Consider the following 56,180-nt stretch of genomic DNA (forward strand, 5'->3'; position numbering starts at 1 on the left):
GCCCCCCCCGCCCCACCCGGGCCCCGCCGCGGGGGGGGCGCCCCCCCCCCCCGGGGGCGGGGCCCCCCCCCCCCCCCGCCGGGGGCCCCCCCCCACGGCCGTTCTGCGTCCGGTGCGCCCCGCCCGGCGCCCGCCGGCCGCGCTCGCGGGCCGGGCGCCCGTCAGTCGTGCTTGAGGCCGAGCACCTCGGCGGCCGCGAAGGTCTCGTGCGCCGGCCGCCCCGCGTAGTACGGAGTGAGCAGGCCGTCCAGCTCCTCGTAGCTGAAGAGCTCCTTTGCGGTGTCGAACTTCGCGGCGATCCGCGGGCGTTCGGCGATGGCGACCATGCCGCCGTGGACGACCAGCAGCTGGCCGTTGACCCCGGCGGCGGCCGGCGAGGCGAGGTAGCCGACGAGCGGCGCGACGTGCTCGGGCGCGAGCGGGTCGAGCCGGCCGTCCCCGGTGGCCGCGCCCTCCTGGTGTCCGGGGATGCCGGCGAAGACGTCCTCGGTCATCCGGGTGCGGGCGCGCGGGCAGATGGCGTTGGCGGTCACGCCGTACTTGGCCAGCGCCAGCGCCGTGGACGTCGTGAGGCCGACGATGCCGCCCTTGGCCGCGGCGTAGTTGGGCTGGCCGGCCGAGCCCGCCAGGAACGCCTCGGAGGAGGTGTTGACGATCCGGCCGTGGACCGGGCCGCCGGTCTCCTTGGCGCGGGCGCGCCAGTGGGCCGCCGCGAAATGGGTGGTGTTGAAGTGGCCCTTGAGGTGCACCCGGATCACCGAGTCCCACTCGTCCTCGGTCATCGAGAACACCATCCGGTCCCGCAGGATGCCCGCGTTGTTGACCAGGATGTCCAGCCGCCCGTAGGTGTCGATCGCCAACTGGACGAGCGCACCGGCCTGTTGGTGGTCGGCGACGTCGCCGGTGTGGACGACGGCCTGCCCGCCGGCCGCGCGGATCTCGGCGGCGACCTCCTCGGCGGGGGCGGCGCAGGCCGCGCCGGAGCCTCCCCCGGGCTCTCGGCTCCGCTCGGGCCGGGGTGGCCCTCCATCGACCCGGCCGCCGTAGTCGTTGACGACGACGCGGGCGCCGAGGCGGGCGAGTTCGAGGGCCTCGGCGCGGCCCAGTCCGCGGCCGGCACCGGTGACGATCGTGGTCAGGCCCTCCAGTGGCTGTGCCATGCGTGTCCTCTCCTGTGCAGTCGTCCGCTGCTGTGCTCGTCCCGTAGGGCGGCGCGCTGTCAGATCTCTATGCAGGTGCGCAGGGCCGTTCCCGAACGCATCTGGTCGAGGGCGTCGTTGACGTCGTCGAGCCGGACGCGGTGGGTGATCAGTCCTTCGAGGTCGATCCGGCCGGCCCGCCACAGGGCGATGGTCCGCTCGTAGGAGCGCAGCACATCGCCGCCCCCGTACAGCGACGGCAGGATCCGCTTCTCGTCGAAGAACAGCTCGAACATGGTCAGCTGGAGGGCGTCGTCCAGCGCGCCCGCGCCGACGATGCAGAGGGTGCCGCCGCGCCGGGTGGTCTCGTAGGCGGTGCGGGCGGTCGCGGACTTCCCGACGACCTCGAAGACGTGGTCGAAGCCCTCTCCCCCGGTGATCCGGGCCTTGGCGTCGGCGAGTCCGTCGGGGGCGACGGCCTCGGTGGCGCCGAACCGGAGGGCGGCCTCGCGGCGGGCCGGCACCGGGTCGACGGCGATGATCTGGGCGGCGCCGCTGGCCCGCGCCCCCTGGATGACGGAGATGCCCACACCGCCGCAGCCGATCACCGCGACCGAGGAACCGGCCTCCACCCGGGCGGTGTTGAAGACGGCGCCGAGGCCGGTGGTGACCCCGCAGCCGATCAGGGCGGCGATCTCGTAGGGGACGTCGTCCGGGATCGGGACGGCGCAGTGGGCGGCGACCACCACCTCCTCGGTGAAGGTGCCGGTCCCGGCGAAGCCGAAGACGTCGCCGCCGGGGCGTGTGAAGTTGGGGGTGCCGGCGTTCATGAACCCGGCCAGGCACAGATGCGTCTGGCCGCGCTTGCAGGACGGGCAGCTGCCGCAGGCCGGCAGCCAGCACATCAGGACCCGGTCGCCCGCCTTCAGGTTGGTGACCCCCTCGCCGACGTCCAGGATCTCCCCGGCCCCCTCGTGCCCGGGGACGAACGGTGTGGGCTGCGGCAGCACCCCGTTCATCGCGGAGAGGTCGGAGTGGCACAGCCCGGTGGCCCGGATCCGGATCCTGACCCGGCCGGGCCCGAACCCCACCGCCTCGACGTCGTCGAGCACCTCCAGCCTGTCCCGTCCCGTCTCGTGCTGTACGGCTGCGCGCATACCTACGGCTCCTCTCGCGAGTTCCTTCGACATACGGTCCGGCGGGTCGACGGGGCCGGGGGTGCCCCCGCCGGGCGGCTACCGGTACGCGACCACGGTGTCCGCCAGCACCGGCGCGTCGTCCCGGTCCGCCGCGGTGACCGACACCTGGAGGCGGCCGTCCGAACCCGGCTGCCCCGGCTCGGAGTTGCCGCCCACGGTCGCGTCCCGCCAGACGCGGATCCGCAGCGTCTCCCCCGGGAAGACCACCCCCGCGAACCGGGTGCTGTACGCGCGCACCCGGGTCACGTCCCCGTCCAGCACGGTGTCCACCACCGCCTTCAGCGTCACCCCGTACGAGCACAGGCCGTGCAGGATCGGCCGGTCGAAGCCGGCGAGCGCCGCGAACTCCGGGTCGGCGTGGAGGGGGTTCCAGTCGCCGGAGAGGCGGTAGAGCAGCGCCTGGTCCGCGCGGACGAGGCGCTCGGTGGTCAGGTCCGGCGCCCGGTCGGGCAGTTCGCCGCGGACCGACGGCCCCCGCTCGCCGCCGAAGCCGCCCTCGCCGCGGACGAAGATCTGGGTGTCGCAGGTCCACAACGGCCCGTCGTCGTCGGCCACTTCGGAGCGCAGCACGATGACGGCCGCCTTGCCCTTGTCGTAGACGGCCGGGACGGTGGAGGTCTGGGTGGCGCGGCCGTGCACGGGCAGCGGGCGGTGCACGGTGACGGTCTGGCCGCCGTGCAGCACGGCGGCCAGGTCGACGTCGATGCCGGGGGCGGAGAGCCCGCCGGCCAGCGCCATCCCTTCCCCAAGCTCTCGACTTCGCTCGACCAGGGGAGACCCCAATCCGGCGACGGTGGCGAAGCTGGGCAGCACGTGCAGCGCGCTCTCCAGGGTGTAGCGGAGTTCGTCGGGGTCGGTGGCGGCGTGCGGCCGCTCCGCGGTGGCGGCGCCGGCGCCGATGCCGAGGTGGTAGAGCTGGACGTCCTTGTGGTCCCAGGCGAGTTCGGTGGTCCGCGGCTCGGCGGAGGTGGCCTTGGCGGCGTCGATGGGCATGGGGGTGCTGCTCCTTCACCACGGTGTCAAGACCCCGGCCCGGCCGTCCGCACCGTCGGCCGTGCCGGGGTCGTATCGGATCGGCGGGCCCGCGCCCGTCGGCGCACTGCACTTCTAGAACGCGTTCTAGCCGATGGCAGTCATGTATAGCCGATGCGGGCGGCGCCCGGAAGACCCCTGACGGTATGTCAGATATGGGCCGGTGGGCGGTCGCCGCCGTGAACGAGCGGCCGCCCGCCCCGTCTCCCGGCCTTCCCCTCGCCACCCGTGACATTTGTCAGGGGTATTCCTCGACATTCGCATCTGCCGCACGATCGCAACGCTCCGTAGCGTCTTGGGCAGCAGGACAGACAGCGTGCGGCGGCGCCACGGAACGGCGGCGCAGCGGCACCGCCATCGCCGGCGGCGGAATCCGCGCCGGCACAACGGGGAGGCAGGCATGACGGCGACGATGAGCAGGGGCCGGGCGCCCGGAGGGGCACCGGTGGGCGCCGCGGTGGCGTTCTCCGACGTCACCCGGAGCTACGGCGCGGTGCAGGCCGTGGCCGGGCTGGAGTTGACCCTCGCCCAGGGCGAGACCGTGGCACTGCTCGGCCGCAACGGCGCGGGCAAGTCCACCACCGTGGCGATGCTGCTGGGCCTGCTGCCGCCCACCGAGGGGGAGGTGCGGCTGTTCGGCGGCGCGCCTCAGGCGGCGGTGCGGGCGGGCCGCGTGGGGGCGATGCTCCAGGACGGCAAGCCCATCCCCCGGGTCACCGTCCGGGAGTTGATCGGTTTCGTCGCCGCCGCCTACCCGCGCCCGATGGGCGTCGACGAGGCCCTGGAGCTGGCCGGGCTCGACGCGCTGGCCGGGCGGCGGATCGACCGGCTCTCCGGCGGCCAGGCGCAGCGGGTCCGCTTCGCGGTGGCCCTGGCCGGCAATCCCGACCTGCTGGTGCTGGACGAGCCCACCGCCGCCCTCGACGTGGAGGCGCGGCGCGCCTTCTGGGACTCCATGCGGCGCTACGCCCGCCGCGGCAACACCGTGCTCTTCTCCACCCATTACCTCCAGGAGGCGGACGAGCACGCCGACCGGATCGTGGTGCTGGACCGCGGCCGGGTGGTCGCCGACGGCAGCGGTGCCGAGATCCGGCAGCGGGCCGGCGGCTCGCTGGTCTCCCTCGACCTCGCCGGCGCGGGCACCGGGCCGCTGGCCGCGCTGCCCGGGGTGACGGCGGTGGAGATCCACGGTGACCGCGCCCGGCTGCGCACCGCGGACTCCGACGCCACGGTCCGGGCGCTGGCCGCCCTCGATCTGATCCGCGGTCTCCAGGTCGCCCCGGCCAGCCTGGAGGACGCCTTCCTCGCCCTGACCGGCACGGCGCCCGGCACCCCCGGCGCCCGGACCTCGAACTCGACCTCGAACGCGAAGGAGACGGTGTGATGTTCGCCTACGTCCGTCTGGAAATCCGCCGCGCCCTGCGCGACAAGGGCTATGTGTTCTTCGGGATCGGGATGCCGGTGCTGATGTACCTGCTGTTCACCCGCCTCGGCGCCGGCGGGTCGGCCGCCGACTGGAAGCTCTACTCCATGGTCGGCCTGGCCGCGTACGGCGCGCTGGGGGCAGCGTTCGGCCCCGGCGGCGGCGTCGCCGAGGACAAGAGCCTGGGCTGGCTGCGGCAGTTGCGGAGCATCCCGCTGAGCCCGGCGCAGGTGGTGGTGGGCCGCGGGCTGACCGGCTCGGTCACGGTGCTGCCGGCGCTCGGCGCGGTGCTGCTGGTGGGCGGGCTGGTCAACGGCGTGCGGCTGGCGGTCTGGCAGTGGGCCGCGCTGGTGGTGCTGCTGTGGCTGGGCACCGTCCCGTTCACCCTGCTCGGCCTCGGCAACGGCTACCGCCTCTCCTCGCAGGCCACCGGGCTGGTCAACACCGGTTGCCTGCTGGTGCTCTCGATCGTCGGCGGACTGTGGTTCCCGGCCGCGGCGTTCCCCGGCTGGCTGCGCACGCTGTCCGGCTGGACGCCCGCCAACCGCTTCGCCGACCTCGGGCTGAGCGTCGCGCACGGCGGTGCGCCGAGCCTTGCGACGGTGGCGATACTGGCCGCCTGGCTGGCACTCTTCGGCGGATACGCGGTGTACGCGTACCGCCGGGCGGCACGGACAGTGTGACCGGCGGTGCGGTCGGCGGCGGAGGACGACACGGGGGCAGTGAGCGGTATGCAGTGGATCGGACGGCGGCGGGGGCCGAAGGCGGCGCCCGACGGCGGGGCGGACCCGCACCGGTGCGGGCGGAAGGCACGGGCCCAGCGGGCCGACAGGGGGCCCGGGCGGTACGCCTTCCTGCCCTGGCTGTTCATGGGGGCGGGCGCGTTCTCCAACATCATCCAGGGCAAGTCCGGCAACCCCTGGCTGGCCGGCCTCGGGCTCCTCGCCTTCAACGCCCTCTATGTGAACGTCGTCTTCGCCGCCTTCAGCCCCCGGCTGCGCGACACCCGCTATCCGATCGGCGCGCTGGCCGCGCTGGCCGCCGTGACCTTCGCCGTCGCGCTGGGCTTCGGCGGCGAATGGCTGCTGTTCTTCCCGCTGCTGTCGCTGGCGTCGGGCACGGTGCGCACGCTGCGCGGCAAACCGTTCGCCGTCTGGCTGGTCGCGCTCAGCGGGACGGCGGGCGTCATCTCCGGACTGCGGCAGGAGGACCCCTGGGGCTCGTTCGGCATCGGCTACGGCACGTTCCTGTCCGGCCTGGTGACGGCCACGGTCCTCAGCCTCTTCGACACCATCCAGGAACTGCGGGCCACCCGCCAGGAGTTGGCCCGCAGCGCCGTGGAGAAGGAACGGCTGCGGTTCTCCCGCGATCTGCACGACCTGCTGGGGCACACGCTGTCCGTGGTGGTGGTGAAGGCGGAGGCGGTGCGCCGGCTGGGCCCCCGCGACCTCTCCGCCGCGCTGGCCCAGGCCGCCGACATCGAGGCGGTGGGCCGGCAGGCGCTCACCGAGGTCCGGGAGGCGGTCACCGGCTACCGCAAGGGGAGCCTGGCCACCGAACTGGACCGGGCCCGCTCGGCGTTGGACGGCGCCGGTATCGAGTCGGTGGTCCGGCAGGCCGGTCCGCCGCTGCCGACACAGGCCGAGGCGCTGCTGGGCTGGGTGGTCCGCGAGGGCGTCACCAACACCGTCCGGCACAGCGGCGCCACCCGCTGCGCGATAGAGGTCTACGCGGACGACGACCGGGTACGGCTGACGATCACGGACGACGGCCGGGGTCCCGTAGGCTCCGATGCGTCCGACGCGGACGGGGCCCTCCCCGTGCCCGGCGCCGCCACCGGACCGTTGGGCGGTACGGGTCTGACGGGGCTGGCCGAGCGGCTGGCCGCGGCGGGCGGCACGCTGCGCAGCGGCCCGGACGGCCGGCGCGGCTTCCGCGTCGCCGCCGAACTACCGGTGGGCGCGGGCGATCTGGCGGATGCTGCGGATGCTAAGGAGTGGGCCGGGTGATCAGGATCCTGCTGGCGGAGGACCAGCGGATGATGCGGGGCGCGCTGGCGCTGCTGCTCGACCTCGAAACGGACATGGAGGTGGTGGCGCAGGTCCCGGCCGGCGACCAGATCATTCCGGCGGCGTTGCAGTCCCGGCCGGACGTCGCGCTGCTGGACATCGAACTGCCCGGTATGAGCGGGCTGGACGCCGCCGCCGAGCTGCGCGACCAACTGCCGTCGTGCAAGGTGCTGATCGTGACGACGTTCGGGCGGCCCGGCTATCTGCGCCGCGCCATGGAGGCCGGGGCGTCCGGCTTCCTGGTGAAGGACGGTCCGGTGGAGGATCTGGCGGAGGCGATCCGCCGGGTGCTGGCCGGTGAGCGGGTGATCGACCCGGGGCTGGCCGCCGCGGCCCTGAGCGCCGGACCCAACCCGCTGACCCAGCGCGAGCGCGATGTCCTCACTGCGGCCGTGGACGGCGCGACGGTCGCCGATATCGCCGCCAAGCTCCACCTCTCGCAGGCCACGGTCCGCAACTACCTCTCGGCCGCCATCGGCAAGACCGGCACCCGCAACCGCATGGAGGCGGTGCGCGCGGCCCGGCGCAACGGGTGGTTGTAGGTCCCCTCCGCACGCCACCCGCCGGCCGTCCGGGATCGGGCCGCTCTCCGGGCGGCCGGCGGGAGGGGGCCGGCAGGGCCCGGCGAGGGCGGCGGGTGCCCCGGCACGGGGCGGGGCAGCCACGCGGTCGTGGGCGGCGCCGCTCAGCCGTGGGCGACGTCCGCGCGCCGGCGCGGCAGCGCCAGGAGCATCAGCGTGATACCGGCCGCCAGCACCACCGCGCCGACCAGGAAGGCCAGTCCGTAGCCGCCGGCCAGGGCCGCCCGGCCGTGCCCGGCCGCGATGCGGGAGGCCGCGACGGTGGAGAGCACCGACAGGCCCAGCGCGCCGCCCATCTGCCGCGAGGTGTTGATCAGGCCGGAGACCAGCCCCTGGTCGGACGGGTCGGTGCCGGAGGTGGCGATCGCCGCGGTGGGCGTCGCGGTCAGTCCGGCGCCCAGTGCCATCAGGACACCGGGGCCGAGGATCGTCCCGAGGTAGGTGCCGTCGACGGTCAGCGTGCTCTGCCAGAGCATGCCGCACAGCGAGATCGCCGCGCCGCTGACCGCCAGGGTCTTGGCGCCGACGTAGTTCATCAGGCGGGGCGCGGCCTTGGAGCCCAGCACGATGCACAGCGAGTGCGGGATGAAGGAGAGCCCGGCCTGAAGGGGGGTGTAGGAGAGGACGTTCTGCGTGTAGAGCGAGAGGAAGTACCACATGGAGAACATCGCGGCGCCGGCCAGCACCATCGCCGCGTTCGCCGAGGAGACCGACCGCCGCCGGAACAGCCCCAGCGGCATCAGCGGCGCCCTGGTGCGCGCCTCGACGGCGACGAAGACCGCGACCACCACCAGCCCGGCGGCCAGCGGCAGCAGCGCGGCCGCCGCCCCCCAGCCGTGCGTCTCGGTCTGCACGATGCCGTACGCCACCAGCCCGAGCCCGCCGGTCACCAGCAGCGCACCGGGCACGTCCAGCCGCCGCGCGGCGTCCCGCCGGCTCTCGCTCAGCCACCGCACCGCACCGGCCAACACCAGTGCGCCCACCGGCACGTTGATCAGCAGCACCCAGCGCCATGTCAGGTACTCGGTCAGGACGCCGCCGACCAGACCGCCCACCGCGCCGCCGCCCGCGCCGACCGCCGTCCAGGTCGCGATGGCCCGGGTGCGGGCCGGACCGGCCGGGAACGACGTGGTCAGGATGGTGAGCGTGGCCGGGGAGAGCACCGCGGCGCCCACGCCCTGGACGGTGCGGGCGGCGATCAGCTGCCAGGGCTGCTGGGCCAGCCCGCCGGCCAGGCTCGCGACGGTGAACAGCGCCAGCCCGACGACGAAGATCCGCTTACGGCCGAAGATGTCCGCGGCCCGGCCGCCGAGCAGCATGAAGCCCGCGAAGGTGATCACATAGGCGTTGACGATCCACTGGAGTCCCAGCTCGGACAGGCCCAGTCCGGTCCGCATCGCGGGCAGTGCCACGTTGACGACGGAGACGTCCAGCACGACCAGGAACTGTCCGGCGCAGACCAGCAGCATCACCAGCCAGGCCGGCGCGGCCGTCCGGCGCGCGGCCGCGGACAGCGTGGAGGAGGTGGCTATCGGGGGCATGCCGCCCATGCTTGCACCGAACGCGCGCCCGGCGCATCGGGATAACGGCGCGTTCCCGCCCGCCCGGCCCTAGGGCCACGGACGTAGGTCGCGGCCAGGAAGAACGGGGCCCCGAGCCCGGGCGCAGGCGCCCCTTCAGCCCGCCACTCCCCAAGACTCCCCCACCGCTCACTTCCGCAGCAGCGTCACCACCGCCGCGCCGCCCAGGCCGATGTTGTGGGCGAGGCCGACGCGGGCACCGGGCACCTGGCGGTCGCCGGCCGTGCCGCGCAACTGCCAGCACAGCTCGGTGACTTGGGCGATCCCGGTGGCGCCCAGCGGATGCCCCTTGGAGATCAGCCCGCCGGAGGGGTTGACCACCCAGCGGCCGCCGTAGGTGGTGGCGCCGTCGGCGATCAGCTTCCCCGACGCGCCCGCCGGGCACATCCCGAGCGCCTCGTAGGTCAGCAGCTCGTTGATGGAGAAGCAGTCGTGCAGCTCGATGACGTCGACGTCCTCGATGCCCAGGCCGCCGGCCTCGTAGACCTGCCGGGCCGCGGCCGACGTCATCGGTGCGCCGACGACGTCGAGGCAGGAACCGGAGGCGAAGCTCTCCTCGGTGTCGGTGGTCATGGCCTGTGCGACGATCTCCACCGCCCGGTCGGCCAGGCCGTGTTCGCGGACGAACCGCGCCGAGGCGACCACCGCGGCCGCCGCGCCGTCGGAGGTCGGTGAGCACTGGAGCTTGGTGAGCGGGCGGTGCACGGTGCGGGCGGCGAGCACCTCCTCGACGGTGTGGACGTCGCGGAACTGGGCGCAGGGGTTGTGCGCGGAGTGCCGGTGGTTCTTGGCGCCGACCATGGCCAGTTGCTCGGCGGTGGTGCCGTACCGGTCCATGTGCTCGCGGGCCGCGTTGCCGAAGATCTGGGCGGTGGGCGGGGTCCGCTCGAAGCCGTGGGCCGCGGCCATCACGCCGTAGTGCCGGGCGACCGGGGAAGCCGAGCCCCCCGCACCAGCGGCTCCGCCACCGGCGCCGGCGCCCAGCGCGCCGCGCTTCATCTGCTCGAAGCCCAGTGCCAGGACGCAGTCGTTGAGGCCCGACGCGACGAACTGGCGGGCCATCATCAGCGCAGTGGAACCGGTGGCGCAGTTGTTGTTGACGTTGTAGACGGGGACGCCGGTGAGCCCCAGTTCGTACACGGCGCGCTGGCCGGCCGTGGACGCCTGGTAGCAGTAGCCGACCGGCACCTGCTCGATCGCGTCGTAGCCGATGCCGGCGTCGGCGAGCGCCGCACCACCCGCCTCCTTCGCCATCTCCCAGTACTGCCACTCACGGGTCTCGGGCTTCTCGAACCGGGTCATCCCGACGCCGATCAGGTACGCCGTGCCGGCCATGCGGATCATCCTCCAGAGGACGGGGCGGGTCGGTGGTCAGACGAGGGAGCGGGGCTCGGGGTCGCGGGGCAGGCCGAGGAGGCGTTCCGCGACGACGTTCAGCTGGACCTGGGTCGTGCCGCCGGCGATGGTCAGGCAGCGCGACATCAGGAAGCCGTGCAGGGCCCGTTCGCCGGGGCCCTCGCGGACCGCGCCGGCCGGGCCGAGCAGTTCCAGGGCCAGCTCGGCGGCCTTCTGCTGGTGCGCGGTCTGCACCAGCTTGCGGATGCTGGCGCCGGCGCCCGGCTCCAGGCCGGACACCTGCTGGAGGGTGGTGCGCAGCGCGATGCAGCCGAGCGCGTGCGCCTCGGCGGCCAGTGCGCCGAGCCGGGCGCGGACCGCGCCGTCGAGGTCGGCGGTGCGCGCCAGCAGGGCCTCCAGGCCGGTGTCGAAGGCCACCTGGTCGGCCATGTGGACGCGTTCGTTGCCCAGGGTGGTGCGGGCGACCCGCCAGCCGTCGCCGACGGTGCCGACCACCGCGTCCGCCGGCAGCGGCACATCGTCGAGGTACACCTCATTGAAGAGGGCGTCGCCGGTGATCTCCTTCAGGGGGCGGACGTCGACGCCGGGGGCCGCCATGTCGACGAGGAAGAAGGTCAGGCCGCGGTGCCTGGGCGCGTCCGGGTCGGTGCGGGCGAGCAGGATGGCGTGGTCGGCGGTCCGCGCGGCCGAGGTCCACACCTTCTGGCCGGTGATCCGCCATCCGCCGTCCGCGGTGCGGACGGCGCGGGTGCGCAGCGACGCCAGGTCCGATCCGGCCTCCGGCTCGGAGAAGAGCTGGCACCACGTCAGGTCCCCGCGGAGCGTGGGCGGCAGGTACCGCTCCTGTTGGGCGGCCGTGCCGTGGGCGAGGAGGGCGGGCACCACCCAGGTCGCGATGCCCAGGTCGGCGATCCGGACGCCGGCGGCGGCCATCTCCTGCTGGATGGCGAGCTGTTCCACGGGGCCGGCGCCCAGCCCGTAGGGGGCGGGCAGGTGGGGCGCGGCGTATCCGGTGGGGGCCAGCGCGCGGCGGACGGCGGCCGGTTCGAGGCCGCGCACCCGGTCGACGGTGGTGCGCGCCCGGTCCCGGAACCCGGCGGCCTCGGCGGGGAGTTCCAGCTTCAGGGCGCGGCGGGCGCCGGCCGCGGCGTGCCGGGCGGCGCGCTGCCGGTGGGCGTCGCCGCCGCCGAGCAGCTGGCGGGCGGTGAGCGCGCGGCGCAGGTGGAGGTGGGCGTCGTGCTCCCAGGTGAAGCCGATGCCGCCGAGGATCTGGATGCAGTCCTTGGCGCAACCGACGGCGGCGTCCAGGGCGGTCGCGGTGGCCAGCGCGGCGACCAGACCGCGCACCGCGGGTTCCTCGCCGGCGGCCCGGGCGGCGTCCCAGACCAGCGCACGGGCCTGCTCGCAGCGGAGCAGCATGTCCGCGCAGAGGTGTTTGACGCCCTGGAACTGGCCGATGGGGCGGCCGAACTGCTCGCGCACCGCGGCGTGCGCGGCGGCGGCCTCCAGCGCCCAGGCGGCGGTGCCGCAGCCTTCGGCGGCGCACAGCAGCCCGGCGAGGTCGCGGACCAGTGCGCCGTCGATCGCGAGGCGCCGGTCGCCGGGCACCGCCGTGGCCTCGGCGCCGATCTCGGCGGTCGGCCGGGTCGGGTCGGCGCTGTCCTGGACGCGGACGGCGAGGTCGGCGGCGTCCACCGCCAGCCACACCGTCCCCGTGGCCGCCCGAGCCGCCAGCACCAGCAGATCGGCGTCGCCGCCGGCCAGGACCGGGGGCGCGGTGCCGTCGAGGACGTACCCGTCGGCGCTCTCCGCGGCGGTGAGGGTGCCGCTGCCGAGGGCGACGGCGGCGATCCGCTCGCCGGTGGCCAGCGCCCGCAGGAGGGGGCGGGGCGCGCCCCCGCGGCGCAGCAGTTCGGCGGCGAGGACGGTGGGAAGGTAGGGGCCCGGTAACGCCGCGCGGCCGAACTCCTCCAGGACGACGGCGAGATCGAGCAGATCGCCGCCGCCCCCGCCGTCGGCCTCGGGGAGGTGGAGGCCGAGCAGGCCCTGTTCGGCGAGCCGGTCCCAGTGGCCGGGGCGGCCGGTCCGCGCCGGCGGGGCGTCGAGCAGCGCGCGCACGTCGTCGGGCGGTACGGTCCGGGCGGCCCAGCCGCGCGCGGCCTCCGCGAGGTCACGGTGGTCCTGCGTGATTCCGATGCCCATGCCGGGCAGAGTAGAACACGTTCCAATCTGACGGAAGGTCAGATGCAGGGTGGAGTGGGGAGAGCGGGGTCGGGGCGGTCCCGGTCCGCCTCCGCGGCCGTACGGTGCGGCCCTCGACGGGAAACGGCCCGGACGCGAACCGGAAACGGTTCGGCGAATTCCGTGCGGGCCGTTCGCTATTACCGCGCGCAGCCCGGCGGTTTATCGGCGGACTTTCCCCGCGGGGATTCGGAGCGCTTACCGATTCGGGGTACGCACGGCATCCGCTCCGGGCCGGTTCGGCATCCGATCTCGGCGCGCGGCTGATGCGCGTTCCCCGCACGTTGCCCCGCGCGTTCCGGGCGTGTTCCGCTTCGCGTTCGGCCCGCGCGGGAATGCGGCGAATTCCCGGCCGCCGGGAACGCCCTGGTTACAGGAACGGGCGGGGACGGAGACGGAGTCGGCACGACAGGAACAGGCGACGCAGGAGGAGCAGGAGTCACGGAGAAAGCGGGAGGTGGCACAGCGGGCAACGGCGGGTGGGCGAACCCCCGTTCCGCGCCCCCGTCCCCGGTACGGCACGATCCCTACCGCGGGATCTCTCCGCGGGGACGTCCACCGCGGGGCCCCGCCGCACGATGCCCAACGCCCGGTGCGCCGCACGTCCGATGCGGCGCACCGGGGCACCGACGGCCGCCGCAGCCCGGCCGCGCCCACCAGGAGGAAGCCCATGACCGCTCCCACGGCCCCGACCCCGCCCCGGCCGGAGATCCTCGCCGCCTTCGAGGCGGCGAAGGGCTTCATGCCCGCGGACGAGGGGCTCGCCCTGTACGCGGCGGCCGGCGAGGTGGCGGCGCTGGGGCTGCCGCTGGTGGAGATCGGCACCTACTGCGGCCGCTCCACGCTGCTGCTCGCCGAGGCGGCGAGTGCCGCCGGGGTGATGGCCGTCACGGTGGACCACCACCGGGGCAGCGAGGAGCAGCAGCCCGGCTGGGAGTACCACGATCCGGAGGTCGTCGATCCGGCCGTCGGGCGGATGGACACCCTGCCGACCTTCCGCCGCACCCTGCACGCCGCGGGCCTGGAGGACCACGTGATCGCCCTGGTGGGCCGCTCGCCGCAGGCCGCGAGGGTGTGGCAGGCACCGGTCGGCCTGGTCTTCATCGACGGCGGGCACACCGACGAGCACGCCACCGCCGACTACGAGGGGTGGGCCCCGCACGTCGCCGACGGCGGGCTGCTGGTCATCCACGACGTCTTCCCGGACCCGGCGGACGGCGGCCAGGCCCCGTACCGCATCTACCGCAGGGCCCTGGCGTCCGGCGCGTTCACCGAGGTCTCGGCGCACCGTTCGCTGCGCGTCCTGCGGCGCACCGGGGCCGGAATCTGAGGCGGCTACCATCGCCCAGGTGTCGAACAGCAGTCCTTTCCCCCCGCCCCGCCGCTCGCGCGGCACCCTGCTGATCGCGTCGGCCGTGGTGGTGGCCGTCGGTGTCGGCGGCTGGCTGGCCTGGCGGCCGCCGGTCGGCGGCGCCGCCCCCGCCGGCTCCGCCTCCGGGTCGCCGGCGCCGGACGGCGGGCCCGCGGGGGACGCGGCGCACCCGGCCTCCACCGGCGCTCCGCACGCCGGCCTCAAGGGCAAGACCGTGCTGCTCGACCCCGGCCACAACCCGCGCAACCGCGACCACACCCGCGAGATCGCCCGCTCCGTGGACATCGGCAACGACCACAAGGAGTGCGACACCACCGGCACCGCCACCGACGACGGCTATGCCGAGGCGGCGTTCACCCTCGACGTCGTGCGGCGGGCCCGTGCGCTCCTGGAGGCGGAGGGCGCCAAGGTCGTCCTCACCCAGGACGGCGACCGCCCGTACGGGCCGTGCGTGGACGCCCGCGCCGCGGCGGGGAACAAGGCGCACGCGGACGCCGCGGTCTCCGTCCACGCCGACGGCTCGGACCCGGGGAACCGCGGCTTCCATGTCATCCTCCCGGCGCGGGTCGCCGCGGGCGCCGCCGACACCTCCCGGATCGTGGCGCCCTCGCGGGATCTGGGCGAGCGGCTGGCCGACCGGTTCGCGGCGACGACCGGAAGTTCCCGTTCCAATTACCTCGGACACGGGACCGGGTTGGACGTCCGCGCCGATCTCGGCGGGCTGAACCTCTCCGCGGTGCCGAAGGTGTTCATCGAGTGCGGCAATATGCGCGATCCCAAAGATGCCGCGCAATTGACCGACGCGGGATGGCGGGAAAAGGCGGCCCGCGGGATCACCGAGGGCATTACGGACTTCTTGACGCACTGAACGGACTTCCGCCGCCCGCCGAACGGACTTCCGTCCGCGGGCCGCACCGATACCCCGGGGCGGCCCACAGGATTCGGCGATAGGTTCTCTTTTACGATGGGGACCTTCGCCGTGCCCCGCACCGCGCGCCAATGACCGGGTCGACGCCCTCCCGCCGTCGACCAGGAACACGAAACCGACAAAGGACCTTTACGTGAACATCCGCTCCCTCAGTCGAGGCGACGGCGTGGTGATCGGAGCAGCGGCACTGCTGTTGATCGCCTCGTTCCTCGGCCTCGACTCGTACGGCGCCGCCAACGCCTGGCAGGCACTGCACCTGTTGATGAGCGTCTACCTGGCCGGCGTCATCGCGGCCGCCCTGATCGTCACGGCGCGGGCGCTGCCGCAGCCGCGCAAGGTCGCCGGCCTGGACCTCGGGCAGTTCGGGGTGGCGCTGTCCGTGTTCGCCGCCTGGACCGCGTTCTGGGCGATCATCGACAGCCGCGGCGCGGGCGTCGGTCTGATCCTCGGCCTGATCGCCGCGCTGGCCCAGGCGGGCGCCGCGGTGGCCACCCCGCTCGTCCCGGCACTGAAGGCCCCGCTGATGGGCGCGCCCCGTCCGCAGCAGGTCGCCGGTCCGTACGGCGGCGCCCAGGCCCAGCAGGGACACCACGCTCCCCAGGCGCAGCAGGCTCCCCAGGAGCAGCAGGGGTACGGCTACCCGGGCGGCGCCCAGCAGCAGGGCGGCTACGGCTACCCGGGCGGCCAGTCCTACGGCGAGCAGCCCTACGGCGGCCAGACCCACGGCAGCCAGGCCCACGGCGGCCAGTCCTACGGCGGCCAGCCCTACGGCGGCCAGCAGGCCGGGGGCACGGGTGCCGCCGCCGGGGCGACCGCCGGCGGCGCCGCGGGTGCCACTCCGGCGGCCGGCGGCCCGGCCGACTTCGCGCCGTTCTGGTTCGCGGTGCCGGTGGCCCGCCCGCTCTACGGCGAGGACGGCTCGCCGTCGCCGATCGCCGAACTGGCGCCCGGCACCTGGTACCTCGCGGTGGAGCAGCGGGGCGCCGCGCTCGTCGCGCAGACCCAGGACGGCCGCCGCGGCATCCTCCAGGACACCACGGGCATCCAGCGCGGCTGACGCCGCCTTACGGCCCGCCGCACGGCCCCTCGCCCCTCGGGCGGGGGGCCGTTGCCATGTCCGCGGCGGCCCCGTACAGTGCGCGGACCGGAGAGCTGACGCAGCGTCATGTTCCGTACGGACAACCGGTCGTCGACACAGGGGGCGGGCCCATGCGACTCGGTCTGGCACTCGGCTACTGGGGCCGCGGCCCCGATCCCCGGCATCTCGACCTCGCCCGCGCGGCCGAGCGCCTGGGCTACGACTCGGTGTGGACCGCGGAGTCCTGGGGCTCCGACGCGTTCACCGCGCTCACCTGGATCGCCGCGCACACCTCCCGCATCAAACTGGGCACCGGCATCGCCCAGATGGCCGCCCGCGCCCCCACCGCCACCGCGATGCACGCGCTCACCCTCGACCACCTCTCCGGCGGGCGGGTCCTGCTGGGGCTGGGGCTGTCCGGACCGCAGGTCGTCGAGGGCTGGTACGGGCATCCGTTCCCCAAGAGCCCGCTGACCGCCACCCGGGAATACGTGGCCGTCGTCCGCCAAGTCCTGCGCCGGCAGGGCCCGGTGGCCTCCGAGGGGCGCTTCCACCCCCACCCCTACCGGGGCCCGGACGCCACCGGCCTCGGCAAGCCTCTGAAGCCGATCACCCACCCGCTCCGCGCCGACCTGCCCGTCCTGCTCGGCGCCGAGGGCCCCCGGAACATCGCGCAGACCGCCGAGATCGCCGACGGCTGGCTGCCGCTGTACTGGTCGCCCACCCGCACCGAGGTCTACCGCCCGTCGCTGGAGCACGCCCCGGACGGCTTTCTGATCGCCCCCATGGTGCGCGCCCTGGTCTGCGACGACGTCGCCGAGGGGCTGCTGCCGGTCAAGGCGATGCTCGGCTTCTACATCGGCGGCATGGGGCACGCCAGGAGGAACTTCCACGCCGACCTGATGGCGCGGATGGGCTACCCGGAAGCCGCCCGCCGCATCCGGGAACTCTTCCTCCAGGGCCGCCGGGAGGAGGCGGTGCGGGCCGTGCCGGACGCCTTCGCCGACGAGATCTCGCTGGTCGGGCCGCCCGAACGGATCGCGGAGCGGCTGGAGTTGTGGCGCGCCGGGCCGGTCACCGACCTGCTGGTGACCGCGCCCGACCCGACCACGCTGCGGGTGCTGGCCGAGCTGAACTCCTGACGGCCCGGCCGGCCGGTCACTCGAAGGACGCGTACTCCAGCCAGCGGTCGAACACCGACCGGTCGCCCAGCACCTCGATCCCCGCGTCCTCGACGGACCGCCGGCGGAACAGGGCCAGCAGCAGCTCGGTGAGCGGGCCGCGGAGCGCGACCGCGGCCTTCTCGTGGGCGCGGCGGTGGGCCAGCCGGTCGCCGGTCAGGTCCAGGATCCACTCGGCATGCAGGTCTGCCGGGGCGTCGGTGGCGTGCAGGTGGATCGTCCGGCCGGGCCCGAACGCGCCGTCGGCGCGCTCCGTCCAGCGCGCGGCCGCCTCCGGCAGGGCGCACAGCTGGAGCCACTCGTCGATGCAGTCGGCGGCGAGCTCCGGCGGGACCTCGTACGCGGCGCCGGTGGTGAGTGCGGCGTCGGCGCGGTGGACCACCGTCTCGTGGGCCATCCGGCGGGCCCAGAACCCGGCCGTGTGGTCCGTCGCCCAGGACCAGACGGCGGCGTCCGCACCGGCCTCGCACAGCGCCGCCACGGTGCGCTCGGCACCCTCGGCCAGCCAGAGGTCGAGCGCCTCGGGGGTGCTGCCCTCCGGTCCGCCGGAGCCGGGGACGTCGCCCCAGGCGATCACCTCGGTGGCGCGGGTGGCGACCAGTTCCCCGGCCCAGCGGTGCGCGCCGCCGACGTGCCGGGCGAGCTCGGCCAGGGTCCAGTCCGGACAGGTGGGCACGGTCGCGGTCAGATCGGCCCCGCGCAGCGCCGCGCGGAACCGCTCGGTCTCGGCGAGCAGTTCCGCACAGTAACGTCCATGGTCAAGTGAGCCCTGGAGCGGTCCGGGCTGGGTCGCAGGTGATTCCTGAGCAGTCATGCGACGCACGGTATCGCCAACTCCCCTTGCCGACCTCCCTATTACACCGCCACGAAGGACCCTCCGGATGCCCCGGGAGATCCGATGACACCGCCCATGCCACAGCGCGCCCAACGGTCACACGAGGATGACGGTTCACATGTCCGCCGACTACTCGGCCCACACCCCGCACCAACCCACCGGGAGTTGACCCCACCCACCTGAACTACCGACCACACACGGGAGGGGACGGGTCTGTGGGGCGGTAGGGGTGTGCCGGACGTAAAGCGAAGCAGTCCGGCACACCCCTACCGCCCCACAGACCCGGCACCGCACCCAACAGCCCCGCGCAGCGGACCGGCACCACACCCGACAAGCCCCGCGCAGCGGACAGGCACGGCGGGAAGGCCGACAACGTGGGAAGCCGGGCCAAGCGCCCAGCGACCCGCTACCCGCCCAGCTGCGACAGGCTCGGCACCTGGTTCGTGACCTCGGCGCCGTTGCTCTTCCCCGCGTCCTTGACGCCGCCGATGACGTTCTGGAACTTGTTGATGTCACCGGTGTCCGCATCGCCGCTGCGGAGCTTGGTGCCGAGGCTCTTCAGTGAGTCGATCCCGCTGTTGAGCGGGGCCAGCGCCTTGGAGAGCGCCGGGTCGCCCTGGGCGTTGTGCACCGCGGCCTTGAGCCGGTTGTAGGTGAAGACCCCGGCCAGACCCGCCTTGACCAGCGCCCGCTTGCGGTGCGGGGCGCCGTGCTTGAAGCCGCCCGCGCGGTACGGCTTGATGATCCACTCGTAGGCGGCGCCGGCCGCGAGGCCCGCGTTGGCCACGAAGCGGGTCTTGGCGAACTTCTGCTTCTCCACGGAGCTGGTCGGGCTGGGCGTGCCGCCGGCATCGCCCTGGCTCTCCTTCGATCCGCCGCAGGCGACGGTTCCCATGGTCAGGGTGCACACCAGCAGCGGGGCGGCGACGGCCCTGCGGAGGGCGGCGCGGTTGCGGACGGGGGACTGCACAACGGTCACGGCACGCCTCCGGCGGGCTCGGTTCGACTGGGGAACATCGTCCGCAGCCTGACCTGCCCGCCGGCCGGCCGCCACCGGGAAACGGCCAACCGGGGGTGGCCGGTACCGAGCGCCCCCGAGGTGCCCGGCTACCGGCAGCAGTCCGGCGCCAGCCCCACCGGGAGCCGCTCGCCGCCGAACACCGAGGTGGTCGCCTCGTCACCGCCCAGCGCGGACACCGCCAGCAGCAGCGAACCGGCCGTCCAGGACGTCAGCTCCCGTGGCCATATCGTCTCGTCCTCGAAGACATAGCCGGTCCAGTACATGCCGTTCTCGGCCCGCAGGTGCTGGATCCACTTCAGGATCAGCACGGCCCGGTCGGACTCCCCCATCGCCCAGAGCGTCAGCGCCAGTTCGGCGCTCTCGCCGCCGGTGACCCAGGGGTTGGGCACCACGCAGCGCACGCCCAGCCCCGGGACGACGAAGCGGTCCCACTCCGCGTCGATCCGCGCCCGGGCCGCCGGGCCGCGCACCGCGCCGCCCAGCACCGGGTAGTACCAGTCCATGGAGTAGCGGGACTTGTCGAGGAACCGCTCGGGGTGGTGGCGTATCGCGTGGCCGAGCCGGCCCAGGGCCAACTCCCAGTCGGGCTGCGGCTCCTCGCGCTGCTCGGCCAGCGCCAGGGCGCAGCGCAGCGCCTGGTAGACGGAGGACGAGCCGGTCAGCAGCGCGTCGCGGACGGGCGTGCCGTCGTCCTCGCGCTTCCAGCCGATCGCGCCGCCGGGCTGCTGGAGTTCCAGTACGTACTCGATCGCCGCGTGGACCGCCGGCCACATCCGGTCCAGGAACGCCTCGTCCCCGGTGGAGAGGTAGTGGTGCCAGGCCCCGACCGCGAGGTAGGCGCAGAAGTTGGTCTCCCGGCCGCGGTCGGTGGGGGCGCCGGCGTCCCCGTCGGCATAGGCGGCGAACCAGGAGCCGTCGGGCTGCTGGTGGCGGACCAGCCAGTCGTAGGCGGCCTCGGCCCGCTCGTGCTCGCCGGCCGCGTCCAGCGCCATGGCGGCCTCGGTGTGGTCCCACGGGTCGAGGTGGTGGCCCCGGAACCAGGGGATGGCGCCGTCGGTGCGCTGGGTCGCCAGGATGCCGGCGACCGTGTCGGCGGCCTGTTCGGCGGTGAGCACCCCCGGCAGGACGAGCCGTTCGGTGCGCCCGGGAGTCGTCACTTGGCGGCCCCGCGGGCGGCGGGCTTGGTGGACCGGGTGCGCCGGGCGGCGGCCTTGGGCGCGGGCTGCGCCGCCGCCTCGGGCAGCTGCGGCTTGGTGGCGTAGGCGACGAAGCTCTTGCCGATGACGGGGTTGAGGGCCTGCTCGGCGAGCCGGGTGGCCAGCGGCTTCTTCATGATGTCCCAGACCAGCAGCTTGTGGTACGCCTTGACCGGCAGCGCCTGGTCGTTGTCCACGCCGAAGGCGCACTTGAGCCACCAGTAGGGGCTGTGCAGCCCGTGCGCGTGGTGGGTGCCGTACGGCTCCAGGCCCGCCTGGCGCATCTTGTCGAGGAGTTCGTCACCGCGGTAGATGCGGATGTGGCCGCCCTCGACCTCGTGGTAGGCGTCGCTGAGCGCCCAGCAGATCTTCTCCGGGCCGTAGCGCGGCACGGTCACCGCGATCCGGCCGCCGGGGCGCAGCACCCGCACCATCTCGGCGAGCACGCCCTTGTCGTCCGGTATGTGCTCCATCACCTCGGAGATGATCACGACGTCGAAGCTGGCGTCGGGGAAGGGCAGCGCCAGCGCGTCGCCCTCCATCGCGGTGGCGGTGGCGCCGGCCGGGGCCTCGCCGGCCTCCTTCATCGCGGCGAACCACTTGGCGACCTCGCGGATCTCCTCGCCGTTCCGGTCCAGGGCGACGACCTGCGCGCCCCGCCGGTAGCACTCGAAGGCGTGCCGGCCGGCGCCACAGCCCAGGTCGAGTACGCGGTCGCCGGGAGCGAGCGGGAATCGGGAAAAGTCGACGGTCAGCACGGCGTTTACGCTTTCGTCCGGCGGTCAGGGGCGGGGTGAGGTGCGGCGTGGGCTGGGGGAGGACGACATGGCGGGGGTCACCGGCGGCCGGCGGCCGGCGCGGTGGTGGGGCGGTCCGCCTGGCGGGCGATGGCCTCGCGGTAGCGCTCGGCGGTGCCGAGGGCGGCCTGCCGCCAGGTGAAGCGGGCCAGCACCCGCTCCCGGCCGGCGGCGCCCAGCCGGTTGCGGAGCCCCTCGTCGCCCAGCAGCCGCAGCAGCCCGGCGGCGAGCGCCCCGGCGTCGCCCGGCGGCACCGCGAGGCAGGTCTCGCCGTCCGGCCCGGCGACCTCGGGGATGGCGCCGCCGGTGGTGGCCAGCAGCGGGGTCCCGGTGGCCATCGCCTCGGCGGCGGGCAGCGAGAAGCCCTCGTAGAGGGAGGGCACGCAGGCGATCTGCGCGCCGCGCACCAGGTCGACGAGTTCGGCGTCGCTGATGCCCTTGACGAACTCGATGGCGCCGGACAGGCCGAGCCGCGCGATGGCGGCGGCGACCGGCCCGTCGTCGGCCCGCTTGCCGACCACGACGAGGTGGGCGTCGGGCCGTTCGGTACGCACCTTGGCCAGCGCCTCGACGAGGTGGATCAGCCCCTTGAGGGGGACGTCCGCGCTGGAGGTGGTGACGATCCGGCCGGGTACCTCCGGGACGGACGGGTCCGGGGAGAACAGGTCGGTGTCGGCGCCGATCGGCACGACGTGGATCCGGCCGGGGCGGACGCCGAGGTCCTCGACGATCTCCTGGCGGGAGGAGCCGGAGACGGTCAGCACCGACGGCAGCCGCCGGGCCACCCGCTTCTGCATCCGCGTGAAGCCGTACCAGCGGCGGACCGAGGCGCGCCGCTTCCAGTCCTGCGCGGCGGCCAGGTCGAGCCGCCGGTCGACGGTGATGGGGTGGTGGATCGTGGTGACCAGCGGGGCGCCGAGCGCGCCGGGCCCGCCGAGCAGGCCGTAGCCGAGGGTCTGGTTGTCGTGGACCACGTCGAACCGGCCGCGGCGGGCGGCCAGATGGCGCCGGGCGCGCAGCGAGAAGGTCAGCGGTTCGGGGAAGCCGCCGGTCCACATCGTGCCGACCTCGACGGCGTCGACCCAGTCGCGGTACTCCTCGCGCCCCGGGGTGCGGAACGGGTCGGGCTGGCGGTAGAGGTCGAGGCTGGGCAGCTCGGTGAGCGTCACGCCCTCGTCGAGGACGGGGTAGGGCTGCGCGCCGATCACCTCGACGGTGTGGCCGAGCCGGGCCAGTTCGCGCGAGAGGTGGCGGACATAGACGCCCTGACCGCCGCAGAAGGGGTTGCCCTTGTACGTGAGCATGGCGATCCGCAGGGGACCCTCACGGTCCGTCGGGGCGGAGGCCGAGGGGGTCTCCGCCGGGCGGGGCGCGGCTGCCTGGACGGCCTCTGCGGTCACGCACGGCCCCCTTCTCACTGGACTTTCGCCGGAGCGTAACCGCTGGCGGTAATCTAGAACAAGTTTCAGAACTGAATAGCTACTGATCAGTTCACCGAGTTGTGAATCTACCGGCCGGGAAGAGAGCGAAAAGAGCCACGCCAGGTGATTCGCGCCACGGCACGGCCCCTGCCATGCTGTGCCGATCACACCACCGGCGCGCACCGCATCGCGGACGGAAAGCCACGGAATGGGACACATGACTACGGAACCCAAGGCGGCCAGGCCGGCGCTTCCGGCGAGTCCTCCCCTGACCGAACGTCAGGAGGCCCGGCGCCGCCGCATCCTGCACACCAGCGCCAAACTGGCCGGCCGCGGCGGCTTCGACGCCGTCCAGATGCGCGAGGTCGCCGAGTGCTCCGGGGTCGCGCTCGGCACCCTCTACCGCTACTTCCCGTCCAAGGTGCACCTGCTCGTCGCCACCATGCAGGACCAGCTCCAGCGCATGCACGAGACGCTGCGCAAGCGCCCCCCGTCGGAGGAGGACCCCGGCGCCCGGGTCGCGCAGACCCTGATGCGGGCCTTCCGCGCCCTCCAGCGCGAACCCCACCTGGCCGACGCGATGGTGCGCGCGCTGACCTTCGCCGACCGGTCCGTCAGCCCCGAGGTGGACACCGTCTCCCGGCTGACCACCACGATCATCCTCGACGCGATCGGACTGGACGGCCCGCCCACCCCGGAACAGCTCTCCGCGGTCCGGGTCATCGAGCACACCTGGCACTCGGCGCTGATCACCTGGCTGTCCGGTCGCGCCTCGATCGCCCAGGTGAAGATCGACATCGAGACGGTCTGCCGGCTGATCGACCTCACGACGCCGGGACGGACGCCGGACCGCCTGCCGCCGTCCGCATAACCTCCCCTCCCGGGTGGGTAGTTGGCCCGCAAGGGGGCCTCCCGACCCCTAAGGGCCCAGCCACCCCACCCCCTACGGGCCCGAGCCACCCCCTCGCTCCCCCGCTCACTCCTCCGGCGGGAACACCGCCTCCCCGCTCCCGGCCTCGCTGATCGCGATCGCCTCCACCGGGCACGCCTCGGCCGCCGCCAGCACGCCCTCGGCGGCCTCCGTCTCCGGTTCGACGGGATGCGACTGCCGCGCCGCGTCCAGCCGGAACCGCTCCGGCGCGGTCCCGGCGCACAGCCCCGAGCCGATGCAGACCCGCCGGTCCACCGCCACCCGCCAGCGCTCCGCCATCACGCACCCGCCGGCAGGTGGATCATCTTGTGCTCCAGGTAGGCGCCGAATCCCTCGGGCCCGAACTCCCGCCCGATACCGGAGTTCTTGTAGCCGCCGAACGGCCCGAGCATGTCGATGCTGAAGGTGTTCACCGAGTACGTCCCGGTCCGCACCCGCCGGGCGATCTCGACGCCGTGCTCGGTGTCCGCGGTCCACACCGACCCGGACAGCCCGTACTCGGAGTCGCCTGCGATCCGCACCGCCTCCTCCTCGTCCCCGTACGGCAGCAGGCAGATCACCGGACCGAAGATCTCCTCACGGGCGATCCGCATCCCGTTGTCGACCTCGCCGAAGAGCGTGGGCTCGACGTACCACCCCGTCGGCTGCCCCGCCGGCCGCCCGCCGCCGGCCAGCAGCGCGGCGCCCTCCTTCTGCCCCAACGCGATGTAGTCCAGGGACCGTTGCTGCTGACGCCGGGCGACCAGCGGGCCGATCTCGGTGGCCGGGTCCAGCGGGTCGCCGACGGTCAGCGCCCCCGCCGCCGCCGCGAACCGCTCGGCGATCTCGTCGTAGCGGCTGCGCGGAGCCAGGATCCGGGTCTGCGCCACGCACGCCTGCCCGTTGATCATCCAGGCGAACGGCGTGATCCCGGCGACCGCCGCGTCCAGATCCGCGTCCGGGAGGATCACCGCGGCGGACTTGCCGCCCAACTCCAGCGTGACGCGTGTGAGGTTGCGGGCCGCGACCTCCATCACCCGCTTCCCCGCCGCCACCGACCCGGTGAACGACACCTTGTCCACGTCCGGGTGCCCGACCAGGTACTCGCTCACCTCCCGGTCGGCCGGCAGGATCGACAGCACCCCCTCCGGCAGCCCCGCCTCCGAGGCGATCTCGGCGAGCAGATACGCGTCCAACGGCGTCTCCGGCGAGACCTTCAGCACCACCGAGCACCCGGCCAGCAGCGCCGGCGCGAGCTTGGCGGCCGCGGTGAACTGCGGGACGTTCCACGGCACCACGGCCGCGACCACACCCACCGGCTCCCGGCGCACCAGCAGCGGCCCCAGCACCCCGGCCCGCCGCTCCTCGAACACGAACTCCCGCGCCACCGTGAGCGCCGCGTCCCAGACCAGCATCGCGGCCAGCGACTGCACCATGACGCCCGCGGTGACCGGCGTCCCGTTCTGCGCGCCGATGACCCGCGCGAACTCCTCGCTGCGCACCGCGAACGCGTCCTTGATCCGGCCCACCACGGCGATCCGCTCCGCCAGCGGCGCGTTCGCCCACACCCCGGCCTCGAAGGACGCGCGGGCCGCCGCCACCGCCCGGTCGACGTCGGCCCGCGCGGCGTGCGGCACCCGGCCGATGACCCGTTCGGTGTGCGGCGAGACGACCTCGATGGTGTCCGGGCCGGCCGGGTCGACCAACTCACCGCCTATATAGAGCTTTCCGTACTCGACGAGGTCGCTCATCGCTGCCGCCTCCCGACGGTCTCGACGGTCTCCGACGTCCGGAAGCATTTCTGACGCTTCATCAGAAGTCGCTTTCCAGAACTGATACCAGTTCGCCGCCGCGGAGTCCACGGCCCCTTGCCGCGGGACCCGCGCCACCGCGCCACGAAATCCGCTGCGCGGCCGATAATCCCAACTCCGCACGCACCAAGAAGGGTTGGGGCCCGCGTGAAACAGGTTCTCGTTTCCGCGCATTCCCCTACAGTTGAGCCGACGACGGCGCGGGAGGGGGCGGGACCGATGGCACCGCAGGTGATCGACCACCGGGGCGGGGTGTGGAGCATCGCCGTCCCGATACCGGACAACCCCCTCGGCCACACCCTCGTCCACCTCCTGGAGACCGACCGCGGTCCGGTGCTCATCGACACCGGCTGGGACGACCCGGACTCCTGGGACACCCTCACCGCCGGCATCACCGCCTGCGGCTTCGCCCCCGCCGACATCCACGGCGTGGTGATCACCCACCACCATCCCGACCACCACGGCCTCTCCGCGACGGTGCGGGAGACCTCCGGCGCCTGGATCGCCCTGCACGCCGCGGACACCGCGCTGGTCCGGCGCACCCGCGAGGCGGTACCGGGCCAGTGGCTCGACTACCTCGTCGCCAAGCTCACCGCGGCCGGGGCGCCGGAGCAGCACCTCGCCCCCTTACGGGCCGCCCGGCGCGGACGGACCTCGGCCGGGCGGCAACCCGCGCTGCCCGACCGGGACATCGCCCCCGGCGAGCTCCTGGACCTCCCCGGCCGCCGGATCCGCGCGATCTGGACACCGGGCCACACCCCCGGGCACGTCTGCCTCCACCTGGAGGAGACCCACCCCGTCGCCGACGGCCGCCCGGGCTTCGGCCGGCTCTTCTCCGGGGACCACCTCCTCCCCGGCATCACCCCGCACATCGGGCTCTACGAGGACCCCGACGAGGAGGCGCCCGACCTGCTCGACCGGGGCGACCCGCTCGGCGACTACCTCGACTCCCTCGCGCGCATCGCCCGCCTCGCGCCGGCGGAGGTGCTGCCGGCGCACCAGTACGCCTTCCCGGACGCGGCCGCCCGCGTCCGGGAGCTGCTCGCCCACCACGAGGAGCGCCTTGCCGACCTCCGCGCGCTGCTCCACGAACCGCTCACCGCCTGGCAGCTCGCCACGTCCATGCAGTGGAACCGCCCCTGGGAGCAGATTCCGCACGCCTCCCGCACCATCGCCGTCTCCGAGGCCGAGGCCCACCTCCGCCACCTGGTCAAACGGGGCCATGCGGAGCCGGTGGCGGGGGCGGACCCGGTGCGTTACGTGGCGGTTTAGGGGGTATTCCGCCGGACCTCCGCAGGGAGGCCGAGGCCGCGCCGGCCCCTCCCGGCGCCGACAGCCCATGCCTCCGGCACCCGCCCCAGTCAAGGGATCTTGGTCGGCCGGTGGGTTCCCCCGACGCCGTCCGGTGGCGGCAGGCGGAGCGTTAAGGTGTGCGGGACAACTTCATCCGTACCCGATCGGGGGAAGCCGGTGGAAATCCGGCGCTGACCCGCAACCGTGAGTGCGGCCGCGCGACGACGCGACCGCATGAGCCGGAGCACCCGAGGGGGCACGACCAAGGCTCCCGCCACCGGACCCGCCGCCCCCGCGGACGGCCGGTGCGCGGCACCGTCGAGGTATACGGAGCTGAGCCCGGTGCCACCGCACAGCACCCCCGAGGTGCTGCGCGGACGGTCGCCCGAGCGCGGCTCGGCTTCGTAGCCGCCGCGACTCCGACCGACCCGAGAGGCACCCATCCGATGGCCCGCATGGCCCCCCAGGCACCCGCCCCGCAGCCGCACCCCGCCGCCGCACCCCGGCCGCGCCGCGCCGCCACGGCGCTGGCCGCCATGGCGAGTGCCGCCGTGCTGGCCACCGCCGCAGCGCCCGCCGCGTACGCCGCCGGCCCGGCGACCGGAAAGCAGCTCCCCAAGGGGCTGTACGGCAGCAAGGACCCGCAGTACGACGGCGTGTGGCGGCAGTCGACGGCGCTGCTGGCGCAGCACACGGTGGGGGTGCGGCCGGCGGCGTCCGCCGTGGACTGGCTGGCGGGGCAGCAGTGCGCCGACGGGGCGTTTACGGCGTACCGGGCCGATCCGGGCACGGCGTGCGAGGCCGGCACCCTGCGGGACACCAACCAGACCGCCGCCGCGGTGCAGGCGCTGGCCGCGGTCGGCGGGCACGGCGAGGCCGTGCAGAAGGCCGTGCGGTGGCTTACGTCCGTGCAGCACAAGGACGGCGGCTGGAGCTCGATGCCCGGCGGCCAGGGCGGCGAGGTCAGTGACGCCAACTCCACGGCCGTGGTGATCGGCGCGCTCGCCGCGGCGGGCGAGAAGCCGGAGTCGGTGACGGCGCAGGGCGGCAAGTCGCCGTACGACGCGTTGCTGGGGTTCCGGCTGGGGTGCGAGGCGAAGGAGGGCGAGCGCGGGGCGTTCACCTTCCAGCTGAAGAACGCCGCGGCGAACGCCGACGCGACCGCCGCCGCGGTCACCGGCGCGCTGGGCAAGGGCTTCGTCGTGGCGCCCGCCGGGAAGTCGGCGGACCGCGCGATCAAGCCGCTGAGCTGCGAGAAGGGCGAGGACGGCGCGGACGACCGGAACGCCGTCGCGGACGCCGGCGCCGGCTGGCTGGTCGGGCAGCTGGACGCCGGCGGGCAGCATCTGAAGTCCGCGATGCCCGGTGCCGAGGACCAGCCGGACGTCGGCAACACCGCCGATGCGGTGGTCGCGCTGGCGGCCGGTTCGCACGGTGCGGCCGCGCAGAAGCCGCTGGCGTGGCTGGAGAAGAACGCCGCGGACTGGGCGAAGCAGGGCGGCCCGGCGGCCTACGCCCAGCTGATCTTCGCCGCGCATGCCACCGGCGCCGACCCGCGCGCCTTCGGCGGCACCGACCTGGTGGCCGCGCTCGACGCCACCGGGCCCAAGCCGGCCGGCAGCGGCGCGCCGTCGTCGGCCGCCGAGAAGGACGCCCGGGACAGCGGCGCCGACGGCGGCATCGGCGTGTGGTGGGTGATCGGCATCGGGCTGGCCATCGGCGCCGGCGCCGGCTTCCTGATCAGCGGCCGCAACAAGAGCAAGACCGCGCTGTGAGGCGGAACCGCACGGGGCGCCGCGGGCTGCGGCGGGCCGTCGGGGCGCTGGTGCTGGCGGGCGCGGTGGCCGGCCTCGGGGCCGGGCCCGCGCAGGCGCAGGAGTACCGGTACTGGTCGTTCTGGGACGGCGGGCCGGCCGCGGCCGGCGGCAAGGCCGGCGCGTGGGCGTACGCCACGGAGGGACCCGGCACCGCACGGCCGGCCGACGGCGCCGTGGTGGGTTTCCGCTTCACGGTGAGCGCGGACTCCGCCAAGGCCGCCACCCCGCGCACCGCCCCGGACTTCGGCGCGCTGTGCGACCGGACCCCCGCCCGGGCCGGCGCCAAGCGGATCGGTGTGGTGATCGACTTCGGTGGCGCGGCGGACGCGCCGTCGGGTGAGCACCCGCCGGCGCAGCGGACCGCCTGCGCCCGGGTGCCGGCGGACGCCCCGGCCGGCGAGGCGCTGGCGGCGGTGGCGAAGCCGCTGCGGTACGACGCCAGTGCGCTGCTGTGCGGGATCGCGGGCTATCCGCGGTCGGGCTGCGCGGAGCAGGTCGACGGCGCGAAGGCGACGTCCGGGAGCGAGGAGAAGCCCGGGAGCGGAGCGGCGGACGCGCCGGGCGGCGGAGGGCCGTCGGCCGGGCTGGTCGCCGGGATCGGTGTCGTGGTGGTGCTGGGCGCGGCCGGGGTGTGGCAGGCACGCCGGCGGCGCGGATGAGCGTCCCGCGGGCCACCCGCGGTACGGCACTGCACGCCGGCGCCTGGTGGGTGTGGGCGCTCGGCCTGGCCACGGCCGCCTCGCGCACCACCAACCCGCTGCTGCTGGGGCTGCTGGTGGGAGTGGCCGGCTATGTCGTGGCGGTGCGGCGGACGGATGCGCCGTGGGCCCGGTCGTACGGGGCGTTCGTCAAGCTGGGGCTGGTGGTGCTGGGCATCCGGCTGGTGTTCGCGTTTGTGCTGGGTTCGCCGATCCCGGGGACGCACACCCTGGTGACGCTGCCGGAACTCCCGCTTCCGGACTGGGCGAAGGGGGTGCGGATCGGCGGCCGGGTGACCGCGGAGGGGATGCTCTTCGCGCTCTACGACGGGGGGAAGCTGGCCGCGTTGCTGATCTGTGTGGGGGCGGCCAATGCGCTGGCCAACCCGGCACGGCTGCTGAAGTCGCTGCCCGGTGCGCTGTATGAGGCGGGCGTGGCGGTGGTGGTCGCCATGACGTTCGCACCGAACCTGGTGGCGGATGTGCAGCGGCTGCGCGCGGCGCGCCGGCTGCGCGGCCGTCCGGACCGTGGGGCGAAGGCCCTGTTGCAGGTCGGGGTGCCGGTGCTGGAGGGCGCACTGGAGCGTTCGGTGGCGCTGGCCGCCGCCATGGACGCCCGGGGCTACGGCCGGACGGCGCAGGTGCCGCCCGCGGTGCGGCGGCTGACGTCGGTGCTGACGCTGGGCGGGCTGCTCGGGGTGTGCGCGGGCACATACGGACTGCTCGGGGACGCCGGTGGCGGCTACGGGCTGCCGCTACTCGCGGCCGGACTGGCGGCGGCGCTGGCCGGGTTGTGGCTGGGCGGCCGCCGGTCGGTGCGCACCCGCTACCGGCCCGAGCCCTGGGGGGCGCGGGCCTGGTGGGTGGCCGGTTCGGGGGTGGCCGTCGCGGCGCTGATGATCGCGGCGAACGGCTATGCGCCGGACGCGCTGCATCCGCCGGCGGTGCCGTTGACCGCGCCGGTACTGCCGCTGTGGCCGGCGCTGTCGGTGCTGGTGGGACTGGTGCCCGCGGTGGCCGCACCGGCTCCCGGACCGGGCGCGGCGCCGGCGCGGGCCGGCGATCCGGCGCCGGGCGGCCGGCCGGCCCGCCGCTTGGGGGCCCGCCGCGGTCCCGATCCCGATCCGTTGACGAAGGAGCACGCCCGATGATCCGCTTCGAGCAGGTCTCGGTCACCTACGGGGAGGCCGGCGAACCGGCCGTCCAAGGGGTGGATCTGACCGTGGCCGAGGGGGAGTTGTGCCTCCTCGTCGGTCCGTCGGGGGTCGGCAAGTCTACCCTGCTCAACGCCGTGTGCGGGCTGGTGCCGCACTTCACCGGCGGCACCCTGCACGGCCGGGTGACGGTCGACGGGCGGGACACCCGTACCCATCCGCCGCGTGAACTGGCCGATGTGGTCGGGACGGTGGGCCAGGACCCGCTGGCGCACTTCGTCACCGACACCGTCGAGGACGAGCTGGCGTACGGCATGGAGTCGCTGGGGCTGGCGCCGGACGTGATGCGGCGCCGGGTCGAGGAGACGCTGGACCTGCTGGGCCTGGCCGAGCTGCGGGACCGGGCGATCGGCACGCTGTCGGGCGGGCAGATGCAGCGGGTGGCGATCGGTTCGGTGCTCACCGCCCACCCGAAGGTGCTGGTCCTGGACGAGCCGACGTCGGCGCTGGACCCGGCGGCCGCCGAGGAGGTGCTGGCGGTGTTGCAGCGGCTGGTCCACGACCTGGGGACGACGGTGCTGATGGCCGAGCACCGGCTGGAGCGGGTGGTGCAGTACGCGGACCAGGTCATCCTGCTGCCGGGGCCGGGCGCGGCGCCGGTGATGGGTGATCCGGCGGGCATGATGGCCGCCTCCCCGGTCCGGCCGCCGGTGGTGGAACTGGGGCGGTTGGCCGGCTGGTCGCCGCTGCCGCTGTCGGTGCGCGACGCCCGTCGCAAGGCGGCCGCGCTGCGGGAGCGGCTGGCGGCGGTGCCGCCGGCCGGACCGGCACAGCGGCCGGCGTCGGAGACCGAACCGGTCGCCGTGGTCGAGGGGCTGGGCGTCCGCCGGGGCCGGACACCGGTGCTTCAGGGTGTCGGACTGACCGTGCGGCCCGGTGAGACGGTCGCGTTGATGGGCCGTAACGGGGCGGGCAAGTCGACGTTGCTGCGCACGCTGGTGGGGATGCACCAGCCGTCGTCGGGCTCGGTGCGGGTGGGCGGCGCCGTGCCGCACCGCACGCGGCCGCGGGATCTGCTGCGCCGGGTCGGACTGGTGCCGCAGGACCCGCGCGATCTGCTGTCGGCGGACACGGTGGCGGCGGAGTGCACGGCCGCGGACCGGGACGCGAACGCGCCCGAGGGGCGGTGCCGGGAGCTGGTGTCCCGGCTGCTGCCGGGGGTGCGGGGATCGGCGCATCCGCGCGATCTGTCCGAGGGGCAGCGGCTGGCGCTGGCGCTCGCGGTGGTGCTGGCCGCGCGGCCGCCGCTGCTGCTGCTCGACGAGCCCACCCGGGGTCTGGACTACGCGGCCAAGGCCCGGCTGGTCGAGGTGGTGCGGGGCCTGGCCGCCGAGGGGCAGGCGTGCGTACTGGCCACGCATGACGTGGAGTTGGCGGCCGAACTGGCCCACCGGGTGGTGATCCTGGCGGACGGGGAGGTGGTCGCCGACGGTCCGACCGAGGACGTGGTGGTCTCCTCCCCCGCCTTCGCCCCGCAGGTGGCCAAGGTGCTGGCGCCGCTGCCGTGGCTGACGGTGTCGCAGGTGGCCCGTGCGCTGGAAGGGGCGCCGGCATGACGGCGGCGGCCGGGCGGGTGCGGGCGGTCCGGCTCGGGCCGCGGTCGGTGGTGGCGCTGTGCCTGGTGTCGGCGATCGGGGTGGTGGCCTTCGGATGGCCGCTGCTGGCCGGTTCGGGGTCGGGGCTGGCGCATTCGCAGGACGCGCCGTGGCTGTTCGCCGCGCTGCTGCCGCTGCTGCTGGCGGTGGTGGTGGCGAGCATCGCGGACGCCTCCCCGGCCGCGGGCGGGGGCAGCCCCGGTCTGGACGCGAAGGCGATCGCCATGCTGGGGGTGCTGGCCGCGGCGGGGGCGGCCCTGCGGCCGTTGGGTGCGGGCACCGCGGGCATCGAGCCGATGTTCTTCCTGATGGTGCTCTCGGGGCGGGTGCTCGGGCCGGGGTTCGGGTTTGTGCTGGGGTCGGTGTCGATGTTCGCGTCGGCGCTGCTGACCGGTGGTGTGGGCCCGTGGATGCCGTTCCAGATGCTGTCGATGGGGTGGGTGGCGATGGGCGCCGGGCTGCTGCCCGGGGCCGAACGATGGCGCGGACGCCGCGAGTTGGCACTGCTGGCCGGGTACGGCGCGGTGGCGTCGGTCGCCTACGGACTGGTGATGAACCTCCAGGGGTGGCCGTACATCGGCGGACTGGGGTCGGGGGTCTCCTTCGTGCCCGGTGACCCGCTCTCCGCCAACCTGCCGCGCTTCCTGGCGTACTGCCTGGCCACGTCGCTGGGGTGGGATCTGCCGCGGGCGGCGGTCACGGTCGTGCTCACGCTCACCCTCGGCGGGACGGTGCTCAGGGCGCTGCGCCGGGCCACCCGCCGGGCCGCGTTCGAGGCGCCGGTGGCGTTCACCGCGCCGTCCGGTCCGCCGGGCGGATCCTGACGGCTCCGGCGGGGGCGGGCCGGGATACGGGGCGGCTACAGCCGCTGGATGATCGTCGCGGTCGCCTGGGCCCCGCCGGCGCACATGGTGATCAGCGCGAACTCCTTGTCGCGGCGCTCCAGTTCGTGCAGGGCGCTGGTGATCAGGCGGGCGCCGGTGGCGCCGACGGGGTGGCCCAGGGCGATGGCGCCGCCGTTGACGTTGACCTTCGTGAGGTCCTGGTCGAAGACCCGGGTCCAGGACAGCACGACGGAGGCGAACGCCTCGTTGATCTCGACGAGGTCGATGTCCTTGAGGGACATGCCGGCCTTGCCCAGGACGGCGCGGGTGGCGTCGATCGGCCCGTCGAGGTGGAAGTGCGGGTCGGAGCCGACGAGGGCCTGGGCGACGATGCGGGCGCGCGGGGTGAGGCGGAGGGCGCGGGCCATCTTCTTGGAGGCCCACAGCAGCGCGGCGGCGCCGTCGGAGATCTGCGAGGAGTTGCCGGCGGTGTGGACCGCGGTGGGCATCACCGGCTTGAGCCGGCCCAGCGCCTCCATGCTGGTGTCGCGCAGTCCCTCGTCGCGGTCGACCAGCCGCCACATGCCCTGGCCCGCGGTCTGCTCGTCCTCGGTGGTGGGCACCTGGACGGCGAAGGTCTCCCGTTTGAAGCGCTCCTCGGCCCAGGCGGCGGCGGCGCGTTCCTGGGAGATCAGGCCCAGCGCGTCGACGTTCTCGCGGGTCAGACCGCGGTGGCGGGCGATGCGCTCGGCGGCCTCGAACTGGTTGGGCAGGTCCACGTTCCACTCGTCGGGCCAGGGCTTGCCGGGGCCGTGCTTGGAGCCGCTGCCGAGCGGGACGCGGGACATCGCCTCGACGCCGCAGCCGATGCCGACGTCGATGACACCGCCGGCGATCATGTTGGCGATCATGTGGTTGGCCTGCTGCGAGGAGCCGCACTGGCAGTCGACGGTGGTGGCCGCGGTCTCGTAGGGGAGGCCCATGGCGAGCCAGGCGTTGCGGGCGGGGTTCATGGACTGTTCACCGGCATGGGTGACGGTGCCGCCGACGACCTGTTCGACGCAGTCGGGCTGGATGCCGGTGCGGGCGAGGAGTTCGCGGTACGTCTCACCCAGGAGATAGGCGGGGTGGAGGTTGGCGAGCGCGCCGTGGCGCTTGCCGATGGGGGTCCGTACGGCTTCGACGATGACGGGTTCGGCGGGCATGACTCAACTCGTCCTCTCCTCGCGTCCGCGGGCGACGGGGGCGCCCACGGAGGGAAGAACTAGTACGCGTTCTAGTTCTGCGACCAGTCTCATGAGCCGCCCGGCGCGGCGCAAGAGGGCGGCAACGGCCTTGTGCGCAAGAGGTGTTGCCGTGAGCCTTGCCACTTGCCGAACGCCTGGCTACCTTCACCGCGACCTGTATCTGATAGTTCGTCAGACGCGTTAGGGTGGCGGCCCATCAGGGCGTTCGCCGCCGGCTGGACCAGGAGTCGCCAATGCACTGCCCCGCGCTGCCCGACGGGTTCGACTTCACCGATCCCGACGTCTACCAGTCCCGGGTCCCGCTCCCGGAGTTCGCCCTGCTGCGCCGGACCGCGCCGGTGTGGTGGAACGCCCAGCCGCACGGCCTCGCCGGCTTCGGCGACGACGGCTACTGGGTCGTCACCCGCCACCAGGACGTCAAGGAGGTCTCCACCAAACCGGAGGTCTTCTCGGCCAACCTCAACACCTCGATCATCCGCTTCAACCCGGGGATCTCCCGCGACCAGATCGAGGTCCAGAAGCTGATCATGCTGAACATGGACCCGCCGGAGCACACCCGGGTCCGGCAGATCGTGCAGCGCGGCTTCACCCCGCGGGCCGTACGGGCGCTTACGGAGGCGCTGCGCCGACGGGCCGAGCACATCGTCGCCGAGGCCCGGCGCAGCGGCTCCGGCGACTTCGTCACCGACATCGCCTGCGAGCTCCCCCTCCAGGCGATCGCGGAGCTCATCGGCATCCCGCAGGAGGACCGGGCCCGGATCTTCGACTGGTCGAACAAGATGATCGCCTACGACGACCCGGAGCTGGCGATCACCGAGGAGGTCGGCGCCAACGCGGCCATGGAGCTGATCTCGTACGCGATGAACCTCGCCTCGGCCCGCAAGCAGTGCCCGGCCGGCGACATCGTCAGCCGGCTGGTGGCCGCCGAGCACGAAGGGAACCTCGGCTCGGACGAGTTCGGGTTCTTCGTGCTGCTGCTGGCGGTGGCCGGCAACGAGACCACCCGCAACGCCATCACCCACGGTATGCACGCCTTCCTCACCCACCCCGAGCAGTGGGAGCTCTACCGGCGCGAGCGCCCGGCGACCGCGGCCGAGGAGATCGTGCGGTGGGCGACCCCGGTGGTCTCCTTCCAGCGGACCGCGACCCAGGACACCGAACTGGGCGGCGCGCGGATCAAGAAGGGCCAGCGGGTGGGGATCTTCTACTCCTCCGCCAACCACGACCCTTCGGTCTTCGACCGCCCCGAGGTCTTCGACATCACCCGCGACCCCAACCCCCACCTGGGCTTCGGCGGCGGCGGACCGCACTTCTGCCTGGGCAAGTCGCTGGCCGTCCTGGAGATCGACCTGATCTTCCAGGCCATCGCGGACGCCATGCCCGGGATCTCCCTGGTCGGCGACCCGCGACGGCTGCGCTCCGCCTGGCTCAACGGGGTCAAGGAACTCCGGGTGCGCTACCGGTGAAGGAGAACACCGCCACGGCGAGCACCTCCAGGACGCCGATGCCCAGCAGCGCGACCACCATCCGGCGGCGCAGCGCGCGATAGGCGCCCTCGTACTCGGTCCGCAGCGCGGCGCTGCGGACCGCGATGCGCTCCAGATAGGAGCGGGACTGTTCGCGCTGCTCGCGGCAGTAGTGCGCCGCGACGTCCTCCCGCTGCGAGGCGGTGAGCCAGGGCAGCCGGGCGCAGAACTCCTCCGCCCGGGTGCGGGCCTGCTCCCGCTCCGCCTCCCACAGCAGGAAGCCCTCGATCTCGTTGATCGCCTCGGCCATCCGGACGTCCTCGCCCCTACCGGTCTCCTCAGCCATGGGGTTCCCTCACACCTCGTTCGTGGCCGCGACGTCCGGGTGGTGCAGGTCGAACGCCGGGGATTCGGTGCGGATACGCGGCAGGGAGACGAAGTTGTGCCGCGGCGGCGGGCAGGACGTGGCCCACTCCAGCGAACGGCCCCACCCCCACGGGTCGTCCACCTCGATCTTCTCGCCGTACTTGGCGGTCTTCCAGACGTTGTAGAAGAACGGCAGGATCGACAGGCCGAGCACGAACGAGAAGATGGTCGAGACGGTGTTCAGAGCGGTGAAACCGTCGGCGGCGAGATAGTCGGGAATACGGCGCGCCATGCCCTCGGCGCCCAGCCAGTGCTGGACCAGGAACGTGCCGTGGAAGCCGACGAACAGCGTCCAGAAGGTGATTTTCCCCAGCCGCTCGTCGAGCATCTTGCCGGTGAACTTCGGCCACCAGAAGTGGAATCCGGCGAACATCGCGAAGACGACCGTGCCGAAGACGACGTAGTGGAAGTGGGCCACCACGAAGTACGAGTCGGAGATGTGGAAGTCCATCGGCGGCGACGCCAGGATGACGCCGGTCAGACCACCGAAGACGAAGGTGATCAGGAAGCCGATCGCCCAGAGCATCGGCGTCTCGAAGGACAGCGAGCCCTTCCACATCGTGCCGATCCAGTTGAAGAACTTCACACCGGTCGGCACGGCGATCAGGAACGTCATGAAGGAGAAGAACGGCAACAGCACGCCGCCCGTCACGTACATGTGGTGCGCCCAGACCGTCACCGAAAGGCCGGCGATGGAAATCGTCGCGGCGATCAGACCGATGTAACCGAACATCGGCTTCCGGGAGAAGACCGGAATGACCTCGGAAATGATGCCGAAGAACGGCAGGGCGATGATGTACACCTCCGGATGCCCGAAGAACCAGAAGAGGTGCTGCCAGAGCAATGCACCGCCATTTGCCGCGTCGAAGACATGGGCTCCGAACTTGCGGTCCGCCTCCAGGGCGAAGAGCGCGGCGGCCAGCACCGGGAAGGCGAGCAGGACCAGCACACCGGTCAGCAGCACGTTCCAGGTGAAGATCGGCATCCGGAACATCGTCATGCCGGGGGCGCGCATGCAGATGATGGTGGTGATGAAGTTGACCGCGCCGAGGATGGTGCCGAAGCCGGAGAGGGCCAGGCCCATGATCCACATGTCGGCACCGACACCGGGCGAGTTGACGGCGCCCGACAGCGGCGCATAGGCGAACCAGCCGAAGTCCGCGGCCCCTTGCGGGGTGAGGAAGCCCCCCACCGCGATCAGCGAACCGAAGAGGTAGAACCAGTAGGCGAGCATGTTCAGCCGCGGGAACGCCACATCGGGCGCGCCGATCTGGAGCGGCATCATCCAGTTCGCGAAACCGGCGAACAGCGGCGTCGCGAACATCAGCAGCATGATCGTGCCGTGCATCGTGAACGCCTGGTTGAACTGCTCGTTCGACATCAACTGGTGCCCTGGCCTGGCCAGTTCGGCGCGCATCAGCAGCGCCAGCACACCGCCGACGCAGAAGAAGGCGAAGGCGGTCACCAGGTACATCGTGCCGATGGTCTTGTGGTCGGTGGTCGTCAGCCACTTCACCGGGTTCCGCGGCGGGGCGGGCCGCACGGCGGCGGACCGCTGCGCCGCGGCCCCGTCCGCCGGGGACGACATTGCGGGGAGCTTCATGTCCCGTTGGTGTCCGCCTGCCCGCCGATCGTCACCGCCGACGGCCCGGAACGGCCGGTGGGGGCCCGTGCGATGAGTCACGTGGGAGGGGTGTGACGATCGGGGCGGTGCCGGACACAGGGGTTTCATGAGCACGGACGACGCCTTCGCCGAGGCCTATCGCGCGCACTACTGGGCGGTCAGCCGCTTCGTGGCGCGGCGGCTGGACGCCCCGGCACACGAGGTCGAGGAGGTGGTGGCGGACGTCTTCTCCATAGCGTGGCGGCGGCGCACCGAACTCCCCGATCCGCCGCTGCCCTGGCTGTACGGGGTGGCCCGGAACTGCCTGGCCAACACGGTGCGCGGGATGGGCCGCTACCGGCGGCTGCTGCACCGGCTCGGCAACCACGAGGCGGCGCACGGCCGGCAGACGGTGGCAAGCCCGGACACCGAGCAGCCCGGTTCCTGGGTGCACGAGGCGCTGGACCGGCTCTCGGACACCGACCAGGAGGTGCTGCGGCTGACCGCCTGGGAGGAACTGAGCGTCGAGGAGCTGGCAGTGGTCCTCGGCTGCGGCCGGAGCGCGGCGGCCATGCGGCTGCACCGGGCCCGGCGCCGCCTGCGCGCGGAGATCGACCGTACCCGGACCACGGTGTCCGTACGAGGAGGAGGCGACGGCCATGAGTGACGAACTTCAGCTGCTGCGCGCGGCCAACCCGGTGCCGGCCGGCGAAGGCCGCTGGCGGGACCGCCCGCTGGACGCCACCGCGGAGCGCGGCCTCAACCGCCTGCTGCACAGCACCCGCACCCGGCGGGCCCGGCGCCGCCTGGTGCTGCGCGCCGAGGCGGCCGTACTGGCGCTGGTCGCGGTGCTCGCCTTCACCCTCAGCGAGGCCGGCAGCAGCACGGCCGTCGCGGCGCCCGCCGCGCTGGTGCTGCGCACCGAGGCGCCCGCCCCCTCGCTGGACGCGCTGGCCCGCATCGCCGCGGAGCGGGCCCGGACGGCCGGCCCCGGGGACGGGCCGCGGCGCGGCAGCCACCTCCAGAGCTGGAGCCTGTCCATGGGGACCGGGCCGGACGCGGCGCCCCCGGTGACCGTCCCCGAGGAGCGGATCACCCGCTGGAACGGCGACGGCAGCGGCTCCGAACTGGTCATGGCCACCGACCCCCGGCACCCGGGCCGGCCGGTCATCCACGACGACGACGGCCACTGGCGGACCGTCAGCGACGGGAAGGTGCTGCACCGCGCGACCTACCCGCCCGGTTCGGGCGCGGCACACGACGGCCTCGCCGCCCGGACCCGGCCGCCGACCGACCCCAAGGCGCTGCGCGCGCTGCTCACCTCCCTCTACGGGGCGGCCGGCGACGACGAGGGCGGTGCGGCGGCCGTCCCGCGGCTGCTGATGGCGCTCTCCTCGTTCCGTCAGGAGTGGACGCCGGGCCTCCGGGAGACCGCGGCCATCGTGCGGCTGCTGGCGGACACCGGGGAGCTGCGGCCGGCCGGCGCGGTCACCGACCGGCTGGGCCGGCGCGGCCTGGCGTTCGTGCACGACGGAGGGGGCGGCGCCACGGACGCCGCGGACGCCACCCGCCAGATGGTGATCCTCGATCCGCACACCGGCCAACTCCTCGGCACGGAGATCACCTTCACCAAGGACCTGCCCGACTTCCGGATCACCGCGGGCCAGGTGATGTCGTACGAGGCATGGATGCCCTGAGGCGGACGCCGCCGCTGCCGTCCAAGTGGCGGGGCGCCTGGCGGTGGCCGATCCTGGAGGGACGCGACGATCCTTCGGCGCGGTGGGGCTGCACGCACCACCGCGCCGTTTCCGTATGCGGTCCCGTGTCCGCTCCCTTCCGCGGGCCCCGTATCCGCCGTTCCCCCTGCGTTTCCGCAGGCGGCCGAGCACGTCCGGGACCGCCGCCCGCCCGCGTGACGCACGCCACGATCCCGCCGCGGTTGCAGTCGATCCCCGCGACATGGGTCACAGACACCGGCTCCGGAAAATAGTTCGGATACGTACGTTTGCCCAGCGAGGAGCGGGTAGGCGGGCGACTGCGCGGTCAGCCGCACACTGTCCGTGATGGCCCGGTCTGCCCGTATGGTCGTCCCTCGCCCCGTCACGCCATGGCGGTGCAGGTCCTTGTAGTCGTCCCAGAGAGCGCAGGCGAGCGAGCACGTGCCGACGAAGTCCCCCCTAGCGTCCGGGCCCGGTACCGGCGTCGGCCGGAACGCCGACGCGACCCCGGAGCCGAAGCAGGAAGCCCCCCGACCGCAGTCCTCAGGCGAGGTCACCGTCGTCGAACCGGCGATGGTCAAGCGCGCAGTGTCGGCGGCCGCCCTCGGCAACGCGATGGAGTGGTTCGACTTCGGCGTCTACAGCTACATCGCGGTCACCCTCGGCCATGTCTTCTTCCCGTCCGGGAACCCGACCGCGCAGCTGCTCTCGACCTTCGGCACCTTCGCCGCGGCGTTCCTGGTGCGCCCGCTCGGCGGGATGTTCTTCGGCCCGCTCGGCGACCGCATCGGCCGCCAGAAGGTCCTCGCCATCACCATGATCATGATGGCCGTGGGCACCTTCGCCATCGGCCTGATCCCGTCGTACGCCACGATCGGCGTCGGCGCACCGATCCTGCTGCTCGTCGCCCGCCTGGTGCAGGGCTTCTCCACCGGCGGTGAGTACGGCGGCGCCTCCACCTTCATCGCCGAGTACGCGCCCGACAAGAAGCGCGGATTCCTCGGCAGCTGGCTGGAGTTCGGCACCCTCGCCGGCTACGTCGGCGGCGCCGGCCTGGTCACCCTGATGACCGCGCTGCTGTCCACCGACGACCTGCACTCCTGGGGCTGGCGGATCCCGTTCCTGATAGCCGGCCCGATGGGCGTCATCGGCCTCTACCTGCGGATGCGGCTCGAAGAGACCCCGGCCTTCGCCCGGTTGGAGAAGGAGGCGCACGCCAAGGAGAAGGCGCGCCGCGAGGCCGAGAAGCGCATCGGCCTGCGCCAGATGGTCTTCGGCCAGTGGCGCGCGATGCTGCTCTGCGTCGGCCTGGTCCTGGTCTTCAACGTCACCGACTACATGCTGCTGTCGTACATGCCGAGTTACCTCACCTCGGAGCTCAAGTACGACGAGACGCACGGCCTGTTGGTCATCCTGGCCGTCATGGTCGCGATGATGTGCGCCCAGCCGTTCGTGGGCAAGCTGTCCGACCGGTTCGGCCGGCGCCCGGTCATCGCCACCGGCTGCGTGGGCTTCCTGGTGCTGTCGGTGCCGGCGATGCTGCTGATCCGGCAGGGCTCGCTGGCCGCCATCGCGCTCGGCCTCGGCGCGCTCGGCCTGCTGCTGGTGTGCTTCACCGCCGCGATGCCCTCGGCGCTGCCCGCGCTCTTCCCGACCAAGGTCCGCTACGGCTCGCTGTCGATCGCGTTCAACATCTCGGTGTCGCTCTTCGGCGGCACCACCCCGCTGGTGGTCACCGCCCTGATCGGCGCGACCGGCAACAAGATGATGCCCGCCTACTACATGATGGCGGCCGCCGTGATCGGCGGCATCGCGGTCCTCCTGATGTCCGAGACCGCCCGCAAGCCGCTCCCCGGCTCCCCGCCCGCGGTCGAAACCGAGGCCGAGGCCCGCCGGCTGACCCAGGCGGCCACGGCACACTGATCCGCCCCGCACCTCCCGGCAACGGCCGGCCGCCGGACCTCTCCAGGTCCCGGCGGCCGGCCGTTCCTCTTACGGGGCGAGCCCCGGGCGGTGGCCCCGGGGGCCGTACGGCACGATGGGCCCATGAGCATCGTCAAGATCAATGTGCTGACCGTCCCCGCCGAGCAGCGGGAGGTCCTTGAGAAGCGCTTCGCCTCCCGGGCCGGAACCGTCGATGCGGCGGACGGCTTCGAGTGGTTCGAGCTGCTGCGCCCCGTCGAGGGCACCGACCAGTACCTCGTCTACACCCGCTGGCGCGACGAGGCGTCGTTCCAGGCGTGGATGGAGGGGCCGATGAAGGCCGCCCACCAGCACGGCGGCGAGGGCGGCGAGCGGCCCAAGCCCGCCGCCACCGGCTCGAACCTGTGGTCCTTCGAGGTCGTGCAGCAGGCCGCGCCCAAGTCCGCGGAGTAGTCGGCCGGTTGCCGGGCCGCCGCGGCCCTCGGGGCGGGCAAAATCGCTTGCGGGGTGCGGGCCCGGCGCCGGGAGAATGGCGCCATGTGCGCCTCTGCTGCCCTCTCCTGGTCGATCACCGCCGAGCCGGCTGGTTCGGCGGTGGCCCGCGGCCTGCTGCGGGAGTACTACACCGACGTGGCCGACCGCTACTACGCGCTGCACGAGGGGCGGCGCTCGACTCCGCAGGAGATCGACGAGGGGGTGGCCGAATATCCGCTCGACGCGCTGGCGCCGCCGCACGGGGTACTGCTGGTGGCCCGGCGCGACGGTGAGCCGGCCGGCTGCGCGGGGACGCGGCTGATGGACGCCCGGACCGCCGAGTTGAAGCAGGTGTTCGTGCGGCCCGACAGCCGTGGTCTGGGCGCCGCGGGCGCGCTGCTGCGCGCCGCGCATGCGGCCGCGGCCCGGCTGGGCGCCGAGCGCATCCGGCTGGACACCCGGCGGGACCTGACGGAGGCCATCGCCCTGTACCGGCGGCACGGCTACCGGGAGATCGCCCCGTACCACCACGACGACCCCTACGCGGAGATCTTCTTCGAGAAGCAGCTGGAGCCGGCGGCGAGCGGGACGAGCCCCAACGGGTCCGTCCGACCGGCTACTTGGTGAGGTCCGGGGGCTGCGGGGACCGGGTGCGGACCGGGCTTCGCGGCATCGGCCGGCGGGCGTCGCCGTTGCCCGGCTCCTCCTCGTCGGAGCCGGAGAGCTCCGCGGTCAACTCCCGGACGAGCTCGGTGAGATCGGTGGGCCGGTCCTTGGTCCACCAGTCGCCCAGCAGCTCCGCCAGCGACTCCTGACGGGCCCGTGAGAGCCGCTCCGCGACCTCCCGGCCCTGATCGGTGAGGAGCAGCAACAGCCCCTCGCGCGCGGCCAGCCGGCGCTCCTCGATCTGGCGGACGCCCTCGGTGATCACCCCGAGCGGCACCCGGGTGCGTTCGGCGAGCAGCGCCGGCTCCACCGTCCCGCAGCGCTGGATGCGCAGCAGCAGCCAGCTGGCGGCCGGTTTGAGGTCCAGGCCGGCGCGGGCGGTGATCTTCTCGTAGACGTCCTTGCGGCCGGCCGCGCTGCCGAGCTTGGACAGTGCGCGGGCGACCTCCTCGCGGGAGGACCGTTGCACGGGGTTGGAGCAGAGCACCTCGCTGGTGTCGGGGGCGGTGACGCTGCCGCGCAGCGGCTCCTCCTTGAGGAACCAGGCCAGCACGAACGCGACCAGGACGAGCGGGACCGCGTAGAGGAAGACGTCGGTGATGGAGGTGGAGTAGGCGGCGAGGACGCCGCCGGCCTGGGCGGGCGGCAGCTTGGCGAGCGTGCGCGGGTCCTGGGCGATCGTCGACGGCGAGACGCCGGGCGGCATCGGCTGGCCGGCCAGGGCGTCGGCGATCCGCGGGCCGAGCCGGCTGGCGAAGATCGTGCCGAAGAGGGAGACGCCGAACGAGGCGCCGATGGAGCGGAAGAAGGTGGCGCCCGAGGTGGCCACCCCCAGGTCCTCGTAGGCGACGGCGTTCTGCACGATCAGCACCAGCACCTGCATGACCAGGCCGAGGCCGAAGCCGAAGACGAAGAAGTAGGTGCTCGTCAGGGCGACGCCGCTGGTCGGGTCGAGCTGGTGCAGGAGCAGCAGGCCGACGACGACCACGGCGGTGCCGGCGAGGGGGAAGACCTTGTAGCGGCCGGTACGGGAGACGATCTGGCCGGAGGCGGTCGAGGACAGCAGCATGCCGAGCACCATCGGCAGCATGTGCACCCCGGACATGGTCGGCGAGACCCGGTGGACGACCTGGAGGAACGTCGGCAGGTACGTCATCGAACCGAACATCGCGAAGCCGATCACGAAGCCGATGACCGCGCAGAGGGAGAAGGTGCGCAGGGCGAACAGGCGCAGCGGGATGACCGGTTCCGCGGCCCGGCGCTCGACGAGGACGAAGGCGAGGAGCAGCACCGCGCCGAGTCCGGCCAGCAGCGCGGTCTGCCAGGAGGCCCACGGGTAGCTGACGCCGCCGAGCGAGGTCATCAGGACCAGGCAGGCGGCGACCGAGGCGATCAGGGCGGTGCCCAGGTAGTCGATGCGGTGCGGGGTGCGGCGGGCCGGGATGTGCAGGACGGCGGCGATGACGGCGAGCGCGATCATGCCGATGGGGACGTTGATGTAGAAGACCCAGCGCCAGCTGAGGTGGTCGACGAAGAGGCCGCCGAGCAGCGGCCCCAGGACGCTGGCGCCGCCGAACACGGCGCCGAACAGCCCCTGGTAGCGGCCGCGTTCACGGGGCGGCACGATGTCCCCGACGATCGCCATCGACAGCACGATCAGACCGCCGCCGCCCAGGCCCTGGAGGGCCCGGAAGCCGATCAGCTGCCCCATGTTCTGCGCGATACCGCAGAGCACCGAGCCGACGAGGAAGATCACGATGGCGGCCTGGAAGAGCTTCTTGCGGCCGTACTGGTCGCCGAGCTTGCCCCACAGGGGCGTGGCCGCGGTGGACGCCAGCAGATAGGCGGTGACCACCCAGGAGAGGTGGTTCAGGCCGCCGAGGTCGCTGACGATGGTGGGCAGCGCGGTGGCGACGATGGTCTGATCGAGTGCCGCGATGAGCATGCCGAGGAGCAGCGCGCCGATCGCGACGAGGACCGTCCGCCGGGAGCGGTCCGCACCGGGAACGGCCGGGGCTCTGGTGTCCTGCGCCATGAGCGTCCTCTCCCTCGTGTGCCGGGTGCCCCTCCCGTGCCGGGCCCCTCGTCCGTACGGGCTCGGGTCGTCCCTGCGGGCTCGCGCTGCTCGTCACCTGCGCGTGCTTGCCGTCCTGGCCCTGTGCCCGCCCGGCCCTGGCCGTGCGCGTCCCGGCCGGACCGCGTCCTCGCCCCGGCCGAGCGCTCGGGCTCGGCCTCGCGGGGCTTGTCTCCATCGTGGGCGGTTCCGTCCGATATGGCCCGCCGGACGGGTGGGGCCGCCCCCGGGGCGCGCGGGTGGGCGGCGGCCCCAGGGGCCGAGGGACGCTTCGGGCGGTACCGGGAGACGTCGGGCGGATGTCCCGGAGCGCCTGCGGGACCGGCGCCCGCTCTGCATAATCGGCTGCCGGTTCACGCCTCCAGAGAGGGGACCCCTCGTGACGGCAGCAGCCACCTGCCCGCACTGCTTCGCCCCGGTACGCGGGGACGGCCGGCCGACGTGCCTGTGCGCGGCGGCCGAGGCGGAGGACTTTGATCCGCTGCGCGTGCGGCCGTACGTCTCCCTGCGGGAGCAGCCGGGCGCTTGGGACGACGGGGAGGAAGCGGGGGGCGCGGCCGGGGAGGCCGGCGCCCTGCCCGGCGGCGACCGGGACCGGCCGGACGACCTGGGGGACTTACCGGGCGTGGACGCCGCGGTCTACCGGGTGCCCCGCCCCTGGGGCCCGGTATCCGAGCCCCTCGTCTCGTCCACCGTCCCCTTGGGACCGGCCCCGGAGGGCGCAGCCATCGGCGCAGCCCCCTACGGGGCCGGCACGGGAGGAGCCGCGGCCGGTCCGGAAACAGGGGCCCGCCCGGGAACCTCCGCCCCCACCGGGCGCCGCCGCACCCGGAGCGCCGTACTGGCCGTCACCGGCACCGCCGCGATCGCCGCGGCGCTCGCGATCGGCACCTGGGCGCTCCCGGACGGCGGGCGCGACCGCGCGGCGCCACCGGACCGCGGCTCCACCGCCCCCACCGCGGCCGCCCCGACCGCCGGCCCCACCACCCCCGCGCCGGCCTCCGACCGCCCCACCCCGACCACGTCACGCGCCAGGCGGTCGCCCGGCGCCTCCCCCGTCCCCTACCGGCCGCGGGTCCCCGCGCCACGCTCTCCGGTACGGGCGTCCGGCAGCGTCGCGGTCCCGTCGGGCGACGCCTCCCCCAGCGCGCCACCGAGCGGGCCGATCGTGCTCCGCGAGGGCGCCGGCGGCCCGGAGGTGGCCGAACTCCAGGAGCGACTGCGGCAGATGGCGCTCTATACGGGGGCGGCGGACGGCCGCTACGGCACGGCGGTACGGGAGGCGGTGGCGCGCTACCAGCGGACCTACGGGGTGCACGGCGATCCGGTCGGCGTCTACGGGCCCGCCACCCGCGCATCCCTGGAGGCGCACACCGCCCAGCCGTGAGCCGCCGCCGTCGCACGCGCCACGAACCGCACACCACGCGCCGCAGACCGCGAGCCACCAACCACCGGCCGCGAACTGCCGGCCGTGAACTGCCAGTCGCCGGATGCGTCACGCACCACGGTCCACCGGCCACGGACCGTGAGCCGTCGGGCACCGTGCGGGATTCGCGCGCATCGAAAGCCCCGAGTCACCCCGCCCCGTGACGAATGCCATGCCCGTCCGGGCGCTATGCGGTTGTCGCCGCCCGGACGCTCTTTGTATCGTGGGAAAACAAAGTGGTTCCGCCCGCACCCCCTGACCGGCGGGCGGGGCCACTTGTGTCTTTCCGCCGCCTGACAGTCCGCTGCCAGCCCCTCCGCGCCCAGGAGCCCGCCGATGACGGCCACCACCACGCTCATAGCCCGCGCCCTGCTGCTGGACATGGACTCCACGATCGTGAACTCCGAGGCCGTCGTGGAGCGCTGCTGGCGGCGCTGGGCGGTCGAGCAGGGGCTGCCCGCGGAGGACGTCCTCAAGGTCGTCCACGGGCGGCAGGGCTGGGCCACCATGGCGGCGCTACTGCCGGACCGCCCGATGGAGCAGAACCTGGCGGACAACCGCCGGATGCTGGAGCAGGAGACCGCCGACGTCGAGGGCGTGGTGCCGGTGCCCGGCGCGCCGGCGTTCATGGCCGCCCTGGCCCACCTCCCGCACGCCCTGGTGACCTCCGCCGACATCGCGCTGGCCGAGGCCCGGATGGGCGCGGCCCGGCTGCCCATGCCGGACGTGCGGATCACCGCGGAGAGCGTGAGCGCCAGCAAGCCGGACCCGGAGGGCTTCCTCAAGGGCGCCGCCGAGCTGGGGTTCGCCCCCGAGGACTGCCTGGTCTTCGAGGACTCCGAGGCGGGCATCGAGGCCGGCCGGGCCGCCGGGATGCGGGTCGTCGGGGTCGGCGACCGCGCCGCGCAGTTCGGACCCACCGCGCACGTCCGCGACCTGACCCAGATCCGTATCGAGGCCCTGATGGACGGCGGGATCACGGTACGCATCACGGACTGAGGCGCACCCGGACGACCCCTGGGGCCCCAGCCCGCCCGAGGGCCCCACGGTGCCTGAGCGCCTCAGGGGGCGCGGGCGCCCGATCAGCCCGCCACCGGCGCCCGGTGGATCCGGCCGCGGGCGACCAGCTCCAGGACCACCGCACAGGCCGTCGCCTGTACGGCCAACAGCGCGACCAGGACGAAGAGTTGCACCGCGCCCGCCTGCACCGGCGAGGCGCCGCCCAGCAGCATGCCCACGAACGCCCCGGGGAGCGTCACCAGCCCCACCGTCCGGGTCTGGTCGAGCCCCGGCAGCAGCGCGTCGGACGCGGCCGGGCGGGCCACCTCCATGCGCGCCTCCCGGTCCAGCAGGCCGAGCGCCAGCCCCGCCTCGAACTCCCCGCGCCGCAGCTCCAGTTCGTCCAGCGCCCGCCGTCCCCCGAGGACGGTGGCGGTCAGCGCGCCGCCGATGAGGATGCCGACGACCGGGATCAGGCTGAGGCCGCGCGGCGGCACCAGGCCGGTGAGCAGCAGCACCCCGACGACCGGCAGGACCCCGGCGGCGATCGGCACCGCGGCCCACCACCAGGTGCGGTTGGCGGTGATCCGGCGGCCCGCCGTGCGCACCGCCACCGCAAACATCAGCACCAGGAAGCTCAGCAGCCACGGCAGGGCGTGCACGACCCAGCCGATGAGCAAGGAGACGGCGGCCAGTTGGGCCGCCGCGCGGACGCCGGCGAGGGCGATCGCGCGGGCGTGGCCGAGGCGGGCCAGCGCGGCGACGGCCACGGCGGCGACGAGGAGAACGGCAAGGACGATCCCCAGCGTGGGGTTGACCGGCAGCAGCACGCGCCCACTGTAGGTGCGCGGCCACGTCCCGCTTCCGTGGCCGACGGGGTTCGCCGCCGACGGGGCGCGGCCGCCCGCCGACCCGGCCGATTCTTTGCCCGCCGCCGTATACCGCACCGGCGCATCGGGCGGTGAAGATGAGACACCCTCATTGGTTCGGACCAATAACTCCCCCCTCTCCAGAATCTTGAACTTGCAAGTATTGGTTAGGGAGCCCTAATCTACGGGGCTCCAGTGGTCGCGTCGTCCCCCGCGGCCGCCCGTCCCAAGAGACCATGGAGTCCCCACATGTCCGCTCCCTTGACCTCCTTCACCCAACGCTCGACCCCGCACGCCCTCGCGCTCTTCCGCGTCGTCGTCGGACTGCTCTTCGCCTGCCACGGAGCCTCCTCGCTCTTCGGCGTCCTCGGCGGCGCGATGGGCAGCGGCCACGCCGTCCCCACCGGCGCCTGGCCCGGCTGGTACGCCGCGGTCATCCAGCTGGCCGGCGGCCTCCTGGTGCTGCTGGGCCTGGGCACCCGGGCGGCGGCCCTCATCAGCTCCGGCTCGATGGCCTACGCCTACTTCGCCATGCACCAGCCGCACGCGCTGTGGCCGATCCAGAACGGCGGCGAGCCGGCCGCGATGTTCTGCTGGGCGTTCCTGCTGATCGTCTTCACCGGCCCCGGCTCCTGGGCGCTGGACCGGCTCTTCTTCGGCTCCGCGGAGCGGGAGCCCGTCATCGTGCGCGAACCGAGCGCCGCCTGAGGCGTCCGACAGGCGCCGGTGGGCCGGGGCGGGGATCGTTCTCCCGCCCCGGCCCACCCGCCCGTTTCAGCCAGGCGTACGCTGTATGGCCGTAATGCCGCCCCTGCCGCGCCTCAGCGACGTCGCGGCGGGGACCGGACCGGGAGCACGACGATGGTGGAGAGCCTGGGGGCACTGAGCGGCACCCCGTGGGTGTACGTGATCGTCGGTCTCTCGATCGTCCTCGACGTCTTCGTCCCGATCCTGCCGAGCGGGGTGCTGGTGATCACCGCGGCCACCACGGCCGCCGGTTCCGGCACCGCCGACGTCGCCTCCTCCGTCCACGGCGCGGGCCGGCTGGCCGACATGGCCGCCCTGGTGCTCTGTGCCGCCACCGCCTCGGTCCTCGGCGACCTGGTCGCCTACCGGCTGGCCTGGCGCGGCGGCGACCGCTTCGACCGCGCCATCGGCCGCTCCCGGCGGCTGACCGCGGCCCAGGAGCGGCTGGGCGCGGCCCTCACCCGCGGCGGCGGCTCCATCGTCGTCCTGGCCCGCTTCGCGCCCGCCGGGCGCTCCGTGGTCAGCCTGGGCGCCGGCGTGGCCCACCGGACGGTGCGCGAGTTCCTCCCCTGGTCGGCGCTGGCCGGCCTGGTCTGGGCGGCGTACAGCGTCAGCCTGGGGTACTTCGGCGGCCAGTGGCTCGGCACGTCCTGGGTGAGCGCCGGCCTCTCCGTCCTCGCGCTCTTCGTCGCCGGCTCGGTGGCCGCCTACCTCGTGCGGCGCCCGGAGCGGGAGCCCGCGGCGCACTGACCGGCGGCCGCCCGTCAGGCCGCGGAACCGCCCGCGGCGCCGCTGCCGCCCTCGCCCTTCGAGCCGACGTCGTCGGCCGCGGTCTCCGGCACCACGGCGATCGGGCAGACCGCGTGCAGCAGCACGGCGTGCGCCACCGACCCCAGCCGCGGGCCGATCGGCAGCCGGCGCCGGTGCCGGGCCACCACGACCAGATCGCTCTGCGCGGACGCCGCCACCAACTGCCCGGCGGCGTCCTCGGCGCGCACCTGGAGCGCCACCTCGACCTCGGGGTGGCGCTCCCGGTGCGGTGCGAGCACGTCCACCAACTGGACGCCGAGCGCGTCCTCGTACTCCTCCTGTGTGGACTCGTAGAGCGCCGCGTACTCGAAGGCGGGCGGCGGCAGGATCGGCCAGGTGTAGCCGGAGACGACCCGCAGGCGCGCGCCGCGCCGGGCGGCCTCGGCGAACGCGAAACCGAGCGCGGCGGGCTCGTCGGAGGACGCGTCCACGCCGAGGGTCACCTGCCGGACGGACGGCCGCACCGCCTCGCCGTCCAGGCCCTGCTCGGTGCCGGCGCGGTCCGGACGCGGCACCACCACGACCGGGCAGGCCGACCGGGCGGCGCAGGCCATCCCGTTGGAGCCGAGCAGCAGACTGGCGAAACCGCCTCGGCCGCGCGACCCCAGGACGAGCAGCTGCCCCTCCGCCCCGAGGGTCGGCAGCAGGGGGTCGACCAGTCCACTCAGACTTTGGAACTCCACCTCCGGGAGGTCCGCGAGGTACGGCCGGTCCTTGAGGCCGGCCAGCACCGGGTCGCCGCCCTGATCGCCGGCCGTGGCGCGCTCCTCGGTGGCGTACGGCCAGACGTGCACCACGCGCAGCGGCGCCGACCGCGCCCGGGCCGCGTCCGCCGCCCAGCCCAACGCCCGCTCGCTGTCCGGGGATCCGTCCACACCGACGATGACCGGCAAGGTGCTCATACGGGCCTCCACCCTCGAACCGAATACGCAGGCATACGCCCGCCTACGACCGATCTGACCGTACTGCACGGTATTTGACCGGCTATCTTCATCGTGCCTCCGTGTCGGCGACCGGGACAGGGCCGAACGTCCCACCCCCGTCGCGGAGGTAGAGTCGACCCTCATCTCCACCCCACCCCTCCTCCCCCACGGGCGCGCTGACGCTCCCTGCGGCACCGGGCGCGGGTTCCGAACCACTGACGTGAGGCACACTGCGGTGAACCATCCCCCGGTCGTCGAATGGACCGAGGACGACCAGGCTCGAACCGCCCGCTGGCGTTCCGAGAACGGCGCCCGGCCACCCCGCCGGATCGTCGTCGCGGACGACCGCACCCGGGCCGACGACGCCTACCGGCTCGTCTGCGAGGGCACCGCGCTCCTGTGGCGCGGCGACTTCCACAACGCCCGCCAGCTGCTCACCGCGCTGGCCCGCCGGGTCGACCGCCGCCCGCACAAGGCGCCGCCGGCCGACGTCACCCAGGCCTTCCACCTGCACCGCGCGGCCCAGAACCAGCGCGCCCGCATCCTGGGCATGCTGCTGATCCCGCTGGACGCCCAGCTGGCCGTCCCGTTGCACCGCGCCCCCGACGTCCGCGAGGCGTGCACCCGCGCCTACGGCGCTCCCGAGGAGGCGGAGCCGCCCGCCGGCGCCTCGGAGGACACCGCCTCCCTGGTCTCCCTCAAGGAGCTGCTGGGCGTCATCGGGGCCAACGAATGGCGCCGCAAGGGCGTGGAGATCCCGGCCCTCGGCGGCGACCGGATCCATCCGCACTACGGGGTCTTCTCCCCCGCCCGCGGCGAGTACGTCGACCTGGTCGCCGAGGCCCCGCTGCCCGGCCGGGACCTGGCGTTCGACATCGGCACCGGCACCGGCGTCCTGTCGGCGGTGCTGGCCCGCCGCGGCGTCCGGCGGGTGGTGGCCACCGACCAGGATCCGCGCGCCCTGGCCTGCGCCCGGGAGAACACCGCGCGGCTGGGCGTCGCGGACCGGGTGGAGATCGTCGAGGCCGACCTCTTCCCGGCCGGCCGCGCCCCGCTCGTCGTCTGCAACCCCCCGTGGGTGCCGGCCAAGCCCACCTCTCCCGTGGAGCACGCGGTCTACGACCCGGGCAACCGGATGCTGCACGGCTTCCTGGCCGGCCTGACCGACCACCTGACCCCGGGCGGCGAGGGCTGGCTGATCCTCTCCGACCTGGCCGAGCACCTCGGGCTGCGGCCCCGGGACGCGCTCCTGGCCGCCTTCGCCGAGAGCGGCCTCACCGTCCTCGACCGGCTCGACATCGCGCCCCGCCACCCGCGCGCCCGCGACACCTCCGACCCGCTCCACGTGGCCCGCGCCGCGGAGGTCACGTCCCTGTGGCGGCTGGGGGCGGCGGAGTAGGCCGGGAGGGGCGGGCACCGGCAGGCCGCCGCGCCCGAACTCCGCGATTCCTGCCCGCCGTTGCTCTCCCACGGCGGCGATCGGCGCGGCCCGACCGGCGAAGTGCCGGTGGACCGCGCCGACCCCTGCGCCCGCGGCACGGGCGATCCCGGGCGTCCGCGGCTCGGGCGATCCGGGGCGTCCGCGCCGCGTCGCCGCGTGCTCTTCCGGAACGCCGCCCCCACCACCCGGCCGCCACCGCGACCCATCAGGCACGATGGGACCATCATGAACCTCGACGACCTCGTGGCCCGTGCCCGCCGGCTCGCCGCCTCCGCGACGCCCGGCCGGCGCCGGCTGCTCGGCATAGCCGGGCCGCCGGGCGCCGGAAAGTCCACCCTCGCCGTCCGGCTTGCGGCGGAGCTGACCGGCCAGGCCGTCCTCGTCCCGATGGACGGCTTCCACCTCGCCGAGGCGGAGCTGCGCCGCCTGGGTCGCACGGACCGCAAGGGCGCGCCGGACACCTTCGACCCCGCCGGCTACGCCTCCCTGCTGACCCGTCTGCGCGCCCCCGAATCCGGCACGCCCGTCTACGCCCCGGCGTTCGACCGCCGCATCGAGGAGCCGATCGCCGGCAGCATCCCCGTGGCACCGCACATCCCGCTCGTCATCACCGAGGGCAACTACCTCCTGCTGCACTCCGACCCCTGGGCAGGGATCCGCGAACTCCTCGACGAGGTCTGGTACATCGAGCTGGACACCGCGGAGCGGGTGCGGCGCCTGGTCGACCGCCACCAGCGGTTCGGTCGGCTGCGCACCGACGCCGAGGACTTCGTCCGCACCTCCGACGAGGCCAACGCCCGCCTCGTGGCGGCCACCCGGCCCCGGGCCGACCTGGTCGTCGCGTTCACCACCGAAGAGGCCCCGCCCCCCTTGGACGACTGACCGGTCACCGGCGCCCCGCCGCCCGCTGCGTCGTCAACTCGCCTTCGCACCAACGCCGTTCCACGCCCGGCGAGCAGATCCCCGCCCCTCCGCGCGCCTGCCACGCGCTTCCCCGGGCGCCTTCCGGAGCGTTTCTCCACACGCCTTCCGAAACGACATCAGAGATGTCATCATGACAGCATGAGTGTCGTTGAGGGGGGCTCATCATGAGCGTGACCGAGGGGGATTCCGGTCCGAGCGGCCGGAGCCGTCAGGAAAGTCGGAGCAACCGGAGCGGTCTTGACGATCGCGGAGACCACGACGAACGCGGCGATCGCGGGAGCTGGGACATCCGGCCCGGCCAGGACGAGCGCCACACCCAGGGCGCCGATCAGGCAGCGACGACCGAGGAGTTGCTGTACGACGTCATCCGACGACTGTGGCCGCTGCACCGGACGATCGTGCGCGCGGTGGAGCGCGAGCTCGAAGGCACCGGCATGACCGCCGGCGAGCACGCCCTGCTCGACGCGCTGCGCGTCCAAGGTTCGTGCACGGTCCCGCAGTTGGCCCGCTCTCTGGGGCTGGACCGTCAGCCGGTGCAGCGCTGGGTGAACCACGCAGCGGAGCTGGGCCTGGTCGTGACGGCCCCCAATCCCGCCCACCGCCGCTCGTCCCTGATCGAGCTCACCGACGAGGGCACGGAGGTGATGCGCGGCATCCAGGACGCCGAGGCCGCGGAGCTCCGGCGCGGGCTGGCCGACCTGTCGACCGGAGAGGTCCGCACGGCGCTGCGGGTCCTGGACCGGCTCGGTGAGGAATTCCGGCACCTGGCGGACGGTTCGCACGTTCCCCCGGAGGAACGCGGCAATCCCGAAAAGCAGGACGCCACCGCCCAAGATGCCGCACCGGCCGCCATATCGCCCGGCACATCACCCGGCATCGGGCACCGGCCTCCGGCGCCCGCCCGTCCGACCGCCCGTCCGTCCCGCACAGAACGGCCCGCAGAATGACCCACGACTTCCAGGCATGGTCCGAGATCGACAACGGCACCGTGCCGGTCGACGACGGCGAACTGTTCTATGAGACGGCCGGTTCGGGGCCCGCGGTGGTCCTGCTGCACGGCGGGATGCTCGACCAGCACATGTGGGACGAGCAGTTCGCCTGGCTGGTGAACTCCGGCCTGCAGGTGGTCCGTTACGACTCCCGCGGCCACGGCCTCTCCTCCACGGTGACCGGCGACTGGTCCAACCACGACGACCTGGTGGCCCTGCTGGACGCGCTCGACATACCGCGCGCCGTCCTCGTCGGCCTCTCGCACGGCTCCCGGGTCTCACTGGACACCGCGATCGCCTACCCGGACCGGGTCTCCGCCCTCTTCCTGGCCTCGCCCGGGGTCAGCGGCCGCCCCTTCACCGACCCCTTCATCCTGGAGCACATCCGGGAACAGGTCGCCGCGATCGGCGAACCGGACGGCGCGGAGCGGTACGTGGAGCACTTCCTGCGGATGTGGGTGGACGGACCGCACCGTGCGCCGTCCGCCGTGCACCCCGGCTTCCGGGAGCGGATGCGCGCCTCCGCGTGCGCCAATGTCGAGGTGCACGCGGACGGTGTGGGGGTGGGCATGCCCCTGGAGGTCGGGGCGGCGGACCGACTCGGTGAGATCCGGGTGCCGACCGCCGTCCTCGACGGCGACCTCGACTCCACCGACATCTCCGCCAACGCCCATGCGATAGCGCTGCAGGTCCCCGGCGCCCGGCGGATACGCATCCCGGCCGCCGGCCACACGGTCAACTTGGAGAACGCCCGGCTCTTCGACCACGAACTCCACACCTTCCTGACGTCCCTGGCCCTCTGAGTCCCTGCCACCCCTGCTCCTGCGGCGCGGACCGCCTGCCCGAAGGCCCCGGCATCCTCCCGGGGCCTTCGGGCATGGCCGGATCTCGTCGGTGCCCGCTAGAGTGACCGGGCCGTGGTGTTCGGGAAGACCGGTGCAGGACCTCGTGTCCCAGGCCGGCGCGGCCCTCGCCACTGTGATCGGGGAGTTTCCAGCCCTCTGTACGTGCGACGTGTACGTACGGCGCCACTGACCGCAGCCTGCGGCCGGGAAGGCGGGCCGGAAGCGCACACCCTCCCCCAAGCTCTCAAGGAGCAGGGAGGCACCCCAAAGCCAGGAGACCGGCCACGGCATTTCACGAAGCAATCCACGAGGTGCTGGAGCGTGATGGCCAGATGGCCCTGTCCACGGATACCCCGGACAATTCCCCAACTCCCCGCAGTTCCCTTCCCCCCGGCACACCCGGATCCACCGGTTCGTTCCGCTGGCAACGCCGCGACACCGTCCGCACAGCCGGGTTGATGACGGTCATAGCCGCGCTGCATGTCGTCGCCTTCGGCGTACTCTTCCTCCTGGTCGTGCCGGGCCACTACGCCGTCGGCAGCCAGGTGTTCGGCGTCGGACTCGGCGTCACCGCCTACACCCTGGGCATGCGGCACGCCTTCGACGCCGACCACATCGCGGCGATCGACAACACCACCCGCAAGCTGATGGCCGACGGCAAACGCCCGGTCTCGGTGGGGTTCTGGTTCGCCCTCGGCCACTCCAGTGTGGTGGTCGCGATGTCCGCGCTGGTGGCCGGCGGCGCCCAGCTCGCCGGCACCCTGATGAACGACAACTCCACCACCCACCAGACGCTCGGCCTCATCGGCACGACCGTCTCGGGCACCTTCCTCTACCTCATCGCCGCCCTCAACCTGGTCGCCCTGCTTGGCATCCTGAAGGTGTTCCGGGCGATGCGGTCGGGCGCCTACGACGAGCAGGAGCTCGAAGCCCACCTGGATTCCCGGGGCTTCATGAACCGGATCCTCGGCCGGCTCACCAAGTCCATCAGCCGCCCCGGCCAGATGTACCCGCTCGGTTTCCTCTTCGGCCTCGGCTTCGACACCGCGACCGAGGTGACGCTGATGGTGATGGCCGGCAGCGGCGCCGCGGCGGGCCTGCCCTGGTACGCGATCCTGTGCCTGCCGCTGCTGTTCGCGGCCGGAATGAGCCTGTTCGACACCCTCGACGGCACCTTCATGAACTTCGCGTACCAGTGGGCGTTCTCCAACCCCGTGCGGAAGGTCTACTACAACCTCACCATCACCGGTCTGTCGATCGCGGTCGCGTTCTTCATCGGCACCATCGAGCTGGTGACCGTCCTGCACGACAAGCTCGGCCTCGACGACCCGGTGTCCGGGGCGATCTCCTCCCTCAACCTCGACAACGCGGGCTTCGTCATCGTCGGCCTGTTCGTCGTGGTGTGGGCGGCGGCGCTGGCCTACTGGCGCCTCGGCGGCGTCGAGAAGCGCTGGGCCGCCCGAACACCCGCCGCCCAACCGGCCGAGGCCCCCGCCCCGGCCCCCCACCCCGAAGAACCCGACACCCCGTAGCCCCACGCGCGGTGGCCCTCCCCGTCAGCCGACAGGGAGGGCCACCGCACATCCGGCCCCCTGCGCACACGCGCCTCAGGTGGCCGAGCCGGCCGCCGCGCCCGTCAACAGGTCCGGGCCCCAACGCTCCAGCGCCCCCGCGAGGTCCAGCGGCAGCACCCGCGCCCCCGCGTCCTCCGCTCCCGGCCAGTCCTCCCGCGGCACCCGCCACATCACCTCGAACTCGTTCCCGTCCGGGTCCCGGGCGTAGAGCGACTTGGAGACCAGGTGGTCGCTGGTACCCGCCAGCGCCCCCCGCTCCTGAAGCCGCTCCGCGACCGCCACAAGATCGCCCAGCGTCCCGACCTCCCAGGCCAGGTGGTACAGCCCGATTCGGCCGCTCTCCGGCCCGGGCGCCCCCCGCCCCACCGCGAACAGCCCCAGATCGTGGTCGTTCTGCGAACCGGGCGCGCTCAGAAACGCCGCCC

The 56,180-nt window shown here is 73.9% G+C and carries 50 protein-coding genes and 2 riboswitches (1 of these 52 running past the window's edge); of the genes, 30 read left to right on the forward strand and 20 right to left on the reverse strand.

Annotated features, from left to right (window positions below; translation table 11 throughout):
- Positions 1-161: 161 nt before the first annotated feature.
- The 3 genes from ACIQE0_RS05445 to ACIQE0_RS05455 all read right to left on the reverse strand — a co-directional run bounded on the left by ACIQE0_RS05445 (position 162) and on the right by ACIQE0_RS05455 (position 3,331).
- Positions 162-1,160, reverse strand: coding sequence for a 3-oxoacyl-ACP reductase (locus tag ACIQE0_RS05445; protein WP_402329271.1), 999 nt, complete (start codon positions 1,158-1,160; stop codon positions 162-164).
- 59 nt (positions 1,161-1,219) lie between these two features.
- Positions 1,220-2,296, reverse strand: coding sequence for a Zn-dependent alcohol dehydrogenase (locus ACIQE0_RS05450; RefSeq protein ID WP_402329273.1), 1,077 nt, complete (start codon positions 2,294-2,296; stop codon positions 1,220-1,222).
- A gap of 78 nt (positions 2,297-2,374) precedes the next feature.
- Positions 2,375-3,331 carry a MaoC/PaaZ C-terminal domain-containing protein gene (locus ACIQE0_RS05455; RefSeq protein ID WP_402329275.1) on the reverse strand — a complete coding sequence of 319 codons (957 nt, stop codon included), beginning with the start codon at positions 3,329-3,331 and terminating at the stop codon, positions 2,375-2,377.
- Positions 3,332-3,770: 439 nt separating this feature from the next.
- Here ACIQE0_RS05455 and ACIQE0_RS05460 point away from each other — a divergent pair, with 439 nt between their 5' ends.
- Genes ACIQE0_RS05460 through ACIQE0_RS05475 form a run of 4 tightly spaced genes read left to right on the forward strand, consistent with a single transcriptional unit; the run spans position 3,771 to position 7,404 of the window.
- Entirely contained in the window at positions 3,771-4,754 is a 984-nt protein-coding gene (locus tag ACIQE0_RS05460; protein WP_402329277.1) for an ABC transporter ATP-binding protein, read from the forward strand.
- Positions 4,754-5,476, forward strand: a complete 723-nt coding sequence (locus ACIQE0_RS05465; RefSeq protein ID WP_366331978.1) for an ABC transporter permease — start codon at positions 4,754-4,756, stop codon at positions 5,474-5,476. Before ACIQE0_RS05460 ends, ACIQE0_RS05465 begins: the two co-directional genes overlap by 1 nt.
- A 48-nt stretch (positions 5,477-5,524) precedes the next feature.
- Positions 5,525-6,802 carry a histidine kinase gene (locus ACIQE0_RS05470; protein WP_402329813.1) on the forward strand — a complete coding sequence of 426 codons (1,278 nt, stop codon included), beginning with the start codon at positions 5,525-5,527 and terminating at the stop codon, positions 6,800-6,802.
- Positions 6,799-7,404, forward strand: a complete 606-nt coding sequence (locus tag ACIQE0_RS05475) for a response regulator (protein ID WP_402329279.1) — start codon at positions 6,799-6,801, stop codon at positions 7,402-7,404. The genes ACIQE0_RS05470 and ACIQE0_RS05475 overlap by 4 nt, the downstream gene beginning before the upstream one ends.
- Positions 7,405-7,547: 143 nt before the next feature.
- On the opposite strand, the gene ACIQE0_RS05480 is transcribed toward ACIQE0_RS05475, so the two are convergent.
- The 3 genes from ACIQE0_RS05480 to ACIQE0_RS05490 all read right to left on the reverse strand — a co-directional run bounded on the left by ACIQE0_RS05480 (position 7,548) and on the right by ACIQE0_RS05490 (position 12,581).
- On the reverse strand, positions 7,548-8,993 hold the full coding sequence (locus tag ACIQE0_RS05480; RefSeq protein ID WP_366331981.1) for an MFS transporter: 1,446 nt from the start codon (positions 8,991-8,993) through the stop codon (positions 7,548-7,550).
- A gap of 159 nt (positions 8,994-9,152) precedes the next feature.
- Positions 9,153-10,358 (reverse strand): thiolase C-terminal domain-containing protein, encoded by a 1,206-nt coding sequence (locus ACIQE0_RS05485; RefSeq protein ID WP_402329282.1) that lies wholly within the window; start codon positions 10,356-10,358, stop codon positions 9,153-9,155.
- A gap of 36 nt (positions 10,359-10,394) precedes the next feature.
- A complete protein-coding gene (locus ACIQE0_RS05490; protein ID WP_402329284.1) occupies positions 10,395-12,581 on the reverse strand; it encodes an acyl-CoA dehydrogenase in 2,187 nt (728 codons plus the stop codon).
- Positions 12,582-13,290: 709 nt separating this feature from the next.
- Between ACIQE0_RS05490 and ACIQE0_RS05495 the strand changes: the two genes are divergently transcribed.
- The 4 genes from ACIQE0_RS05495 (at position 13,291) to ACIQE0_RS05510 (ending at position 17,140) form a co-directional block, all read left to right on the forward strand.
- Positions 13,291-13,950 (forward strand): class I SAM-dependent methyltransferase, encoded by a 660-nt coding sequence (locus ACIQE0_RS05495; RefSeq protein WP_402329286.1) that lies wholly within the window; start codon positions 13,291-13,293, stop codon positions 13,948-13,950.
- Between the two features lie 19 nt (positions 13,951-13,969).
- Entirely contained in the window at positions 13,970-14,860 is an 891-nt protein-coding gene (locus ACIQE0_RS05500; RefSeq protein ID WP_402329288.1) for an N-acetylmuramoyl-L-alanine amidase, read from the forward strand.
- A 193-nt stretch (positions 14,861-15,053) separates the two neighbouring features.
- Entirely contained in the window at positions 15,054-15,977 is a 924-nt protein-coding gene (locus tag ACIQE0_RS05505) for a hypothetical protein (RefSeq protein ID WP_402329290.1), read from the forward strand.
- A gap of 152 nt (positions 15,978-16,129) precedes the next feature.
- Positions 16,130-17,140 (forward strand): LLM class F420-dependent oxidoreductase, encoded by a 1,011-nt coding sequence (locus ACIQE0_RS05510; protein ID WP_402329292.1) that lies wholly within the window; start codon positions 16,130-16,132, stop codon positions 17,138-17,140.
- Positions 17,141-17,156: 16 nt separating this feature from the next.
- Here the strand turns inward: ACIQE0_RS05510 and ACIQE0_RS05515 are convergent, their stop codons facing one another.
- From ACIQE0_RS05515 to ACIQE0_RS05535, 5 genes are all read right to left on the reverse strand, one after another.
- Entirely contained in the window at positions 17,157-17,993 is an 837-nt protein-coding gene (locus tag ACIQE0_RS05515) for a maleylpyruvate isomerase family mycothiol-dependent enzyme (protein WP_366331988.1), read from the reverse strand.
- Between the two features lie 427 nt (positions 17,994-18,420).
- Positions 18,421-18,993, reverse strand: a complete 573-nt coding sequence (locus tag ACIQE0_RS05520) for a hypothetical protein (RefSeq protein ID WP_366336923.1) — start codon at positions 18,991-18,993, stop codon at positions 18,421-18,423.
- 128 nt (positions 18,994-19,121) lie between these two features.
- Positions 19,122-20,192 carry a prenyltransferase gene (locus ACIQE0_RS05525; protein WP_366336925.1) on the reverse strand — a complete coding sequence of 357 codons (1,071 nt, stop codon included), beginning with the start codon at positions 20,190-20,192 and terminating at the stop codon, positions 19,122-19,124.
- Positions 20,189-20,989 (reverse strand): class I SAM-dependent methyltransferase, encoded by an 801-nt coding sequence (locus ACIQE0_RS05530; RefSeq protein WP_366336927.1) that lies wholly within the window; start codon positions 20,987-20,989, stop codon positions 20,189-20,191. The genes ACIQE0_RS05525 and ACIQE0_RS05530 overlap by 4 nt, the downstream gene beginning before the upstream one ends.
- Positions 20,990-21,066: 77 nt before the next feature.
- Positions 21,067-22,428, reverse strand: a complete 1,362-nt coding sequence (locus ACIQE0_RS05535; protein ID WP_402329296.1) for a glycosyltransferase family 4 protein — start codon at positions 22,426-22,428, stop codon at positions 21,067-21,069.
- A 238-nt stretch (positions 22,429-22,666) separates the two neighbouring features.
- Between ACIQE0_RS05535 and ACIQE0_RS05540 the strand changes: the two genes are divergently transcribed.
- On the forward strand, positions 22,667-23,320 hold the full coding sequence (locus tag ACIQE0_RS05540; protein ID WP_366336931.1) for a TetR family transcriptional regulator: 654 nt from the start codon (positions 22,667-22,669) through the stop codon (positions 23,318-23,320).
- A gap of 105 nt (positions 23,321-23,425) precedes the next feature.
- On the opposite strand, the gene ACIQE0_RS05545 is transcribed toward ACIQE0_RS05540, so the two are convergent.
- The gene (locus ACIQE0_RS05545; protein ID WP_366336933.1) at positions 23,426-23,659 is read right to left on the reverse strand and encodes a ferredoxin; all 234 of its coding nucleotides are present in this window, start codon (positions 23,657-23,659) and stop codon (positions 23,426-23,428) included.
- Complete coding sequence (locus ACIQE0_RS05550; RefSeq protein ID WP_402329299.1) at positions 23,659-25,110, reverse strand: aldehyde dehydrogenase; 1,452 nt, start codon at positions 25,108-25,110, stop codon at positions 23,659-23,661. The genes ACIQE0_RS05545 and ACIQE0_RS05550 overlap by 1 nt, the downstream gene beginning before the upstream one ends.
- A 279-nt stretch (positions 25,111-25,389) precedes the next feature.
- Between ACIQE0_RS05550 and ACIQE0_RS05555 the strand changes: the two genes are divergently transcribed.
- The 6 genes from ACIQE0_RS05555 to ACIQE0_RS05580 all read left to right on the forward strand — a co-directional run bounded on the left by ACIQE0_RS05555 (position 25,390) and on the right by ACIQE0_RS05580 (position 32,611).
- Positions 25,390-26,442, forward strand: coding sequence for an MBL fold metallo-hydrolase (locus ACIQE0_RS05555; RefSeq protein WP_402329301.1), 1,053 nt, complete (start codon positions 25,390-25,392; stop codon positions 26,440-26,442).
- A 151-nt stretch (positions 26,443-26,593) separates the two neighbouring features.
- Positions 26,594-26,734: riboswitch (cobalamin riboswitch) on the forward strand.
- A 184-nt stretch (positions 26,735-26,918) separates the two neighbouring features.
- Positions 26,919-28,238 carry a prenyltransferase/squalene oxidase repeat-containing protein gene (locus tag ACIQE0_RS05560; protein WP_402329303.1) on the forward strand — a complete coding sequence of 440 codons (1,320 nt, stop codon included), beginning with the start codon at positions 26,919-26,921 and terminating at the stop codon, positions 28,236-28,238.
- Complete coding sequence (locus ACIQE0_RS05565; protein ID WP_402329304.1) at positions 28,235-28,939, forward strand: SCO2322 family protein; 705 nt, start codon at positions 28,235-28,237, stop codon at positions 28,937-28,939. Before ACIQE0_RS05560 ends, ACIQE0_RS05565 begins: the two co-directional genes overlap by 4 nt.
- On the forward strand, positions 28,936-30,129 hold the full coding sequence (locus ACIQE0_RS05570) for a CbiQ family ECF transporter T component (RefSeq protein WP_402329306.1): 1,194 nt from the start codon (positions 28,936-28,938) through the stop codon (positions 30,127-30,129). Before ACIQE0_RS05565 ends, ACIQE0_RS05570 begins: the two co-directional genes overlap by 4 nt.
- On the forward strand, positions 30,126-31,748 hold the full coding sequence (locus ACIQE0_RS05575; protein ID WP_402329308.1) for an ABC transporter ATP-binding protein: 1,623 nt from the start codon (positions 30,126-30,128) through the stop codon (positions 31,746-31,748). Before ACIQE0_RS05570 ends, ACIQE0_RS05575 begins: the two co-directional genes overlap by 4 nt.
- Positions 31,745-32,611 (forward strand): ECF transporter S component, encoded by an 867-nt coding sequence (locus ACIQE0_RS05580; RefSeq protein WP_366336947.1) that lies wholly within the window; start codon positions 31,745-31,747, stop codon positions 32,609-32,611. Before ACIQE0_RS05575 ends, ACIQE0_RS05580 begins: the two co-directional genes overlap by 4 nt.
- A 35-nt stretch (positions 32,612-32,646) precedes the next feature.
- On the opposite strand, the gene ACIQE0_RS05585 is transcribed toward ACIQE0_RS05580, so the two are convergent.
- Positions 32,647-33,816 carry a steroid 3-ketoacyl-CoA thiolase gene (locus ACIQE0_RS05585; protein WP_366336949.1) on the reverse strand — a complete coding sequence of 390 codons (1,170 nt, stop codon included), beginning with the start codon at positions 33,814-33,816 and terminating at the stop codon, positions 32,647-32,649.
- 275 nt (positions 33,817-34,091) lie between these two features.
- Here ACIQE0_RS05585 and ACIQE0_RS05590 point away from each other — a divergent pair, with 275 nt between their 5' ends.
- On the forward strand, positions 34,092-35,324 hold the full coding sequence (locus ACIQE0_RS05590) for a cytochrome P450 (protein WP_402329311.1): 1,233 nt from the start codon (positions 34,092-34,094) through the stop codon (positions 35,322-35,324).
- On the opposite strand, the gene ACIQE0_RS05595 is transcribed toward ACIQE0_RS05590, so the two are convergent.
- Positions 35,296-35,670: a hypothetical protein gene (locus ACIQE0_RS05595; protein ID WP_384099795.1), complete on the reverse strand. Its 375-nt coding sequence runs from the start codon at positions 35,668-35,670 to the stop codon at positions 35,296-35,298. The genes ACIQE0_RS05590 and ACIQE0_RS05595 overlap by 29 nt on opposite strands.
- A 9-nt stretch (positions 35,671-35,679) precedes the next feature.
- The gene (gene ctaD, locus ACIQE0_RS05600) at positions 35,680-37,353 is read right to left on the reverse strand and encodes a cytochrome c oxidase subunit I (RefSeq protein WP_402329314.1); all 1,674 of its coding nucleotides are present in this window, start codon (positions 37,351-37,353) and stop codon (positions 35,680-35,682) included.
- Positions 37,354-37,480: 127 nt separating this feature from the next.
- On the opposite strand from ctaD, the gene ACIQE0_RS05605 reads away from it, so the two are divergent.
- From ACIQE0_RS05605 to ACIQE0_RS05625, 5 genes are all read left to right on the forward strand, one after another.
- Positions 37,481-38,020 (forward strand): sigma-70 family RNA polymerase sigma factor, encoded by a 540-nt coding sequence (locus tag ACIQE0_RS05605; RefSeq protein WP_366336955.1) that lies wholly within the window; start codon positions 37,481-37,483, stop codon positions 38,018-38,020.
- Positions 38,013-39,050, forward strand: coding sequence for a CU044_5270 family protein (locus tag ACIQE0_RS05610; protein WP_402329316.1), 1,038 nt, complete (start codon positions 38,013-38,015; stop codon positions 39,048-39,050). Before ACIQE0_RS05605 ends, ACIQE0_RS05610 begins: the two co-directional genes overlap by 8 nt.
- A gap of 462 nt (positions 39,051-39,512) precedes the next feature.
- The gene (gene proP, locus ACIQE0_RS05615; RefSeq protein WP_402329318.1) at positions 39,513-40,994 is read left to right on the forward strand and encodes a glycine betaine/L-proline transporter ProP; all 1,482 of its coding nucleotides are present in this window, start codon (positions 39,513-39,515) and stop codon (positions 40,992-40,994) included.
- Between the two features lie 123 nt (positions 40,995-41,117).
- Complete coding sequence (locus ACIQE0_RS05620) at positions 41,118-41,447, forward strand: antibiotic biosynthesis monooxygenase (protein WP_366336961.1); 330 nt, start codon at positions 41,118-41,120, stop codon at positions 41,445-41,447.
- 84 nt (positions 41,448-41,531) lie between these two features.
- A complete protein-coding gene (locus ACIQE0_RS05625) occupies positions 41,532-42,095 on the forward strand; it encodes a GNAT family N-acetyltransferase (RefSeq protein ID WP_402329320.1) in 564 nt (187 codons plus the stop codon).
- Here ACIQE0_RS05625 and ACIQE0_RS05630 read toward each other — a convergent pair.
- On the reverse strand, positions 42,085-44,169 hold the full coding sequence (locus ACIQE0_RS05630) for an MFS transporter (protein WP_366336965.1): 2,085 nt from the start codon (positions 44,167-44,169) through the stop codon (positions 42,085-42,087). The genes ACIQE0_RS05625 and ACIQE0_RS05630 overlap by 11 nt on opposite strands.
- A 418-nt stretch (positions 44,170-44,587) precedes the next feature.
- Here ACIQE0_RS05630 and ACIQE0_RS05635 point away from each other — a divergent pair, with 418 nt between their 5' ends.
- Both ACIQE0_RS05635 and ACIQE0_RS05640 read left to right on the forward strand, forming a co-directional pair.
- The gene (locus tag ACIQE0_RS05635) at positions 44,588-45,595 is read left to right on the forward strand and encodes a peptidoglycan-binding protein (protein WP_402329322.1); all 1,008 of its coding nucleotides are present in this window, start codon (positions 44,588-44,590) and stop codon (positions 45,593-45,595) included.
- 375 nt (positions 45,596-45,970) lie between these two features.
- Positions 45,971-46,633, forward strand: coding sequence for an HAD-IA family hydrolase (locus tag ACIQE0_RS05640; RefSeq protein WP_402329324.1), 663 nt, complete (start codon positions 45,971-45,973; stop codon positions 46,631-46,633).
- 83 nt (positions 46,634-46,716) lie between these two features.
- Here the strand turns inward: ACIQE0_RS05640 and ACIQE0_RS05645 are convergent, their stop codons facing one another.
- On the reverse strand, positions 46,717-47,463 hold the full coding sequence (locus ACIQE0_RS05645; protein WP_402329326.1) for an ABC transporter permease: 747 nt from the start codon (positions 47,461-47,463) through the stop codon (positions 46,717-46,719).
- A 288-nt stretch (positions 47,464-47,751) separates the two neighbouring features.
- Here ACIQE0_RS05645 and ACIQE0_RS05650 point away from each other — a divergent pair, with 288 nt between their 5' ends.
- Positions 47,752-48,210, forward strand: coding sequence for a DoxX family protein (locus ACIQE0_RS05650; RefSeq protein ID WP_402329328.1), 459 nt, complete (start codon positions 47,752-47,754; stop codon positions 48,208-48,210).
- Positions 48,211-48,363: 153 nt separating this feature from the next.
- A complete protein-coding gene (locus ACIQE0_RS05655) occupies positions 48,364-48,999 on the forward strand; it encodes a VTT domain-containing protein (protein WP_366336975.1) in 636 nt (211 codons plus the stop codon).
- Positions 49,000-49,013: 14 nt separating this feature from the next.
- Here the strand turns inward: ACIQE0_RS05655 and ACIQE0_RS05660 are convergent, their stop codons facing one another.
- Entirely contained in the window at positions 49,014-49,961 is a 948-nt protein-coding gene (locus ACIQE0_RS05660) for a universal stress protein (RefSeq protein ID WP_402329330.1), read from the reverse strand.
- A 256-nt stretch (positions 49,962-50,217) separates the two neighbouring features.
- Here ACIQE0_RS05660 and ACIQE0_RS05665 point away from each other — a divergent pair, with 256 nt between their 5' ends.
- From ACIQE0_RS05665 to ACIQE0_RS05685, 5 genes are all read left to right on the forward strand, one after another.
- Positions 50,218-51,381 (forward strand): methyltransferase, encoded by a 1,164-nt coding sequence (locus tag ACIQE0_RS05665; RefSeq protein WP_402329332.1) that lies wholly within the window; start codon positions 50,218-50,220, stop codon positions 51,379-51,381.
- A gap of 267 nt (positions 51,382-51,648) precedes the next feature.
- Positions 51,649-52,305, forward strand: coding sequence for a nucleoside/nucleotide kinase family protein (locus tag ACIQE0_RS05670; RefSeq protein ID WP_402329334.1), 657 nt, complete (start codon positions 51,649-51,651; stop codon positions 52,303-52,305).
- 206 nt (positions 52,306-52,511) lie between these two features.
- Positions 52,512-53,294 (forward strand): MarR family winged helix-turn-helix transcriptional regulator, encoded by a 783-nt coding sequence (locus ACIQE0_RS05675; protein WP_402329336.1) that lies wholly within the window; start codon positions 52,512-52,514, stop codon positions 53,292-53,294.
- Positions 53,291-54,139: an alpha/beta hydrolase gene (locus tag ACIQE0_RS05680; RefSeq protein WP_366336985.1), complete on the forward strand. Its 849-nt coding sequence runs from the start codon at positions 53,291-53,293 to the stop codon at positions 54,137-54,139. Before ACIQE0_RS05675 ends, ACIQE0_RS05680 begins: the two co-directional genes overlap by 4 nt.
- 98 nt (positions 54,140-54,237) lie before the next feature.
- Positions 54,238-54,483, forward strand: a riboswitch (cobalamin riboswitch).
- 30 nt (positions 54,484-54,513) lie between these two features.
- Entirely contained in the window at positions 54,514-55,713 is a 1,200-nt protein-coding gene (locus tag ACIQE0_RS05685) for a HoxN/HupN/NixA family nickel/cobalt transporter (RefSeq protein ID WP_402329815.1), read from the forward strand.
- Between the two features lie 75 nt (positions 55,714-55,788).
- Here ACIQE0_RS05685 and ACIQE0_RS05690 read toward each other — a convergent pair whose 3' ends face one another.
- A protein-coding gene (locus tag ACIQE0_RS05690; protein ID WP_384099780.1) for a VOC family protein crosses the window boundary here: on the reverse strand, positions 55,789-56,180 show its 3' portion. 112 nt of this gene lie beyond the right edge of the window; 392 of the gene's 504 nt are visible here — the last part of the coding sequence; the start codon falls outside the window, past its right edge — the gene reads right to left on this strand; the stop codon is at positions 55,789-55,791.

The sequence above is a fragment of the Streptomyces sp. NPDC093097 genome, assembly GCF_044754325.1.
GTDB lineage: Bacteria > Actinomycetota > Actinomycetes > Streptomycetales > Streptomycetaceae > Streptomyces.

Bases quoted from the DNA above. Each gene is read 5' to 3' on its own strand.
- ACIQE0_RS05445 (WP_402329271.1), bottom strand. From the start codon at position 1,160: ATGGCACAGCCACTGGAGGGCCTGACCACGATCGTCACCGGTGCCGGC.
- ACIQE0_RS05450 (WP_402329273.1), bottom strand. From the start codon at position 2,296: ATGCGCGCAGCCGTACAGCACGAGACGGGACGGGACAGGCTGGAGGTG.
- ACIQE0_RS05455 (WP_402329275.1), bottom strand. From the start codon at position 3,331: ATGCCCATCGACGCCGCCAAGGCCACCTCCGCCGAGCCGCGGACCACC.
- ACIQE0_RS05460 (WP_402329277.1), top strand. From the start codon at position 3,771: ATGACGGCGACGATGAGCAGGGGCCGGGCGCCCGGAGGGGCACCGGTG.
- ACIQE0_RS05465 (WP_366331978.1), top strand. From the start codon at position 4,754: ATGTTCGCCTACGTCCGTCTGGAAATCCGCCGCGCCCTGCGCGACAAG.
- ACIQE0_RS05470 (WP_402329813.1), top strand. From the start codon at position 5,525: ATGCAGTGGATCGGACGGCGGCGGGGGCCGAAGGCGGCGCCCGACGGC.
- ACIQE0_RS05480 (WP_366331981.1), bottom strand. From the start codon at position 8,993: ATGGGCGGCATGCCCCCGATAGCCACCTCCTCCACGCTGTCCGCGGCC.
- ACIQE0_RS05485 (WP_402329282.1), bottom strand. From the start codon at position 10,358: ATGGCCGGCACGGCGTACCTGATCGGCGTCGGGATGACCCGGTTCGAG.
- ACIQE0_RS05490 (WP_402329284.1), bottom strand. From the start codon at position 12,581: ATGGGCATCGGAATCACGCAGGACCACCGTGACCTCGCGGAGGCCGCG.
- ACIQE0_RS05495 (WP_402329286.1), top strand. From the start codon at position 13,291: ATGACCGCTCCCACGGCCCCGACCCCGCCCCGGCCGGAGATCCTCGCC.
- ACIQE0_RS05510 (WP_402329292.1), top strand. From the start codon at position 16,130: ATGCGACTCGGTCTGGCACTCGGCTACTGGGGCCGCGGCCCCGATCCC.
- ACIQE0_RS05515 (WP_366331988.1), bottom strand. From the start codon at position 17,993: ATGACTGCTCAGGAATCACCTGCGACCCAGCCCGGACCGCTCCAGGGC.
- ACIQE0_RS05540 (WP_366336931.1), top strand. From the start codon at position 22,667: ATGACTACGGAACCCAAGGCGGCCAGGCCGGCGCTTCCGGCGAGTCCT.
- ACIQE0_RS05545 (WP_366336933.1), bottom strand. From the start codon at position 23,659: ATGGCGGAGCGCTGGCGGGTGGCGGTGGACCGGCGGGTCTGCATCGGC.
- ACIQE0_RS05550 (WP_402329299.1), bottom strand. From the start codon at position 25,110: ATGAGCGACCTCGTCGAGTACGGAAAGCTCTATATAGGCGGTGAGTTG.
- ACIQE0_RS05555 (WP_402329301.1), top strand. From the start codon at position 25,390: ATGGCACCGCAGGTGATCGACCACCGGGGCGGGGTGTGGAGCATCGCC.
- ACIQE0_RS05560 (WP_402329303.1), top strand. From the start codon at position 26,919: ATGGCCCCCCAGGCACCCGCCCCGCAGCCGCACCCCGCCGCCGCACCC.
- ACIQE0_RS05570 (WP_402329306.1), top strand. From the start codon at position 28,936: ATGAGCGTCCCGCGGGCCACCCGCGGTACGGCACTGCACGCCGGCGCC.
- ACIQE0_RS05575 (WP_402329308.1), top strand. From the start codon at position 30,126: ATGATCCGCTTCGAGCAGGTCTCGGTCACCTACGGGGAGGCCGGCGAA.
- ACIQE0_RS05580 (WP_366336947.1), top strand. From the start codon at position 31,745: ATGACGGCGGCGGCCGGGCGGGTGCGGGCGGTCCGGCTCGGGCCGCGG.
- ACIQE0_RS05585 (WP_366336949.1), bottom strand. From the start codon at position 33,816: ATGCCCGCCGAACCCGTCATCGTCGAAGCCGTACGGACCCCCATCGGC.
- ACIQE0_RS05590 (WP_402329311.1), top strand. From the start codon at position 34,092: ATGCACTGCCCCGCGCTGCCCGACGGGTTCGACTTCACCGATCCCGAC.
- ACIQE0_RS05595 (WP_384099795.1), bottom strand. From the start codon at position 35,670: ATGGCTGAGGAGACCGGTAGGGGCGAGGACGTCCGGATGGCCGAGGCG.
- ctaD (WP_402329314.1), bottom strand. From the start codon at position 37,353: ATGAAGCTCCCCGCAATGTCGTCCCCGGCGGACGGGGCCGCGGCGCAG.
- ACIQE0_RS05605 (WP_366336955.1), top strand. From the start codon at position 37,481: ATGAGCACGGACGACGCCTTCGCCGAGGCCTATCGCGCGCACTACTGG.
- ACIQE0_RS05610 (WP_402329316.1), top strand. From the start codon at position 38,013: ATGAGTGACGAACTTCAGCTGCTGCGCGCGGCCAACCCGGTGCCGGCC.
- ACIQE0_RS05620 (WP_366336961.1), top strand. From the start codon at position 41,118: ATGAGCATCGTCAAGATCAATGTGCTGACCGTCCCCGCCGAGCAGCGG.
- ACIQE0_RS05625 (WP_402329320.1), top strand. From the start codon at position 41,532: ATGTGCGCCTCTGCTGCCCTCTCCTGGTCGATCACCGCCGAGCCGGCT.
- ACIQE0_RS05630 (WP_366336965.1), bottom strand. From the start codon at position 44,169: ATGGCGCAGGACACCAGAGCCCCGGCCGTTCCCGGTGCGGACCGCTCC.
- ACIQE0_RS05640 (WP_402329324.1), top strand. From the start codon at position 45,971: ATGACGGCCACCACCACGCTCATAGCCCGCGCCCTGCTGCTGGACATG.
- ACIQE0_RS05650 (WP_402329328.1), top strand. From the start codon at position 47,752: ATGTCCGCTCCCTTGACCTCCTTCACCCAACGCTCGACCCCGCACGCC.
- ACIQE0_RS05655 (WP_366336975.1), top strand. From the start codon at position 48,364: ATGGTGGAGAGCCTGGGGGCACTGAGCGGCACCCCGTGGGTGTACGTG.
- ACIQE0_RS05660 (WP_402329330.1), bottom strand. From the start codon at position 49,961: ATGAGCACCTTGCCGGTCATCGTCGGTGTGGACGGATCCCCGGACAGC.
- ACIQE0_RS05670 (WP_402329334.1), top strand. From the start codon at position 51,649: ATGAACCTCGACGACCTCGTGGCCCGTGCCCGCCGGCTCGCCGCCTCC.
- ACIQE0_RS05675 (WP_402329336.1), top strand. From the start codon at position 52,512: ATGAGCGTGACCGAGGGGGATTCCGGTCCGAGCGGCCGGAGCCGTCAG.
- ACIQE0_RS05680 (WP_366336985.1), top strand. From the start codon at position 53,291: ATGACCCACGACTTCCAGGCATGGTCCGAGATCGACAACGGCACCGTG.
- ACIQE0_RS05685 (WP_402329815.1), top strand. From the start codon at position 54,514: ATGGCCCTGTCCACGGATACCCCGGACAATTCCCCAACTCCCCGCAGT.